The sequence below is a fragment of the Pararobbsia alpina genome (assembly GCF_902859895.1).
Lineage (GTDB): Bacteria > Pseudomonadota > Gammaproteobacteria > Burkholderiales > Burkholderiaceae > Pararobbsia > Pararobbsia alpina.
The window spans coordinates 1-57,671 of record NZ_CADIKM010000017.1; the positions used below are offsets into that span (position 1 = coordinate 1).

Consider the following 57,671-nt stretch of genomic DNA (forward strand, 5'->3'; position numbering starts at 1 on the left):
GAAGCTGCAGCCAATGCGGCTATGACGCGCGTGAGAATCTTTCCAGCCCCCACCTTTCGGTCGGTTCCATGCTCGGTATTGCGCTTGGACGTGTCAACCACATCTGGCGCTCGTTCGGCGGTAGTCAAGAGTACGTTCCTTCAGACAGACATCACTATGGAGACCGGCCAAACTTTGGCGGACGCACTCGAAATCTGGAAGAGGGTCAGAAGGAAACGCATCCTTTACAAAAATGGATGACTGACGCGCAAAACGAGGGGATGAGTCTCAAACGTCTCATTGCTTAGGTGGGTCGGGGAGCTGCTCGAAAGGGAACTCGGTGTGCGGCTGGTAGAGCGACAGTCGCGATCGGTGTTGCGTCGCGAATGACTAAACACCGATCGCACGTCCAGCTCGAGGCGCCTTGCGTAGCCAAGTGCTGCTCCTTTCGTAGCTGGATGAAGTCAAAACCCGGTGCGAGATGTTTTAGCTTAATGATGGGGTACCGATTTGCGCGGCATTGCTTGACTCATTAGGGTCGCGGCAATATTCTCTACACCGCAGAAAAGTCCCCCCAAGCAGCGTTTCGGCACGTCGTCCAACAAGGTCCTGTGTCCGAGTGCGTTCGCGTAACGATGGCGCACCACAGCGTCGACACCCGGGACCCCGCGCTGCCGCGGAAAATAACAATGAGCTCGTCACCATGCGTATCCACGCCACCCAATATGCTTTGATTCTCGTCTGCTCGTGCATGGCTGTCGGCAATGCATGTGCCGCCGCCGATTCTGCCGGCGTCGTCAAGACGCTGAAGGGGGCGGTGCACATCGAGCGAGCTGGAGGCACTTCGAGCGTGGCCATCGGCACTGAAGTCTATAGCAGCGATCGCATTGTGACCGGCCCGGAATCCTCCATTGGCATCACGCTGCGTGACAATACCCTGCTTTCCGAGGGTGCCAATTCCGTCCTCGAGCTCAACAAATTCGCGTTCAATACGACAACCTATGATGGGGCGCTCGATGCCACCATCAAACGCGGTTCCTTGGCGGTGATTGACGGAAAGCTGGCGAAAGCCAATCCGGATGCCGTGCGTTACAACACGCCGACCACCACGCTGGGCGTGCGCGGCACTGAATTCATCATTGAAGTCGGTGGTAACGGGGAGAGTGCACGTTGAAGTCTGTGATCCGAAGACATCGGCCGGTATTGGCCGCGGCATTCGCCATGCTGGGTTTCTTGTCGGGGTGTAGCACGGCCCCGGACAAAATTATTCTATTGCCAGATCCGGAAGGAACAGTCGGTGCGGTGATTGTCCACAGCGGCACCCAGGAGCAACTGATAAACCAGCCTTACGCCGGGTTAGACGTTGCCAAGGGCGGCGCCATGGAAAAAACGATGGATAGCCAAGCCAGTGTGCAGGCACGCTATGGTCAGCTATTGGCGGCACGGCCTCCGCGCCCCATGACATTTACCATCAACTTTCTGTTTGACTCCGCCACCGAATTGGCCCCCCAGTCATCGGCCACGGTTGACAAGCTAAAAGCCGTCCTGGCTACCTGGCCTGCACCGCACCTCGTGGTAGTGGGTCACACCGATCGGGCCGGCTCTCAAGAACTCAATGACAAGCTGTCGATGCGGCGGGCGCAGACTGTCGCGGCGTTCTTGACCAAGGAAGGGATTCCCGCACAACAAATAGAGATCGCTGGCCGCGGCAAGCGTGAGCCACTTGTCTCCACACCGGATGGCGTCGCCAATCCCATGAACCGGCGCGTGGTCATCACCATTCAATGACGCGGGCAGTCCGCGACCGCGCCAAACTTCGACATTGAATGGCTTTTGCCTTCATGAAACGCTTCTGCGTACGATTGCTTGCCATTGCCAGAAAGCTCCTGCGCGCGCACAAGGGGCGTCCAGTGGCACTCGTGGTCTTGTTCTGCCTGAGCCTGCTCAACCTATGCAGCGAGTGGCCGAACGACATCGCACGTCCGGCTTTCGTGGACACGCTTGATGAGGTGTTGCCGAACTCCTTCGGAACGGCCCGGCAACTCTTGTTTGACCACTATCAACGTCTCTTTCCACGGACTCCGACAGCACAGCCCGTGACCATTGTCGAGATTGATGAGAAGACGCTGGCGGCCATCGGTCAATGGCCGTGGCCGCGCAATCGGCTCGCGGGCCTGATCGATGCCATTGCGGCACAGAAACCGCTGGCTATCGGTCTGGACATCTACATGCCGGAGCCGGATCAAACGTCTCCCGACAAAGTGGCCGACAATCTGCCGACAGGGGCGGCAGCCCTGGCCGCCGGCCTGCGAGCCCTTCCCAGTCACGAGGCCATTCTCGCCAAATCGTTGCGGGCCGCACCGACCATACTGGGTGCCGCGGCCTTCGATCATGCTGCCTTCACCACGAGCACCGATCTGCGAAGCGCGCCGATCCTCGTGCATGGCGCCGACCCCCTGCGCAGCGTGCAACGGTTCAACTATGTGCTGGCCAGCCTGCCGCAATTGCAGGCGGCGGCGCACGGGCAGGCGATGCTGAACGTGGCGCTGGAACAAGGCGTGGTGCGGCATATTCCGCTCCTCATGGGTTTGGGCGGGAAACTGGTCCCCAGCCTGCCAATAGAAATGCTCCGTGTTGCCACGGGTTCATCGGCGGTCGACGTTTTTGCCGACCCATCCGGTGTGCAGGCAGTGGGTGTCGCGGATGTGCAGGTGCCCACTCAACCCGACGGTGACATCTGGTTGCATTTCGCGTCCATTCAGTCGACGCAGGACCGCTATGTGTCCGCGCGGGACATCCTGCAGGGGAAAGTCGATCCGGGCCGCATCCGGAACAAGTTGGTGCTGGTCGGCCTGACCGGCTCGGGCCTGACTGACATGCGCACGACCGCGCTGGGGGAACTGGTGCCGGGTATCGAAATCCAGGCCCAGGTCATCGAGACGATTTTCGAGGGACGTTTCCTGCGTCGCCCCACCTGGCTGAAATGGGCAGAGTGCGCCTTCATCATGGCGTTCGGGCTGTTGATCATCTGGTATGTGCCACGCACCGATTCGCGACTTGCAGTGTTCATGAGGCACGTGCCCAAGGCTTCCGCCGTTTTGGGCATCCTCCTGAATTTGCTGATTCTTTCAAGCGGCATTTTTCTTTTCAAGCATCTCGGGTTGCTGGTAGATGCAGCCTCGATTTTCATTGTTTTGTCTGCAGTCATGGGCTGCTTCTTTTCAACCGCGTTACTGGACGAGGACGCGCGAGTGGAAGCCGCGCACGCGAAGGTGCGTGAAGACGACAATGGCCGCACCGGCAAGGCCTCCGGGCCGGAGGTCGCCTGAGGGCGAAAAGGATGGCCGCGGCGCGAAGCGCGGACAACACCGCATGGGGACGAATCAGGGCGGTAGCGCGCTCTAACATACGGTAATACCAAATAACAGTATGTAGCGCGGTGCGGATCGGAACGGGTTTTCGTAACCCAGTTGAAAGAGAAAATGCGAGAAGGTGGCACGCGGCTTATCGCGGTTATACACCCGTATAACCGGTTGATGCTAACGCGGTATTGGTATATCCAACCATAGAGTAGATTCACCCCATGGCAAAAGTTATTCTTCTTACATGCAGAAAGCGCTCGCCGCGTTTACCCACGGTGAGAGCACGAGTCAGCAGCGATTGATCAGAATGGAATCAAACGCGTCTGGATCAGCGATGAAGGGCGCAGGCCCTTTGATAGGGAATGCCATAGGAGATTGCCATGTCCGTTGAGATCATTGTCCGCGAAACGAAGACCGGCCTCGAAATCGTCAGTGGCCGACGCCGGCTCGATGCGCTGCTCGCCTTGCGCGACGAAGTCGTGGTGATGAGCCTGGGCATCGGCGAGGTCGTCATTGCGCGTCTGCCGGACGGGCGTCTGCAGCTATCGGCGAATCCAGAGCACGTCAAGCTGTTCCGCCAGCCGGAAGCAGCGCCGGGCAACAAGAGTTTCGCCTGAGCGATTGGACGCCCGCAGAGTATCGGACATCGCATCTTCGTATCGTTGATTTAACTAACTATTAAAATCCGTCAAGCCGGGTTCAATCACTCGGCAATCAACCTGGCGCCGCTCGAGCGCCTCTCGAGGCCACTCCAGCGTCACGTGCGTCTTCGTCACAGTCCGTGCCCCGGTGAACAACCGGCCGGAACCCAGTCATCAGCCCACCACGCATGAACATCAGCGCCAGATGCCTTGGCAAACGTACCGTTTCAATCTAGTGGATTACCAAGCGGGCAGCGAATTACGGTTCCTGTGCTTCCTGGGGGCGTAGAATATTCGCATACCAGCGCTATGCGATCACGTTCCGCGCTTCGCGAGGTGCCCAGATGGCTACTGGACCGACCCACCGAGTGACGGCTGAAACCGCCACAACCGACGATTCCATCATTTACGTCGTCGATGACGACCAGGCAATTCGACTTGCCCTCGGCACACTGATGCGCTCCGTGGGCTTGCGCGTCGAAGTGTTCGAGTCTCCTGATGAGTTTCTCCGATTTCCTCACTATGCCGGGCCGAGCTGCCTGATCCTCGACGTGCGACTCCGTGGGAAAAGCGGCATGGCTTTTCATCAGGAAATCTTGAGTAGCGGGATGCGTATTCCCGTCGTATTCATGACGGGTCATGGAGACATCGAGATGGGTGTGAAGGCGATGAAGGCCGGAGCACAGGACTTCTTTGCCAAGCCCTTCAAGGACCAGGACATGCTCGACGCAGTGGCTCAGGCACTGGCGCGAGACCGTGAGCGAATCGCGGCAGAAGCCGCCTTGGCCGGTCTGCGTGCGGCATATGACTCCCTGTCACCTCGGGAAAAAGAGGTCATGGCCTTTGTGCTGTCGGGCTTGCTGAACAAGCAGATTGCCGATGAGATGAACTTGAGCGAAATCACGGTCAAGGTTCACCGGGGACAGGTCATGCGCAAGATGGAGGCACGCTCCATGCCCGACCTTGTTCGCAAGGCCGAATCCCTCGGTATCGCGCCCACTCCGCGCCACGGCGGTCATCATTAGTGAGCGCCACGTGCACGCGCCCTGTCACGGCGCGTGAGTGTTCACTACGCATTTCCAAGAGCGACCGAGAGCCAATGAGCCATGACAGCGGGCTCGTAGGGCTTCTGCAGCAACACGAGTGCGCCATTATTCATCGCTTTTGCCTGGAGTGACGAGGACGGAAATGCGCTGATAAAGATGGTCGCCGGGGCATGGCCCTGAGCACGCAGGCACTCATGCATCTCGATACCTGACATCCCGGGCATGCGCACGTCGGAAATCAGACAGGTGGTATCAGCGACCTGTCCGGACGAAAGAAATTCTTCTGCCGACTCATACATGCGCACCTGCCAGCCAAGCGACCGGATGAGGCTGCCTAGCGCAAGACGGACGGCCCGATCATCGTCGACAATCGTAACAACTGGCGTATTTTGCAAAATGCGGCCCTCGACCTCTCTTTTCACAGGATAACGTGCGATCGGTGCCGCTCGCCTCCTTTTAGTCTGGAGAGTAGCCTGTAACCGTGCCCAGCGACATGATACGAATGTATATAAAAGCCGGACCACGTCCGCGCCGGTCGCCTTGTGAATCCTGGTTAGTACAAGCTCCTGGCGGGCGGGAGGCCAAAGCCGCGTGACTCAAGTAAAAGTGCTCGCGAAATTTCCGAGACGGTCCACTCTCGACTTTTCCGTCTATTTTGTTCTTCATCTTCAGATAATGGTCGGCGGATTTTATTTCGCGCAGTTCGACCCCGCTCGTTAAGGCCCTTTCAATACGGTTATACGCGTGTATAAGCCAGTTACCCTAACGCGGCATTGGTATATCCAACGGTAGAGTAGATATACAGCGCGGCAAAACCTACTCTTCTCTCATCAGGATAGCGCTCGCCGTCATGACAGCGCAAAGCTCGCGGTTCGGCTCGACGACAGCATCGCCTTTTGGACTGCCCGCCCGACCGGTTCTCTTTTATAGCGTCTTCAAGGAGTCATCGTGCCATCTGTTCTGCGTACCTGGATTCATATCGGAAGCAACGCGTACGTGGAGTACACGTTCGTGCCGTGGCTTGGTAGAAACATCTATCGCCGCACCGTCGATCTCTCCGCCGTATGCATCCAGTAGCCGCAAGGGAAGGGTAGTCGAACTCTACCCTTTGTTCGCTTACCGCTTCACTCTTTGCTAGTGAGAGGAATGTGATGTTGAAGGCTGAATCCAATACGACTTCGGACATCCTGTCAGAAAATGGCTCTTACCCTACCTCTGTTGTCCCCGCGCTGCCCTCCGGCCATCATTCGTCGCCGCATCCGGCGGGCCGGTCCGTCCAGTCAAAGTCCGCTTACGGCACTTCGTCGCCAAAGGGTCCGGACCCTTGGGCAACGACGCTCGCAGCCATCCGACAGTTCTCTTCCCCGCCACACCCGGTGCGGAATTCTCAGGACCTGCCTGGCCGCTCCACCACTGCTGGCGTGCCGCTACGTCCGCGGGGGACGGACGGCAGCGACGCGCGCACGTTTACTGTGACGGTCTTGGAGGAACTGCCCAATTCTCTTTTTGCGGTCCGCTGGGTCGATCCGACGCTTTGCAACTACGAAGAGCAGATCTGGTCGCCATGTTGCGCTGTTGCGCCGGGGCGTTGCGCGCTATCGGGACAGCAGATCAAGCTGGGCGACTCGGTCTACCGCCCCCGCACCCGCGGACGGATCGTGCCCCTTAACAGAGACGCAATGATTATGGCCAGCGAAATGGTCAAGGTTCGCACAATCGTCTAACTCGAACGCGTGCGGGAGTTCGTCAACGCCGGTTCGAATTCACTAGCGAAGCATTGCCTGAGTGTTGGCCAACTCAGGACGTGTTCCAAGGTCTGGCCTCTGGAGGTGCAACATGAAACTGGAAACTGTCACGTTTGGGAAACTGCGCCGTCTCGCTCCTGTCCTCGATGACATTCTCAGCGCAGGCGAAGTTGAGCACGCAGGCCAGGCCGTGGGCCTTGCTTCGCTTGCCCAGTTATGCTCACAGCTGTTCGACGCCTACTACTGCCAATATCCGGGAGAGATCGCGCAAGTGCGACTCGAGGCCCTCGAGTCGCGGTAAGCCGTAGGATTCCTTATTCGTCTTGCGACCCGTGACGCGGGATGCGACCGAAGAAGGGATGCTTGGGATCGTTGAACCCCGGCGTCGAAGGGTGGCCGGTGGTGACGAGCGAGTCGACGAAAGCTTCGTCTTCAGCGCTCAGGCGATAGCTCAAAGCCGGCAGATAGTCGTCCCATTGCGCCTCGGTGCGTGGACCGGCGATAGTCGAGCTGATGTAGCGGCTATTCAATACCCAGGCAATGGCGAATTGCCCCGCGCTCAAACCGCGCGCCTCAGCATGCTCACGTACGAGGCGAGCCATTTCAAGCGACTCGGACCGCCATTCGGCCTGCTGCAGACGCCGGTCACCGCGGCCGGCACGTGTGTCGGCAGCAGGGGTGGCGCCCGGCTCATATTTGCCCGTCAGCACGCCGCGCGCAAGCGGGCTGTACGAGATCACGCCCAGCCCATAGCGATGCGCGGCAGTTAGCTGTTCCGCCTCGGCCTGACGATTCGCAATGTTGTAGAGCGGTTCACTGGCCACCGGGCCAGCGAGACCCAGGGCCTGGGCGGTATGGCTGAATTCGGCGATCTTCCACGCGCGGTGGTTCGACAGGCCGTAGTAGCGCACTTTGCCGGCCTGGATCAGATCATTCAACGCACGCACCGTCTCGTCGACCGGTGTGTCGTGATCTTCGGCGTGAAGGTAGAGCAGGTCGATATAGTCGGTATTCAGGCGCTTCAGGCTGGCTTCGACGGCTCGCATGATGTGTTTGCGCCCCGCGCCGCGCGCATTGACATCGCCGTCGTCGAGCGAGCTGACCAATTTGGTGGCCAACAACCAGCGATCGCGCTGCGCAGCAATGCAACGCCCGACCACGCGCTCCGATTCACCACCAGCGTAGACGTCGGCGGTATCGATCGAGTTGACGCCTTGTTCAAGGGCCTTGTCGACGATGCGTGTCGCGGTTGCTTCGTCGGTAGGGCCGCCGAACATCATTGTGCCCAGGGTCAGCGTTGAAATCTTGATGCCGCTGCGACCGAGTTGCCGATATTCCATGTCTGATCTATTTCCGTAGTTGAGAGGATGCCAACCCATTCTAGAAACCTCGCATGACAGGTCAGTGAAGATCCAGACGTCTAGATGAGTAGAGTTTCAACATGACACTCACGCTGGATCGACGAGCCATGCAAGGCTTTGTGTCCGTCACGGTGAGAAGCGCACTCTCGTGTGCTCCGCCGTGTTACCTGTCGTATTTCTCGGCGAACTCGACCGCGGTGAGCGCACGAAAATCGACCAACGCGGCGTCGATCTGCTCGGCACTCCAGTCCCACCATGCGATGCGCTGCAGGCGTTCCGATGTGTGCTCGTCGACTCGGAAGCGCAGCACCCGCGCCGGTACCCCGACGACGATGCTGAAAGGCGGAACGTCTTTGGTCACGACGGCTCCCGAGCCGATGGCTGCACCGGTACCGATGCTCACGCCGGGCATGATGATGGCATTGTGGCCGATCCACACATCGTGACCGATCTCGACCCGGTCTTGTGCACGCCACTTGAAGATGTCGGCGTCGTCGGCGAGGGAGAGCCCGTACGAGCGTGAGCGATAGGTAAAGTGGTGGTGCGTCGCTCGCCATGAAGGGTGGTTGGGCGGGTTGATGCGCACGCCGGTGGCGATATTCGCGAACTTGCCAATGACCGCGTGGGCGATCTGATTGTCACCCATCGCATAGCCGTAGTCGCCGATCACCGATTCGGCGACATGGCTGCGCGGGCCGAGATAGGTGTAGCGGCCGAAGTCGCTGGCGCGAACCACCGCGGTTGGATCGATCTCGGGGTTTTCCGACAAGACGCGGCCCTGCGCCCACGGGTCGCCGCCGGCGCCATGGTCAATAAGCATAAGGTTTCTCGTATTTCGATGATGAGGGAGATGGCGCGGGCCTGAGCGGCGCGCCATCCCTGGAGTTGACACGTCAGGTAAGGGCATACGGCGGCCAGGCCGTCCGCCCCGCGCTCACATGACCAGGCTGCGCAGGTAAGCGGAAATGCGTTCGGCGCAAGCAACCAGGACGAATGTGGCGATCAGCAGGAAGGACACCGTCTGATACTGGAACAAGTTCATCGAGGTCAGCAGCTGGAACCCGATACCGCCCGCACCGACGAAACCGAGCACCAGCGAGGAGCGCAGATTTTCGTCAAAGCGGAACAGTCCGATGCCGAGCAGCGAAGGCAAGACGCCCGGCACGACTGCCTGGCTCAACACCTGCATGCGGCCGGCTCCGGTCAGCGTCAACGCTTCGACAGGGCCCATGTCCATGTCTTCGATCACTTCGGCAAACAGCCGCCCAAGCATGCCGACCGAATGAACCGCGAGCGCAAGCGCCCCCGGAAAGGGTCCCAGCCCGACCGCGGTAACGAACACCAGTGCCCAAACCAGATCGGGCACCGCTCGCGTGACGCCGATCACCGCACGCGCGATGTAGTAAAGGGGCATCGCCGGCGTCACGTTTGCGGCGGCCAGGATCGCCAGCGGGAAGGCCAGAAGCACCCCGAACACGGTGCCGAAAATCGCGAGGTCGATCGTCTCGAGAATGGGCCGTAGATTCGGGACGAACTCATCGAATGCCGGCGGCATGGCGCGCGAAAAAATGTTGGCCATGCCATGGGCGCCGGTGATCAGATCCTGCGGACGCGCCTGGACGACTATCCATGCCTGCACGAACAGGGCGAGCAGGACGACTACGGCGCACACCGACCAGAAATTGCGTGCGCGCGACGAGCCGACCGGCGCGTGCATTGGGATAGCCTTACTCATGATGCCTCGCCCACATAAAGACTCGCGATCTGCTCAGCGGAGACTTCTGAAGCCGGCTGGTCGAATTCCAGCTGGCCGCGGCGTAGCCCGACCAGCCTGTCGGCATAGCGCATGGCCAGTTGAGGCTGGTGCAGCACGCAGACCACCGCGAGACCGTCCTCGGTCGCAAGGCGGCGCAACAGGCGCATGACCTCGTCTGCGGCTTCAGGATCCAGACTGGCGAGCGGCTCGTCGGCGAGCAATACGTGCGGACGTTGCGCCAGCGCACGGGCAACCGCCACCCGCTGTGCCTGTCCGCCCGAGAGGGTGCCGGCGCGCTGGCCAGCCAGATGGAGCAAGCCCACTTCGTTCAGACAGGCCTGCGCCGGTTCGATTTCATTGCGTGGGACGCGCCCAAGCGCCGTTGCCAGCGTCCGGTGCCGGCCCAGCGTGCCGCAGCAGACGTTCGCGAGCACGCTGCGCCGCTTGACGAGATTGGCGTTCTGGGAAATCAGCGCGAGCGGCAGACGTGCCTGCCGCAGGCCTTCGCCCGAGAGTGCGACCAAATCGCGTCCTGCAACCTCGACCGAGCCGGCGGTCGGCCGGTTCAGACCGACCACGCACTTCATGAAGGTCGATTTGCCGCTGCCGTTGCTGCCTAGTACAACGACCACCTCACCGGCATGGACCGACAAGTCAAGGTTGCGCAGCGCGGTGTGACCGTTCCCGTAGCGCATCGTCAGATTGCGGACGGCTAATTTGACACCGGGCGCGAGCGCAGCGCGTCGTGTTATGCCGGGTAGGGGGGACCCCGGAGCTGCAACCGGGCGGGCTTGGTCGAGCGGCATGCTGCCCGAAGCGCTGGACAAAGTATTCACAGTTTTGACAAGTCGATGTGGAGGGTAGAGACCAGGTCGCGAATCTGGTTGTAAGCGGCGTCAGATTGCGGAACTGTCTTGAGCTCCGGGTTCTGGTTGGACGCCATGAACTTCTGATCGGCTTCCGGCAATTCGTGCAGATCGAGCGAACTCAGCACGCCTGCCAAACGAGCCTTGAAATCCGCCGGCAGATCGCCGCGGACCGCCAGCGGATCGAGCGGAATCGGCTCCGATTGCCACAGTGTTACGTATGCCGAAGGATCGTACTCACCATGTAGCTTGGCGCTGGCAATTTCTTCACTGTTCAATTCACCCGAGTCGACCTTGTGGTTGCGCAGCGCCTCGAACGATGCCGTGTGGCTGCCCGCATAGATCGCCTTGACGCCCTTGTCCGGGTCGATGCCGTTTTTGCGCAGACCGAAGGCGGGAAACAGGTGACCGGAGGTGGACGCCGGGTCTGCATACGCGAACGAACGGCCGTTGACATCGGCCAGCGTCTTGATGCCCGAGCCGGGCCACGTGACGATGGAGGCGTAGTACGTGGCGGGCTTGCCTTGCGCGCCGGCGAACGTTGCGACTGCCTCGGCGTGCGCAACCTGATGAGCGAGCACATAGCCGAGCGGGCCGAATTCGGCAAATTCCAGCCTGCCACTGCGCATCGCCTCGATCTCGGCGTTATAGCCGGTTGCGACGTAGATCTGCACCGTGCAGCCGAGCTTGCTGCCGATCAGCTTGGCGATGTCCCCGTAGACCGGCAGCATGCGCTGCGCCGATTCGTAGGGCTCGACCCCAAAGCGAATCACGCCGTCATTCGGACAGTCGCTCGCGGCATGTGCCGCACCGGAGATGAGACTCGCAGCAAACGCCGCGGCAGCTAAAACTTTGGATACCTTCATAGTTTCCTCGAGTTAAATGACCCGCGTAAAAGGCGATGCAACGATCAATCCCGCGGTCCGTGCTGCTGTCTGTTCAGGTAGCAGCACGGGCCAACCGTCCAACCCGTCAAATTCTAGGAATCCTATGTGACACATCAGTGTATTCATGGAAACGTCTAGATGAATTTTTTGCCACCTTCCAGCCGACGGACACACGATGAAGCGCCGCGGCTCGTCGTGTGTCCGATTGCAGCGCATAGCGTGCTTAGACGATCCGCTCGCCTGCTCGATAGGTCGCGCGGGGTACGGGTAGCGCATCGTGCATCCTCACGCGGACGCAGTCGGCCCGCAAGCCGGGTGCGATAGCGCCACGGTCGTGCAACCCCACGGTGCGAGCCGGATGTGCGGAGACGGTCGCCATGGCGCGCGGTAGTGTCCAGCCTGCCTTGTCGACGAGTTCGAAGGCCGCGCTCAGGAGACTCGACGGCACATAGTCCGACGACAGGATATCGAGCAGGTCCGCCTTCGCGAGTTCGAGCGCCGATACGTTGCCCGAGTGCGAACCGCCCCGCACGATATTCGGTGCGCCCATGATTGTCGCGATCCCATGCTGGCGCGCGGCTTCGGCGGCGATTCGCGTGGTCGGGAATTCAGCCAGCGCGATGCCCTCGGCGGCGGCCTGTTCGACATGTTCGACGAGCGTGTCGTCGTGGCTGGCCACGGGCACATTCAGTGCCGTGCAACGCGCGACGATCTTGCGACGGTTCTGGTCGGCATAGCGCTCCTGTCCGTCCGAGAGTTCGGCAACGACGGCGGCGAAGCGTTCGTCGGTCAGTTTGCCGTGCCGTTCCTGCCATCGGCGCCATGCGTCGCGGTCATGCCATTGACGCTGGCCCGGCGTGTGATCCATCACCGAAGCGAGCCGCAGCAAGGGATGCGTTTGCAAGGATTCGAAAACGTCGACGACGTCGGGTGCGGCGATTTCGCAGCGCAGGTGCAGGAAATGTTCTGCACGCAGCAACTGACGCTCGGACAAGCGCGCGAGTGCTTGCGTGCACTGCGTCTGCAGTTCGCGCTCGTGCATGTCCACTTCTGAACGCGCACCGATTCTGAGTGAATCGAAGACGGTCGTGATGCCAGCAGCGGCGACCTGCGCATCGTGCATCACGAACGCCGCATCGATATTCCATCGCACGCCCGGGCGTGGCGCAAGATGCTTCTCGAGATTGTCCGTGTGCAGTTCGATCAAGCCCGGCAACAGATAGTCGCCATCCCAGTCTTCGGCTTCGCGCGCGGAGGTGGTGCCACGTTCCAAGTCGCGGATGAGCCCGTCTTCGATACGCACCGTTCCGATAAATTCTTCGTCTCGCGTGACGACGCGAGCGTTCCTGATCAGCATCGACATACTCCGTATTTTTGTAGACCTAAGCGTGGTGCTGCAATATGGCGCAGCGGTGTTGTAATCCGAAGCGGTGCAGCGGCGCGATTCCTGACGCTGGCCAGATTGATGCATTGCTGCTCGCCCTCGGAAGGCGGTGCGGGCTTGCTCAGGCGATCGAATGCGGGAGCGGTTACGTCGTCCATCGTGCGGCTGAGGCAGGCGAAGCGGGCGTGGTTCGCATCGTGCTTCTCCTGCTGCTTCAAAGAGCGGTAGTCGGCATTTGCCCATCTAATCGTCTAGATGACGTGTCGTAAATTCAATCTGACCCGTTTTCGCACGCCAGGCGCTTCAATCTTTTATACGGCTTGCACAGTAAATATGCGACGGCAACGTCATTTGAACGGACCGAAGTGACAGCACCGTGACAGCGCTCGACTCGAGCCGGCCGGTATATTTCGCCTTGTCTCGGATGTTTGCGATCACCTTGCCGCCCACCTTGAGTTTTCGGTCCCTGCGCAGGGCAGGGACCCCGATAAGATGGGCGGCTTGGCCGCGCTCACGCGACGCGTCGCCCTGCGACGAAGGTGCTGCGTGGCACGGGCAGCCGGTCCTGCAGCGCCACGCGGACGAAGTCGGCCCTGAGTCCCGGCGCGATGACTCCGCGGTCCACGAGACCTGCCGCCCTGGCCGGGGCCGACGATACCGTGCGAACAGCCTGCGACAACGTCCAGCCGGCCTTGTCGACGAGTTCGAATGTGGCGGTCAGCAAACTCGACGGCACATAGTCCGATGACAGGATATCGAGCAGGCCGGCCCTCGCCAACTCCAGCGCGGACACATTGCCCGAGTGCGAGCCGCCTCGCACGACGTTCGGCGCACCCATGATCGTCGCAATGCCGTGATCCCGTGCCGCCTGTGCGGCCGCCAGCGTGGTGGGAAACTCGGCCAGAACCATGCCTTCGTCCAGGGCTTCGAGGACATGATCGACGGTGGTGTCGTCGTGGCTTGCAAGCGGGACGCCAAGGACACGGCAACGCGCGACGATCTCGGCACGGTGAGCCTGCGCATAGCGCTGCTGGTCATCAGCCAGTTCATTGAGCATCGTGCTCGCCTGTTCGTCGGTCCATTTGCCGTGACGCTCCTGGTAGCGACGCCATTGGGCCGGATCGTGCCATTGCCGCTGGCCGGGCGTGTGGTCCATCACGGAGACGAGTCGCAGCAGTGAATGCGAGGCGAGGCGGTCGAAGACTTCAAGCACATCGGCTGACGCGATTTCGCATCGCAGATGCAGGAAGTGATCGACGCGCAGCAAGCCACGCGCCGCCAGTTGCTCGATCGAGCGGGCGCAGCGGGCCTGTAACTCTGTCTCACGGATCCCCACGCCCGCGCGCGAACCGATCCCGAGTGCATCGAAGACGGTCGTGATGCCCGCGGTTGCCACTTGCGCATCGTGAACGATGATCGCGGCATCGTGATTCCACAGCACGCCAGGGCGCGGCGCGAGATGCTTTTCAATGTTGTCGGTGTGCAACTCGACCAGGCCAGGCAGCAGATAGTCCCCGCCCCAGTCCTCGGCTTCGCTGACCGAGGTAGTGCCGGGCGCCACCTCTGCGATACGTCCACTGGCGACGCGTACCACGCCCGTGAAGTCTTCGTCGTGAGTGACGATTCGCGCGTTTTTGATCAACATGTCTGCAAGGTTTCCATGGTCGTTGCGGCCTGCCCGGCGGGGGCGTTGAGTGGGATCAGGCGAGTGGCGACGCGTTCGCGCGTGTCTTCGTCGTGAAAAATGCCGACGATCGCCGCGCCGCGCTCGCGCGCTTCCACGATGAGATCGGCCACCACCTTTCGGTTATCGGCATCGAGCGACGCCGTGGGCTCATCGAGCAAAAGCAGCGGGTGTTCGGCGATCAACCCTCGCGCGATGTTGATGCGTTGTTGTTCACCACCGGAGAATGTGGCGGGTGCAAGCGTCCACAGACGCCGCGCCACGTTGAGGCGCTCGAGCAGGGTGCCCGCCCGTACCCGCGCCTCTTCTTCGTCCATGCCGCGCGACACGAGCGGCTCGCTGACGAGATCGAGTGACGACACACGCGGGATGGCGCGCAGGAACTGACTCACGTAGCCCATGGTGGTGCGGCGCAAGCGGATCACATCGTGCGGCAGTGCTTCCGACAGCGAAAGATGCCGCGATGGCCGGCTGTCATCGCGAATAGACACCGTACCGCGTGTCAGCAGATAGTTTCCATACATACAGCGCAGCAACGTGCTCTTGCCGACACCGGAAGGCCCGGACAACACGACACACTCGCCTCGTTCGACGTCGAGCGATACGCCGCCCAACGCCGCGATGCGTACTCCGCCCTGCTGGTGCAATGTAAAAGTTTTCTCGACGCCGCGCGCACGCAGCATCAACGCAGCGCTTGCGGCAAACGCAAGCTCATTGGAAAGATCGGCATTGGCATTCATTCTCGTACCTCAAACTGGCAGCACGGACGCAACCAGCGTCTGTGTATAAGGGTGCTGCGGGTCGTCGAGCACCTGATCGGTCAGCCCGCTTTCCACCACTCGCCCGTCCTTCATCACCATCAGGCGATGCGCGAGCAACCGCGCCACGCCAATATCATGCGTGACAATCAGTGCCGCGAGATGAAGCTTGCCGGTCAGCGTGCGCAGCAGGTCCAGCAGCCGCGCCTGGACAGATACGTCGAGCCCGGCCGTCGGTTCGTCCATGAAGACGAGACGCGGTTTCGTGACAAGGTTGCGCGCAATCTGGAGCCGCTGCTGCATGCCGCCGGAAAACGCGGAAGGCAACTCGTCGATACGCGCGGCATCCAGTTCGACCTGGTTCATCCAGTCCGCGGCGGTTTCGCGAAGACGTCCGTAGTGGCGAGCGCCGTTCGCCATCAAAGGCTCGCCGATGTTTGCCCCCGCCGATACGCCCAGACGCAGGCCGTCGCGTGCATTCTGGTGCACGAAGCCCCAATCGGTGCGTGCCAGCGTCCTGCGGCGCGGCATGGGCACCGCGAACAAGTCCAGCATCTCGTCGTCCGCGGTGCGATAAGTCAACGTGCCGTCATTCACGGGCGTGCGCAGTGCAAGCGCGTTAAGCAAGGTGGATTTACCCGAGCCGGATTCGCCCACGATGCAAAGCACCTCGCCAGGATAGATGTCGATATCCACATCGACGCAACCGCCACGACCGTCGTAACGCTTGGTCAGTCCACGCGCGATGAGCAGCGGGGATACGTGTGTCGAAGAATTCATGCATCCTCCTGAGCGGTGCGGCGCTCGTGACAGTAGTCGCTGTCCGAGCACACGAACATGCGCTTGCCGTTATCGTCGACGATCATCTCGTCCAGAAAGCTTTCATGCGAACCGCACAGCGCACATTCGTGATCCCAGTGCTGGATGCTGAAAGGATGGTCCTCGAAGTCGAGGCTCTTGACCTTCGTGTAGGGCGGGATCGCGTAGATACGACGTTCGCGGCCCGCTCCGAAGAGCTGCAGCGCGGGGTTCATGTGCATCTTCGGATTGTCGAACTTGGGGATGGGCGAGGGCGAGGTGAGATAGCGGTCGTTCACGAGCACGGGGTAGTCGTAAGTGGTCGCGATACTGCCGTGCTGGACAATGTCTTCGTAGTACTTCACGTTGATGAGGCCATAATCCGCCAGCGCGTGAAGCTTGCGACACTCGGTCACCCGCGGCTCGAGCCGGTACAGCGGTTCCGGCATCGGCACCTGGTACACGATGATCTGCGCCTCGGTCAGCGGCGTTTCCGGAATTCGGTGCCGCGTCTGAACGATCGACGCATCGACTGTGCGGGTGGTCGTCGCAACGCCGGCCGTGCGGGCAAAGAAGCGGCGAATATTGACGGCGTTGGTGGTCTCATCGGAGCCCTGGTCGATGACCTTCAAGACATCGCCGCGTCCGATGATGGCGGAGGTCACCTGCAATCCGCCCGTTCCCCAGCCATAGGGCAAGGGCATTTCGCGCGACGCAAATGGGACTTGATAACCCGGTATCGCCACGGCTCTGAGGAGCGCGCGCCGGAGCATGCGCTTCGTCTGTTCATCGAGGTAGGCGAAGTTGTAGCCTTCGGCAATCGCGCTCTCTTCGGTACGCGCATTCATGCTGCGTTCTCCTCTTGCTGCTGCTTTGTTTCCGAACCGGCACGCAGCCGCCGCAGTAACTCGAGTTCGGACTGGAAATCGACGTAATGCGGCAGTTTCAGATGCTGCACGAAGCCCGACGCTTCCACATTGTCGCTGTGATAAAGCACGAACTCAGGGTCCTGAGTCGGCGAGGCAACCGTCTCACCGAGCTCTCGCGCCCGCAGCGAACGGTCGACGAGCGCCATCGCCATGGCCTTGCGTTCCGAGTGGCCGAACGCGAGACCGTAGCCCTGTGTGAACGCGGGCGGCACCGTGCCGCTGCCTGCAAACTGATTGATCATCTGGCATTCGGTGATATCGATGTCACCGATCTCAACCGCAAATCCCAACTCCTCGATCTCCAGTTCCACGGCGACCTCGCCATAGCGAATCTCGCCGGCGAACGGATGGGTGTGCGCATACCCGCGTTGCGTGGCGTAGCCGATGGCAAGCAGGAAACCCTCGTCGGCGCGGGCGAGATTTTGCAGGCGGACCGAGCGGTGGACCGGGAACGTCAAGGGCTCACGCGAGAGATCGCCCGGTTCGGGAGCGTCTTCGTGCGCCTTCTCCTGCTCGATCAGGCCTTCCTTGTCCAGCATGGCCAGCACGCGCGGCATCGAAGCTTCCGGCGGCGCGGGCATCTCTTTCGTGGCTTTGCCAGCAGGCGAGCTACCTTCGGCAAGCAGGGTGAAATCCAGCAGACGCTGCGTGTAATCGTACGTCCCGCCGAGCATCTGTCCGCCGGGGATGTCCTTGAATGTAGCCGAAATGCGCCGCTCCGCATGCATCGCTTCCGTGTCGAGCGGCACCGTATAACCGAAGCGCGGCAACGTCGTGCGATACGCCCGCAGCAGGAAAATTGCCTCGACCAGATCGCCCGCCGCCTGCTTGATCGCCAGCGCGGCAAGGTCTTCGTCGTAGACGGAACCTTCGGTCATCACGCGCGCGACAGCAAGTCTGAGTTGTTCGCGGATCTGGCTGACACTGAGTTCCGGAAGCGCTTCGTCCCCACGCCGCTTTGTTGCCAACAAGTCCCACGAGCGCTCGATAGCGCGTTCTCCGCCTTTGACTGCGACGTACATCAGACCACCTCCACCCGAGTCGTGCGCGGCAAGCCGATAATCGAGCCGCCTTGCACAAAGTAACAATCGATACCGCAGGGAAACTGACTCGCAAGCTGTGCGCGCTCGCGCCAGAACGAAGCCGGCACGCCCGATAGCTGGACGATCTGGGTATCGCGGATACCGGGGCCGCGCCAGGTCATCGGCTCGCCGTCGACCAGCGAGTCCACGCGGATGAACAACATCGCGGCACGCTCCGGCGCCTCGGGGTCACCGAGCGAAAAGCCGTCGAGCGGCAGCATGGAACGGGCGTCGTGCAGGTATGCAAAGACCGCTTGCGCGCAATCGACCGTGATGGGCGCGCCGGTGTGAAAGCGCAGCGCGTCGCTCAAGGCGCGGTTTTCCTGTTGCAGCAGAACGGGCGTCGAGTAATCGGCGAGCGCAAGCAATGCGGCATAGGCGGCAAGGGGCACGTGGGCATTGTCGTGCTGGTCCTGGCCGGGAAGCACGGCGTCGATGGACACCAATTTTCCGGGCCGTGAGAGCGCGTCGAGCAGCGCGCGGAACACGTTCTGCGAGTCGTGGACCGTATCGGCGAAACCGGGGGTCAGGGCCGCGAGATCGATGCTGGCCGTATTCGAGCCGCGCACGTCCATGGAAGGATTATCGGTTTGCATCAGTCGCCCCTCGCCATCGTAAAGAATTCCACTTTCGTGGCCGCTGCCTGAGCCTGTTTGCGCGCTCTGCGCTCGGCGATACGCGCAGCGAGCGGCGCAAGCAAGTACTCGTGCATGCGCGCTTCGAAGGCGGGCGTCTGCAGAAGGGCATCGGCAAGCGCCGCGAGTGTCGCGCGCTCCTTGTCCCGTCCCATGTGAACCGCGACACCCACGCTTGCGCGGCCTTCACTGGCGCGCAGTCGGAGCGTTGCCCGTGTCACCGTCACTTCGCCGAGATTGAAGGCGTCGCCCGTGCCGCCAACACGCCCACGCACCATGGCAAGGCCGATATCAGGCGCACGCAGCCAGTCGAACTCAGGCAGTGGCGTGCCGTCGAGCGCGGTATCCAGTGCCTCCTTGATGCAGGCACGCGGCGTGCGCGCCAGAATCGCCATCCACTCGCGCCGCGTCGGAAGACCCGGCGGCGCTAACGTCTGTGCGGATGTACTCATGGTCTACCTCTCAATAAAAAGGAGCGGCGAGCCCGCCGCATTCGAGATTTCGTCGTGCTATCCAATCGGCACGCTACTATACTGATCATCTGGTCGTCTAGATGTCTGTTCATACAGGCAAAAGCATTGCTATTGCCCTGCTTTCACATTTTCATCATCGGCGGCGCACTACAATGCCGGAAAACGATATTCAAACCGACAGGAATGACAGCGACATGACATCCAACGAAACTGGCACGCCGGGCCTGGCTGTGGAGCGCGGGGCAGGCGTCGCGGTCTGGCGTCAGATAGAACAGATTCTTTCGGCGGAGATTGCGGCGAACAGCTTCGGCGAGGACGGCCGTCTGCCCAGTGAGATAGAACTCGCGCGGCGCTTCGACGTCAACCGGCACACCGTGCGCCGCGCCATGTTGCGGCTGGCCGCCACGGGGCTTGTGAGTGTCGAGCAGGGACGCGGCACCTTCGTTCAACCCGGCGCGATCGACTATCAGATCGGGCGCCGCACACGCTTCACCGAAAACCTGCGGCGCTACAGCCAGGCCTCGGTGGGGGTGGTCTTGTCAAGCGAGAAAGTCAAGGCGGATCCGGTTACCGCAAAGGCGCTCTCGCTTCGCGCCGGCACGCTCGTGTATCAGATCGAGACGCGCCATGACTCGGACGGCGTGCCGCTCACTTATGCTCGCGGCTGGTTTCCCGCCATGCGTTTCGCCGATCTCCCCGAGGTGCTCGCCGGTGAGCAAGGCGTCAGCGCGGCGCTCGCGAAATTCGGCGTGATCGATTACACCCGCAAATGGAGTCGTATCGGCTGCATCTTGCCGAGTTCGGAGGTTGCGCGGCGCCTGCAGATCAATCGTCAGCAGCCGGTCATGTGGGTTGAGAGCGTCGATGTTGACGAAGCCGGTGTGCCGATCAAATACGGCATTACCCATTTCGCGGCCGACCGGGTGCAACTGCTGGTCGAGGACGGCGTATGAGCGACGATGTCATAAACGCGTGGACGCCGGACATGCGCATTGCCCTGTATTACGCCCCACCGTCGTCGTCCGCATGGTGGCGCGCGGGCAGCGAATGGCTGGGCCGCGATGCCGAATCCGGTGACACGCTCGAGCCGCCCGTCGAACCCGCCCTTGCGGCGCTCGGGCACACCGTCGCAGCTGTAACCTCGGCACCACGCCGCTATGGCTGGCACGGCACGCTCGTGGCTCCGTTTCATATTGCCGGCGATATTGGCCCGCAGCGGGTCCTGTCGGTCGCCCGCGAGTGGGCGAGTACCGTGGCGTGCTTCGATGCCCCGGTGCAAGCCGTCGAAATGGGCGGTTTTGTCGCGTTGCGCGCCGAGCTGGCCGCCGACGACGCGGCCGTACGCAAGATCGCAAGCAGTGCGCTGCATGCCCTTGCGCCGCTACGCGCGCGGCCGTCGCCCGAAGATACCGAACGACGCCTCGCCGCCGGCCTGAGCGCGCGACAACGCGCGCTGCTGCACGAATGGGGCTACCCGTATGTACTGGATGAATTCCGCTTTCACATGACGCTCTCCGATTCCCTCGATCACGCGCCGGTGCGAACTGCCATTGTCTCGTCATGGCGAGCGCGCGGCGAAGCGCTCGGGCCGCTTCCTCTTCACGGCGCGGCGTTGTTCGTGCAAACACAGCCGGGCGCACCGTTCATCCTTTGGCAACGGTTGCCCTTCGCGGGGGTTCCGGCATGAGCACGAAATCCGGCAGATTGATCTACGTGATGGGCCCATCGGGGGCCGGCAAGGACTCCTTGCTGAACTTCGTGCGCGAACGTATCGGCGCGCGAGTGATGTTCGCGCACCGCTATATCACGCGATCCGTTTCCGACGGCGAGAATCACGTCGCGCTCACCCACGAAGAATTCGCTGCGCGCCTGGCAAGCGGCGTCTTCTCCATGCATTGGGAGAGCCTGGGTTTGCACTACGGTATCGGCATTGAAATCGATGAATGGCTCATGCGCGGACTGTCGGTCGTCGTGAACGGCTCGCGTCAACACGCGCCAGCCGCGCTTGAACGCTATCCGCAAACGCAGTTTGTCCACATTCACGCGAGTCCGGCGGTGTTGGCTGCACGTCTCGAAAAACGTGGCCGCGAAGATTCGCGGCAAGTGGAGGCGCGTCTCGCACGCCGCCCTGCGCTCTCGCTTCCCGAGCAGGCACGACTTGTCACCATCGACAACTCGGGCTCGCTCGCCGATGCAGGGCAGCAGTTGCTCGTGGCGATCGGTCACACGCCGGGTTCCGCCGCGCTGAAAGCGCAAGGGTAGAGTCCAAACGCGGGCATCGGCCGATGCAAGCCGGCCGATGTCAGGTATCAGCGATATGAGAGGGCCAGCAACGACGCGTGAGTTATGTGGGTGGCGCCAGGTCGTTACGGTGCCGTCGCCGTAGCAGACGGCAATCCCCCACCCAGAGACTGGAACAACGCAGCTGTATCGGCGAAGCGGTCTGCCTGCGCCCGGGTCCGGTCGAGCGCGCTCTGCCATGCTTGCCGCTGGGCGTCGAGCAGACTGAACTGGCTGACCCCACCGGCCAGGTACTGCGCGTGTGCAATGTTCAGGCTTGCCTGCGCCTGTTGGGTGGCCTCATTGCGCGCCTGCAATGCTTGCGCATCGTTTTCCAACGCCTTCAAGGCGTCGGCAACCTGTTGCAGTGCCTGCAACACCGTCTGCTGGTAGTCGGCAAGTGCCGCATCGTATGCCGCTTGTGCGGAGCGCTTCTTCGCACGCAGTTCGCCGCCATGGAAAATCGGTTGCGTCAGAGTCAGGCCTGCATTCCAGATGTTCAGCCCGCTTACGATATCTGCGATGCGCACGCGATCCGAACCGGCCCCCGCGGAAATCACGAACTGCGGGTACAGGTTTGCTGTTGCGACGCCGATATTTGCACTGGCCTGATGCAATAGCGCTTCCGAGGCGCGGATATCGGGCCGCTCGCGGGCGAGTGTCGACGGCAGGATGAGCGGCAGCGTTTGCGGCAGGTACAGCGAATCGAGTGAGAGGTCTTCGAAATCGATCTGCGAGGGGGCAACGCCGAGCAGGATGGCAAGCTGATGATCCGCTTGCGCGAGTTGCGTCGCGAGCGCCGGCAGTGACGCACGCGTTTGTGCGAGCAGCGTCTGCTGGCTGTGCACATCGAGCTGCGACACTCCGCCAACCGCGAAGCGCGCTTCGGTGATCTCGAGTTGCCGAGCTTGGGCTTCGACGATACGCTGCGTCAACGCGATCTGCTGCTGGAGCGACGCACGACGCACGGCGGTCGAGACGACGTTGCCGGCAAGCGTGAGTCTTGCCGCCTCGAGTTCGAACGACTGATAGTCGACCTGTGCCATCAGCGCTTCCAGCATCCGGCGATTGCCGCCGAAGATGTCGAGCGCATACGACACGCTGACCGACGCGTTATATAGCGTAAATGGGCCAGGATTGGGCACACTTGAAATGCCGAGCGCCGCGAGATCGATCTGCTGCCGTACACCGGATAGCGTCGCATCGATGCTCGGGAACGCTGTCGCACCTGCTTGCGCAATATAGTTCTCTCTCGCCTCGACGAGCTTCGCTCGGGCCTGGGTGAGCGTCGGGCTGTGCTGCAATGCCTGATCGACGAGGCGGTTGAGTGCATCGCAGTGAAACTGCGTCCACCACATCGGCGTGGCGTGTTGCGCGGCGACAAATGCTTGTGATGCTCCCGCCATACCGTCTGCGGCAACAGTCGTTGCGGCTTGCGTTTCGTGTGTATAAGTCTGGATGTCCGGCACGACAGGCAAATGGAAATCCGGCCCAACCGCGCAACTGCAAAGCGCCAGAGTCGATAAGAGCATGAATGGCTTCATCGCGCTATCCACTTAATCGAGCGTGCGCCGATAGAAGCGCAACGCAATCACCATCACGATGACCGTGAACAGCGCCATGGGCCACACGGATGGCCATAGATCGACCCAGCCGTTTCCCTTGAGCAGAATGCCGCGAATCAGCCGGTTGAAATACGTGAGCGGCAGCAGGTCGCCGATGACGCGAGCCCATGCGGGCATGCCCACGAACGGAAATATGAAGCCTGAGAGCAGCATGCTCGGCAGGAAATAGAACACCGTCAATTGCATTGCCTGCAACTGGTTCTGCGCAATCGACGAGAGCGTGATGCCGACCGTCAGGTTCGCTGCGATGAACAGCAGCGTGCCCAGATAGATCGCCAACAGACTGCCCGCAAACGGCACATGAAACACAAAGCGCGCCGCCGCCAGAATGATCGACGCCTGGACCATTCCGATCATCACATAGGGGACGATCTTTCCGGTCATCACTTCAATGGGCAAAACAGGTGTAGCGAGCAGGTTTTCCATCGTGCCGCGCTCGCGTTCGCGCGTGATCGCGAGACCGGTCATCATCACCATCGTCATCGTCAGGATCACGCCCATCAAGCCGGGCACCACGTTGTATTGCGTAATGCCCTCGGGGTTGTAGAGCCGATGGATCTGTACGTCGAACGCGGCCGGGCTGCCGTTCAGGTGCGCAAGCGCTCCGGTGATGTCTTTGTCCGCGACCGGCTGCACGAGGCCGGGAAGCGCGGCGAGCGCGGTGCCGGTCGCCGTGGGATCGGTCGCGTCGGCTTCGACCAGCAGCGACGGGTGCTCGCCGCGCAGCAGGCGCCGCGAGAAATCGACCGGCACCGTCAGGACGAACTGCACCCGGCCCTGTGCGAGCGCGCGGCGGCCCGCTTGCTCGTCGGGCAGGGTTTCGACGATGTCGAAATAGTCGGAGTTCTTCATCGCCGCGATGAAGCTGCGCGTGAAGGTACTTTGATCGCCCATGATGACGGCGGTTGGCAGATGCTTCGGATCCGTGTTGATCGCGAAGCCGAAGAGCGTGAGCTGGATGATGGGCACGCCGATGATCATTCCGAACGTGACGCGATCGCGTCGCAGCTGCAGGAACTCCTTGAGCACGATGCTCCACCAGCGCGATAGCGAAAAAAGGGTGCGTGTCGTCACGATCGCGTTCCATCGGGGGCGCTCGCGCGCGCCATCATGTAGATGAACACGTCTTCGAGTCCGGTCTCGATGCGCTCGACGCGCCATGCGGCATTTGCGCTTGCCTGCTTGATGGCGGCTTCGAGCGCGGCATGGTCGCGTCCGCTGACATGCAGTGCGGTACCGAACACCATCGTCTGGTCGACGCCAGGCATCGTGCGCAAGCGTTCCGACAACATACTGAGATGCTCGCCGTGAATCGCCCACGTCGCGAGATCCTTCGATTCGATGACCTGCCTGGCCGTGCCTTGCGCGAGCAGCTTGCCATAGGCGATATACGCGAGCTTGTGGCAGCGCTCGGCTTCATCCATGTAATGGGTGCTGACGAGGACCGAGACGCCGCGCGCGGCGAGCCGGTGCAGTTCTTCCCAGAAGTCGCGGCGGGCCGCCGGGTCGACGCCTGCCGTCGGCTCGTCGAGCAACAGCAGTTGCGGCTCGTGCAGCATGCAGGCAGCAAGCGCAAGCCGCTGCTTCCAGCCGCCGGACAACGCGCCCGTCAACTGATTCGCGCGGCCTTTCAGACCCAGCGATTCGAGCGAGCCGTCAACCGCCTCGCGCCGGTTCGACATTTGATAGACGCGCGCGACGAAATCGAGATTCTCGCGAATCGTCAGGTCGTCCCAATACGAGAAGCGTTGTGTCATGTAGCCGACATTGCGCTTGATCTGCGCGCTTTCGCGCACGATGTCGTAGCCAAGACACGTGCCGGTGCCCGAATCCGGCGTGAGCAGGCCACACATCAGGCGGATCGACGTGGTCTTGCCGCTGCCGTTCGGTCCGAGAAAACCGAAGATCTCGCCACGCGCGACTTGCAGCGAGACGTCGTTGACGACATGCTTGCCGCCAAAGTGCTTGTTGAGTTTATGCACGTCGATGGCATATTGCACGGTGGGCGGATTCATTGCAGTCTGACCGCGACGGGCTGGCCGGGATGCAGCTTGACTGCGTCGGCGGCGCACGGACGGGCTTCGATCATGAACACCAGTTTCGCGCGATTTTCGTTGCTGTAGATGACCGGCGGCGTGTATTCGACCGAGCTCGACACATAGGTAATCTTCGCGGACACGTCCGTCGCGCAGCCGTCGCAGTAAATCGTCAAGGCGCGGCCTGGGGCAAGGCCGCCGACCACCGTCTCCGGCACGAAGAAGCGCACCTTCACATTCGGTGGCGGCAGCATCTGCACGACGGGACTGCCTGCCTGCACCCATTCGCCGACGCGATACAGCGTGTCGTACACGAGCCCCTCGGCCGGGGCGCTCACGCGCTTCTGGTCGAGCTTCCATTGCGCCTGCTCGACCGCCGCCCGTGCCGAGTCGACCTGAGCACTTTGCGCGCTAATTTGCTGCGATCGTCCGGGCAGGCGGGCGACCTCGACCTGATTGCTCAGTTCGCGTACTTGTGCGGCTGTGGCATCGGCGGTAGAGCGCGAATCGTCGAGCTGCGCCTTCGCGATGCCGCCGACGCGGAACTGCGCTTCGTCGCGCGCGAGTTGCAGTGAGGCCTTGCGCGCATTGGCAACGGCCTGGGCGAGTTGCGCCTTGTTGACATTCACCTCGGGAGCGCGCTTGCCGGTCTGGATGTCGGCCAGTTGTGCGCGCATGGCGGCGAGCTGCTGTTGCGCCTGGAGCAAGGCGGCGGCTTCGTCGACAGATTCAAGCGTAAAAACCGGCGCGCTGGCCTTGACCGTTTGGCCGCGCGCGACCCATAGCTGCGTGAGCTTGCCCGACTGCGACGAGCCGAGATAGACGAACTCGCCTTCCACATAGCCCTGATACACATTGTTCTCGCGAGGCGAGCAGCCCTCCAGCACCGCGGCGGCGAACAGCAGGCAAACGAATGTTTGCAACGAACGGCACATGACTTGCTCCGTGAGGAAGTGGGGCGCGTCTTCGTCTGCGCTATTGGTACCACAACCATCGGGACCGTGGCCAAGGTTTATTCACAGTTGTTGCTCACTGGTTGTAGAATCGCCGTCATACAGTTTCAACGGTTGGTCCTTTGCGACCAGCCTCTCCCAGCGTCCGCGGGGCGTGTTCGGGCCGCGCCAAGCCAATACGAAGTCTGGTTTCGTTTCGTCAAACGGTTGTGCAATTCGTTGAGCATCAGGGTCGTGCAGAGCGGTAGATTGAGCCATCGCTTGGAATCGCGGTGGCCAGGTTGAACCGATCGTTACGGGGAACGTACTCATCAACGGACGTGAACGCATGCGGCATAGTCAAGTCAAGTCTTCGGTCGTTCGCTGGGTCTGTTTGTCTCTGATCACAAGCCTGTTGGTCAGTTTGCTGGTCGCGTGGTACCAACAGCAGGCCAATAACCGGAAAATCGAAAACGCGGTTGCCCTCGCCGCCGATGACGTGACCGACGAGTTGTTGGACCGCCTGAGTTTCTACCAATACGGTTTGCGCGGGGAGCGCGGGGCGATACTGACCGCCGGCGAACACGGTATCAACCGCGAATTGGTTCACAACTATTTCCTGACTCAGGAGATCAGCCGGGAATTCCCTGGCGTACGCAACTTTGGCTTTATCCGGCGTGTTCCGCAGGCCGAAGAGGCACACTTTATCGAGCAGGCGCGCGCCGACGGTAAGCCGGATTTTGCCGTCCATCAATTCGCCCCCCATGCTGGGGAGCGCTGGGTCATTCAGTACATCGAGCCGGAGGGCGCGAATGCCCCTGCCATCGGCCTTGACATGGCATCCGATACGACCCGTCGCGAAGCAGCCGAAAAAGCGATGCTGACCGGCGAGCCACAAATCAGCGCGCCGATTACTCTGTACCAGGCTGCCACGAAACCGCTGACCGGCACGGTGACGGGGGTTCCAATCAACAAGAAGCCGCCGCAATCGTTCCTGATCCTGATGCCGATCTATCGCAGCATCGTCACGCCGGCCGCAACGGCGGAACGTCAGGCTGCGCTTTTTGGCTGGAGCTATGTGTCTTTGTCGATGAATGACACCCTGGCCGGATTGCCGCTGCTGGGCGATCGCTTCGACTTACGGTTGGTCGATATCACTCGTCCGGATCATGTCGAGCCGTTCTATGACTCCGATCCCGCGCCTCAGCCCAGGTTGTTCGAGCACACCTTGCAGCGCGAGGTATTTGGCCGCCAATGGCAATTCCAATTCAGCGCTCATCCCGGCTTTATAGACGAACTCCATTTGCGATCCGCAAGGGAGGTCTTTCTGATTGGGACATCGATTTCGGTCTTGCTGGCGGCGTTGGCCGGGATGGTTGGCGTCAGTCGCCACCGCAAATTGCTGAACGCGGAGGAAAAGCGAGTCACCGAAGCGCGTATCGCTGAACTGAACGCCAGCCTCGAAGAACAGGTGGCCCGGCGTACCGCCGAGTTGAACGAACTCAATCTCCTGCTGGGCAACGTACTGCATGCGGCATCCGAAGTGGCCATCATCGCCACGGATCGCGACGGCATCATCCACGTCTTCAATCGCGGTGCGGAACACTTGCTTGGATATAGCGCAAGTGACTTGATTGATCGAGTCGATCCGATGTTGATTCATGTGCCTGAAGAGGTCATGGCGCGCTGTGCCGAATTGCGCGCTGAATACGCGCAGCCCATCACGGGATTCCGCGTGTTGGTCCACAAACCGGAAATCGAAGGGGCGGAAACGCGCGAGTGGACCTATGTCCGCAAGGACGGATCGCGCTTCCCCGTGACCGTCGTGGTCACCGCGATGTATGACAATGTGGGTCACCTCAATGGCTATCTCTTCATTGCCCTGGACATGACCGCGCGCAAAGCCACGGAGCATGAACTGGCGACCAGCCTGGCCACCACGCATGCGATTCTGGATACCGCGGTCAATCCCATCATCACGACCAACGCCGAGGGCGTCGTGTATTCGATGAACCCCGCCGGCGAACAGGTATTCGGCTACAAGGTGGAAGAAGTCATAGGCGAGAACGTGCGGATGCTGTTGTCGAGTCGCAATCAGGATGGGCGCGAAGTCGACCCGCCGCAATTGCCGATCAGCTGGAGTGTCAGAAAACTCGATCATGGCGAGGAGGTGATGGCACGGCGTAAAGACGGGACAGCCTTTCCGATCCAGATCTCGATCGGTGAAATGCGCGAGGCCAACGAGCGCCGATTTGTCGGGATCATCACCGACATGAGTAAGACACAGGAACAGCACAAAGCGTTGGTCGTCGCACGCAATCAGCTGTTGCTGGCGGCGGAAGTCGCGGAACTCGGCATCTGGGCCTGGGACCTGGGCAATGACATCGTGTATTGGAACGACCGTATGTTCGAGCTCTACGGTCTACCCTTGGCTTTGCGCGATACCGGCGTGAATTTCAATCACTGGCGTTCATCCTTGCATCCGGAAGATGTCGACAGGACCGTGGCCGAGCTGACTACGACGATCGAAGGCGGCGGTCCCTTCGCTTCAATCTTCCGTATCGTCCATCGTTGCGGACAGACCCGCTATATCCAGGCCGCCGCCCAAATCGAACGGGATGCCGATGGCAAGGCCCTACGCCTCACCGGGATCAATCGCGACATTACGGCGCAGCGCGAGATCGAGACGCGCTTGATCCAGGCCAAGGAACAGTCCGATGCTGCCAGCGAGATAAAGTCCAGTTTTCTCGCCAATATGAGCCATGAAATCCGCACGCCAATGAATGCTGTCCTTGGCCTGCTTCAATTGATGCAGCGGACCGAACTTGATGCGCGGCAACAAGATTACGTCAACAAGATCGAAACCGCCGCCAAGGCTCTGCTCGGGGTGCTGAGCGACATTCTCGATTTTTCGAAACTCGACGCGGGGAAACTGCTGCTCGATCTTCATCCGTTCGATGTCGAAGCTTTGATGCGCGAATTGGCGGTTGTGCTGTCGGGCAATGTGGGTGAGAAGAATGTCGAGTTGCTGTTCGAGATCGATCCCGCGTTGCCGCGTATATTGAACAGCGATCGCTTGCGCTTGCAGCAGATCTTGATCAACCTCGCCGGCAACGCGATCAAGTTCACGCTGCAGGGCGAAGTGGTCGTGTCATTGCGGTGCCAAGGCCGGCACGGTTCCCACGTCATGCTTGAGGTGAGCGTGCGGGATACCGGTATCGGCATTGCGCCGGAACAACTCGATCGAATCTTCGAGAGTTTCAATCAGGCGGAAGCCTCCACCACGCGACGCTTTGGCGGGAGTGGATTGGGTTTGTCGATCAGCAAACGGTTGGTCACGATGTTCGGCGGCGATCTGCGGGTGGAGAGCGTGCCGGGCGCCGGCAGCCGCTTTACCTTCTGTATTTCCATCGAGGCTCACGATGCGTTGCCCGCCGCGGCACGTCAGCCGATGTTTGGCCGATCGCTGAAGGTACTGGTGGTCGACGACAATCCCGTGGCGTTACAGATTACGACTACCATGGCTCGCGATCTCGGCTGGCAGGTCGAAGAGGCGACGACAGGGGAGGATGCATATTTACGCGTCATGCAAGCGCAATCGTCAGGGCCAGCATTCGATGTGGTTCTGATGGATTGGCGCATGCCGGGCATGGACGGCCTCGCTGCGGCGGCGAAACTTCGCTCTGCGGTGGGTGTCACTCCGCCGCCCATCGTTGTCATGCTAACTGCATTCGGCCGTGAAGTCCTGACGCGGGTACACGCGACCGAGACCGCTCCCTTTACCGACTTCCTGATCAAGCCGATCACGCCCCATCAACTGGCCGAAGCGGTGGCGCAGGTCATTGGCGTCGCGCCTATCCCGAGCGGGCGTCGTGTCCAAAAAGCGCGGACGCGACGCCTGGAGGGTTTGAATCTGCTGGTGGTGGAGGACAATGCATTGAATCGCCGCGTGGCTGACGAACTCTTGAGCAGCGAGGGGGCGCGGGTCAGCCTGGCCGAGTGTGGTATCGACGGAGTGAATCGTGTGCTGGGGGGGCAGCGTTTCGATGCGGTGATCATGGATATTCAGATGCCGGACATCGACGGCATGGAGGCGACTCGACGCATCCGCGCCCATGCGCAATTCGGCAGCCTGCCTATTCTGGCGATGACGGCCAACGCCTCGCGAGCCGATCGGCAGGCCTGCCTGGCAGGAGGCATGAGCGAGCATCTTGGCAAACCCATTGATATGGAGCAACTGATTCCCTTGCTCTTGCGTCTGACGGGGCGCATAGTCGAAACCAACCCGGAAAACGACAATGTGGAAGAGCGGTTCGCCAGACCCGATATCCATCTGAGCTCTGCAATAAAACGCTTTGGCAACGACCGGATACTCTATGAGCGAGAGCTTGCCAACTTCGTGCCTGAGTGCCAACGACTGCTCAACGAACTCCAGGAGCACGCTGCTCGTGGTGATACCGGACGCATGGCGGCATCGCTGCATTCAATCAAGGGGGTCGCGGCATCTTTGGGGGCGCTCAGCATGGCACAACTTGCCGGTACGATCGAGCAACGCATCAAGCAAGCATCGTTGTCCAATCATGTCGTGTCCCGCACCGTGTTGAGCGAACTTCATGCTCTATTGGAATCGAGTCATGGGGGACTAGCCGAAGCCTTGTCATCGCTGACTGATCGTGCAGCGGAGGTCGAGACAGATTCTGGCATGCCGATCCACCGCATGGACCGGGCCAAGCTCGAAGCGATCCTGACCTTCTTGAACAGTGGAGACATGCGGGCGGTCGATATGGTCGAAGCTTTGAGTCACCGCGACGATGTCGTGTCCGAGGCGACACTCCGGCTCCTCGTGCGCCAGGTCCACGCTTTGGACTTCCCGGCAGCAGCGCAAACCTTGCAAAAATTCATGTCGTCGTAGATCTAAAACAATGCCGGAGACTGCGGATCGTGGATGAACCGATTGATACTCGACCCAAACTGTTGATAGTCGACGATCAGCCTGTCAACATTCGATTGCTTAACGAATTGTTTCATGCGGACTATCAAATCTTGATGGCCACCAATGGCCCGCAAGCAATCAGGCTTTGCGTCGACTACCTCCCGGATCTCGTGTTACTCGACATCATGATGCCGACCATGGACGGCTATGAAGTCCTTGCGAGATTGCGTGCGGATGAACTGACCAGGAAGATTCCGGTCATTTTCGTTACGGCCCAATCCGATGAAGCGGACGAGGAGCGGGGACTGGATCTAGGGGCAGTCGATTTCATCAGCAAGCCGATAAAACCAGCGATCGTGCGTGCCCGGGTTCGCAGCCATCTGCTGCTCAAGACGCAAAGCGATATGCTTAGACATATTGCACTGATGGACGGCCTGACGGGTATTCCCAACCGTCGACGCTTCGAAGAGTCTGCGCCGGCTGAATGGCGACGCTGCGCACGCGATATGACGGCGCTCTCGATTGCCATCATCGACGTCGATTTCTTCAAGAACTATAACGATTGCTACGGCCACCAGATGGGAGACGAATGTCTCAAGCAAGTGGCACATACTTTGGCCTCGCTGGTCCGTCGACCCTACGACCTGGTAGCGCGCTATGGCGGCGAGGAATTTATCTGCCTGTTGCCGAACACTGAAGAGCAAGGCGCCGTGGCGCTCTCGCACAGGCTACTGGATGGTGTTCGTGCCTTGGGCATTGATCACATTGATTCAGATGTCGATCGGATCGTGACGGTGAGCGTGGGGGTGGCGACGGCCTACCCGAGTCGAGGCGGGGATTTGCAGTGGCTGATCGCCAGCGCGGACCGACAACTGTACAAAGCGAAGCTCTCAGGGCGGGCGAAAGTCATGACGGTGAGCGCGGCGCCTGGTATTGAAACAAGCAGGTAAGCGGGCACAAGTCAGCGGACCCGCCTGAGCTAACTGGTTTTGCTCAGGTGCCAGACGTTCGCGGGTGGCGCATTCAGCCAGACCGTTTTGATGCGATGCCAACACAATCCGGTAGGGGCGGTAAAGGGGACTCTGGGTTGGTACGTGAACTGCACGAGGCGTCGAGCCTCGTCCGCGTTCAGAAGGTCAGCGAACGCCGCGACGGTTGGTTCGACGACCCTGGACGAAAGCGAACGAAACGGCAGTCCGGAGACGATGATTGTCTTCGCTGGCAGGTCTTGCAGAACCGAAACGCTCTCATGAAATGCGCCGCCGACCACATGCGCCTGCGGAAATCGCCCTCTCAACTCGGCGGCCAATTCATCTCCGAGCTCGAATACGATGAGCCGCGCTGACGGGTGCCGGCGCACGAGGGAGTCCGTCACGACTCCGGTGCCGGCGCCAACCTCGACAATGGCTTCAAACGCCTCAACGCCGTCTGCCATGGCATCGGCAAGGGAACGCGATGAAGGAGCGACTGCACCTACGGTTGCAGGACCGCGTAACCAATGCTTGAAGAAACGCAGACTCACTGACACGCACTCCCGGCAATCACTCGCAGGCTGGAAAAATGCGCGCGGGTACTCAGGACGAAGCCGGGTGGAACGGCCAGCAGTTGCATAAGATTTCGCACGGAATTCACTCACACGGGAAACTTGTTCGGCGCTAGCGCTGATTCGGGAGTCTATTGCAGCAGGATCGTGCTCGAGGCGGATCGCGATACAGATATGGAATCGGGGTCAATTATAACTGGAAGTGTTTGACGCAAGATGGACGATCCCATTACAAAGTTGAAGGAAGTCCATACTTTGCTTATGGCCGAACCCGGTCTTACATACCGTCATCGCGGTGCAATGGCGCCGGGCGAACGAACGGTCGCGCAGCGCAATGCTCGACGAAACCCATTCAGGCCCCTTAAGACAAACGGAGGGTTCAAGCGGCGCGCGAAATGGCGGGTTTCATCGCTGCATGTCGGAACGGTAATGATCTAGTCAGTATCCGATCACTCTCTCCTGCCTATCATCTGCACACGACGTTGATCTAGTTCAAAATGTCGCCAAGATATGAATCGCAAGGTGGGAGCAGAGGCTATGAAATTCGTGAAGCAGGGTTGTGCCGTCTTTGTATTCTCATGCCTGGTGCTAGGTATCGCACGCGATGCGATAGCGGATGAGGCGGATCAGCCGATGATTGCATCGGCGCAGGTGTCACAGCAGACGCCCGAATCCGAGGCATCACAGCAGACGCCCGAACCGCAGGCGTCACAGCAGACACCCGAACCCCAGGCGCCACAACAGACGCCCGAACAGCTGCAGCAGCTCGTGGCACCCATTGCTTTGTACCCGGACGCCTTGGTGGCACAGATCCTCGCAGCTTCGGCCAATACGGTAGAAATTGTCGAAGCAGACCGATGGATGCAAGCGCACCCGGAACTGAAGGGGGACGCGCTGGCCGCAGAAGTGAACAAGCAGAGCTGGGATCCGAGCGTCAAGGCCCTCACGGGGTTCCCTTCGGTACTGGCCAATCTGGACCAGAATCTGGCCTGGACCTCACAGGTCGGCGACGCCTATATGAACCAGCCTCAGGAGTTGATGAGCGCCGTCCAGGCGATGCGTGGACGGGCCCAGGAAGCCGGAAACCTCGAAAGCACGGGTCAGGAGACGGTAAGCACCCAGGGCCAATCGATCGCGATCGAGCCTGCGGAGCCTGACGTGGTGTACGTGCCGCAATACGATCCCTGGCTGGTCTATGGGGCACCGGTAGCAGTCTGGCCGGGCTGGTATCCCTACTCGGGTCTCTACCTTGACGGACCGGGAATTGCGTTTGGCATAGGCTTCGGGCTCGGTTACTTCGGTGGTTACGGATGGGGATGGAATCACTGGAGGCCCGACTGGAATCGCCGAGCGGTAATGTACAACCACCACGCTTACATTTCGCACGGTGGGGCCTTCAACCGAGGCCACTTTGGCGGAAATTTCAATCATGCCCCGGGGTTTCACGGCGGCGGATTCAACGGAAATGCGGGTTCCCATATGTCGTCATCGCAGCGAGGACTCGCAGGAGCGCGCGTTGGGTTTCGTGGCAACTACGGACGGTATGGCGGTGGCTTTTACGATGATCGCGTCGGTCGGGACGGCCGATCGGACTTCGGACGATCGGGCTTTGGTGGATTTGCGCATGGAGCCGCAGGTGGCCATGGCGGAGGCTTCAGGTAACGACGCCTTCTACGATCGCTTGAACTGACGCGCCAGCAGACCCGGCTTCCTGCTGGCGGAGGCTGATGCAGTCTTTGCGTACTGCTCCGAGGTCCGGCCTTTCTTTGCGTCGAAGCGGGTCGACTCCGTCGTCTCTCGGAAAGGCGGCTCATTGCTTGCCGAAAAAGCCGCCTCCGCCCATGGCCCACGCGCCGCAGCGGCAAATCCACTGAATGTGTTCGTGCCAGGCTGCGGCGTCGCCTTGGCGACGTTTTGTGCTCCTGCAATGGGAGAACGACTGTACTCGTTCGGTCCGATGGTTTTCCCCTATCCTTTGCCGCATGAATTGGTCGAGCGTCGGAATTCGGCGCCGCACCGCATGCCGCGCACGCGGAAACAAACCACCCCTTTGCCATGAAGCACCCAGAGGCTGACGCGAACACCTTCCACTACGCATTGCGCGGCGCCCAAGCAGCGCCTCCCGTCGCGTTTAACGAAGCCGATTCGACCTCACTTCTGTCCGAATGCACGGACAAACTGGGGCGGCCGCTGAAAGACCTGCGGCTATCGGTTATCGATCAGTGCAACTTCCGCTGCACCTATTGCATGCCGAAGGAGGTCTTCACGAAGGACTTCCCGTTCCTTAGTTCGACATCGCGTATGTCGTTCGACCAGATGACATTCCTGGTCAAGTCCTTCGTCATGCTCGGCGTCGAAAAGATCCGCATTACGGGTGGCGAGCCGCTGCTGCGCAAGGGTCTCGAGATACTGATCGAAAGACTCGCGCGCCTGCGTACGCCCGAAGGCAAAGACATCGAAATCGCGCTCACGACGAATGGTTCCTTGCTCGCGGCAAAGGCCCGCTCGCTGCGCGATGCCGGTCTGCAGCGCGTGACCGTCAGTCTCGACAGTCTGGACGATGCGGTATTTCAAAGAATGAACGACGTCGGCTTTCCGGTTGCGCGGGTCCTGGAGGGCATTGAAGCGGCAACGGCGGCAGGTTTGTCGCCGGTCAAGGTCAATACCGTTGTCGAGAAGGGCGTGAATGAGAACCAGATCCTGCCGATCGCGCGGTACTTTCGAAACACAGGTGTCATCGTCCGCTTTATCGAGTTCATGGACGTCGGCGGCGCCGCGTCGTGGGCAAGAAAAAGCGTCTTCACGTCCGACGATTCACGGCGTCTGATAGAAAGCGAGTTCGCGCTTCAACCCCAACTCACGCAGCGCGCCAACGAAACCGCATGCAACTTCGACTATGCGGACGGTGCGGGAAGTGTCGGATTCATCTCCAGCGTGTCACAGCCGTTTTGTGGAGACTGCACGCGCGCGCGCGTCTCCGCTGACGGCAAGATGTTCACATGCCTGTTTGCAACGGGATCGTTCGATCTCAAGCCCTGGCTCGGCGAAGCCCTTGCGCCTGAGGCCCTTGCGCGGAAAATCCTCGGCCACTGGCGCCGCCGCGACGACCGATATTCGGAGCTGCGCGGCGTGCGCGCGCAAGCCGGCTCAAAGAAGGTCTATCCGACCGTGCGCATGTCCCTCGTCGGTGGCTAGCCGGCATCTACACGCATTGCGAAGGTGTTGAACGTGAAGATTGAAGTCAAGTATTTTGCAAGCATCCGCGAAGCGGCCGGGTTGACGAACGAAACGGTTACGCTGGACGTGAGCGCCACGCCGACCGTGGACAGCGTGCGCACGCTGTTGGCGCAACGCAGTTCGACGCTTCGCGAAGCACTCGCCACGGGGCGACCCGTTCGAACAGCCGTCGATCACGTGATGCGCGGCGGGGATTTCGAACTGGCGGACGGTTGTGAAGTGGCCTTCTTTCCACCGGTAACGGGTGGCTGAAGACGTCTCGCCTCAAAGCAGGGCTGGATCGAAGTCTCCGTTAGCGCCTCACGCACGCTCGGATCAATGCTTATCGCATGCACGCGCTGACGAGCTTGCCGACCGTGATGAGTGCCTTTTCGATTTCCGGCGACCACGTATAGCTGTAATTGAGCCGGATGAAGTTGCGGTAGCTGTTCGTCGTGGAGAACATGTAGCCGGGCCCGACCGTAATGCCTTGTTGGAGCGCGAGCTGGTAGAGCTTCATCGAGTCCACGTCCGGCGGCAGCTCGACCCACAGCACGTAGCCGCCCATCGGATGCGACGTGCGCGTGCCTTCGGGGAAAAACCGCATGACGGTCGCGGCCATGAGGTTGGCTTGCTGCGCGTACACCTTGCGCACGCGGCGCAAGTGATGCTCATAGCCGTCATTCTCCAGGTATTCGGCGATCGCGAGCTGCGGGATCGACGGCGTCGTCAGTGTGTTGAGGAACTTGAATTTTTCGACTTGATCCCGGTAACGGCCAGGGATCGCCCAGCCGATTCGATACGCGGACGTCAGGCTCTTCGAGAACGACGCGCAATGCAGGACGAGCCCCTTCGTATCGTAGGCCTTGAGGGGAGTGGGGTGCGCGTCCCCAAAGTACAGTTCGTTGTAGACATCGCTTTCGATGGCGGGCACGTCATGGTGCTCGAGCAGTTTGACCAGCTCGCGCTTCTTTTCGTCGGGCATCAGGAAGCCGAGGGGATTCTGGAAATTCGGCATCACCATGCACGCGGCGATGCGGCGCGTGTCCAGAATTCGCGAAAGCGCGCCGATATCGATCCCTTCACGAGGGTGCGTCGCGACTTCGATCGCACGCATTCCCATCCGCTCGATCGCGTGCAGCATCGCGTAGAACGTCGGCGACTCGACGGCCACCGTATCGCCTGGTTTCGCGACCGCCTGCAGGCAGAGGTTGATTGCCTCGGTCGCGCCGACTGTCACGACGATCTCGTTGGGATCCACCGACACGCCGTTCTCCAGATAACGGCGCGCAACTTGGCGGATCAAGTGCGGGTTCCCCGGCGGCAGTTCGTCGGTCACGCCCCATTGCGTCTTGCGGCGCCCGATGTTGTACGCGTAGCGGTTGATCTTGTCGAAGGGGAACAGCTTCGGGTCGGGGTAAGGCGAGCCCAGCGGCGCGGCCGACTCGGCGCCGATCAAGCGTAGCGTGGATAACACGAGCCGGCTCACATCGACCTGCGCGGACACCGCGATCGGCTTCGAGGTCACCAGCTCATTCGCGGCACCGTTGACCGCGTCGGCCGGCGTGAGACGAACGAAGTAACCGGATTGCGGGCGACTCTCGATGACGCCCTTGCTTTCGAGCAGCAAGTACGCGTGGATCACCGTCGTGATGCTGAGCTTGTGATGCTGGCTCGATTGCCTGACCGAAGGAATGCGATCGCCGTGCCGAAGCACGCCACGGCGTACCTGGCTCTCGATGTCCTTTGCCAATTTCTCGTATAGCTTCACCGACTCTCTCTCTTCGCCTGGCTCGGCCCGGCGCGCCGTCGTGGCGTGGGCTGCGCCGCGGCCCCTATTTGACAGATAACTGTACTCTTTTCATCACCGAGCATGTGTGTGCCCTGCGCATGGCCGAAGCCTCGTAAGCTTCAGTCATGCATACGCGATGCGATGCGCCCGACTTCCAGGACGCAAGCACTGCGTAAGGTCTACGGAACAAACGTCATGGAAAAAACCAAGCCGCAAGGTCGCATCGAGCCCTATCATCACCCGGCCGCCGGCTGGGGCGCGCTGAAGTATGTCGCCATCAACCTGATCAAGGAGAAGGTTACAGGCGGCAACTACAAGACCCTTTTCAAGCAGAACCAGCCAGACGGTTTCGATTGTCCCGGCTGCGCGTGGCCGGACCGGCAACATGCTTCCACCTTCGAATTCTGCGAGAACGGTGTGAAGGCGGTTGCTGCCGAGGCGACCAGCAAGCGCGTGACGCCTGCGTTCTTCGAGGAGTATACGGTCGAAACGCTGATGATGCAGGATGACTACGAACTCGAGCAGCACGGCAGGTTGACCGACCCGATGGTCTATGACGCGCTCACCGACAAGTACAAGCCGATCTCCTGGGACGACGCGTTCAGGCTGATCGCCAGGCACCTGAACGCGCTCGACACCCCGGATCAGGCTGCGTTCTATACGTCGGGCCGCACGGGCAACGAAGCTGCGTTTCTGTATCAGCTGTTTGTGCGCATGTTCGGCACCAACAACTTCCCGGATTGCTCGAACATGTGCCACGAGGCGACCAGCCGCGCCCTGCCCGGCACGGTGGGCGTCGGCAAGGGCACGGTCACGCTCGACGACTTCGAACTCGCCGATACGCTGCTGATTTTCGGCCAGAATCCCGCGACGAACCACCCACGCATGCTCGGCGAACTGCGCGAATGCGCCAAACGCGGCGCCACCATCGTGTCGATCAATCCCTTGCGCGAACGTGGGCTCGAGCGTTTCTCCAGTCCCCAGCACCCACTGGAAATGCTGTCGATGTCGAGCACGAAGATCGCGTCGACGTTCATCCAGCCGAAGCTCGCCGGTGATTTCGCGCTGCTCAAGGGCGTCGCGAAGCGCGTGCTCGAACTCGATGACGAAGCGCTCGCGCAAGGCAGCGAACGCATTCTCGACACCGAATTCATCGAACAGCACACATCCGCCTTCGAGGCTTTCGCAATCGATCTGCGCGCCGCGAGCTGGGCTGCGCTCGAAGCCGAATCGGGTGTCGCCCGCGCGGACATCGAAAGCCTCGCCCGCATCTACGTGAACGGCAAGCGCGTGATCGCGACCTGGGGCATGGGCCTCACGCAGCACAAGAACTCAGTGGCGACCGTGCATATGCTGTCGAACCTGATGATGATGCGCGGCAATATCGGTCGCGAAGGCGCGGGCCTGTGCCCGGTTCGCGGCCATTCGAACGTGCAGGGCAACCGCACGGTCGGCATCGAAGACAAGCCCGCGCAAGCATTCCTCGACCGCCTCGGCAAGGTGTTCGATTTCGAGCCGCCGCGCGAGCACGGCTTTGACGTCGTCGAAACGATCGAGGCGATGCTCGAAGGCCATGTGAAGGTGTTCCTCGGCCTTGGCGGCAACTTCTCGATTGCGACACCCGACACGTCGCGCACGTGGGAGGCGCTGCGCGCCTGCGATCTGACCGTCCATATCACGACCAAGCTCAACCGCAGCCATCTCGTGCACGGCAAGGACGCGCTGATCCTACCGACCCTCGGCCGCACCGAAATCGATATGCAGGATGGTGTGTCGCAAGGCGTGACCGTCGAGGACTCGATGAGCATGGTGCACATCTCGTACGGCATGAACACCCCGGCGTCGAAAAACCTGATGTCGGAGACAGCGATTGTCGCGCACATTGCGAACGCGACGATCGGCAGCGCGAAAGTCGACTGGCTCGGCTACGCCAAGGATTATTCGCGCGTGCGTGATGCGATCGAGAGCGTGCTCGAGGACTTCAAGCACTACAACGATCGGATCGCGCATCCGGGCGGCTTTCACCTGCGTGTCGCTTCACGCGAGCGCGACTGGCAGACGCCGACCGGCAAGGCCAACTTCATCGTGCACCAGATCGAGGATGACACTCCGATCAGCCGCGCGAAGAAGCAACACGGTGAGCGCCTGATGACGCTGATGACGACCCGTTCGCACGACCAGTACAACACGACCATCTATGCGCTCGACGACCGCTATCGCGGCGTGTTCGGCCAGCGCCGTGTCGTGTTCGTCAACCCCAAGGACCTCGAAATGCTGGGCTTCAGCGCAGGCGAGTGGGTCGACATGACCACCGTGTGGGACGACGGCATTGAGCGCCGGGCCGACTCGTTCCTGCTCGTCGAGTACGACATTCCGCGCGGCTGCATTGGTGCGTACTACCCGGAGACGAACCCGCTCGTTCCGCTCGCGAGCGTTGGCGACGTGTCCAACACGCCGACCTCTAAGTCGATCCCGGTGCTGCTGCACCGGTCCACGCCGCCGGTCGTAGCCACCGCTACGTGAGCCAACCGCCTCATGAATTGAGCAGCGCGCCGGCTGGCGCGCGCTCCCGATTTCCCTTCTTGCCCGTGTGACCATCATGTTACTTGACGCCTTACATCTCGCGCGCAGCCAGTTCGCGATGACCGCCATCTTTCATATCCTGTGGCCGATTCTGACGGTCAGTCTGTCGGCCTTTCTGCTCGTCGTCGAGATTCTCTGGGTCCGCACGAGTGAGGTCGTGTGGTATCGCCACGCTCGTTTCTGGAGCAAGCTGCTTATTTTGAATTTTGCCGTCGGCGTCGTGAGCGGCATTCCGATGGAGTTTCAGTTCGGTACCAACTGGGGGCCATTCTCGGAATTCACCGGCCAGTTCTTCGGCAATATTCTCGGCTTTGAAGGCGCGATGGCCTTCATGCTCGAGGCGGGCTTTGTCGGCATCATGATCCTTGGCTGGACTCGCGTGCCGAAGGGCGTGCATCTGTTCGCCACCGCGATGGTCGCGCTCGGGTCGTCGATCTCCGTGTTCTGGATCATGGTCGCCAACTCATGGATGCAAACGCCGGCCGGCGTGGCGCTCGTCGATGGCAAGCTTGCCGTGACCGACTATGTCAAGGCCATTTTCAATCCTGACATGGCCTGGGGCGTGTCGCACATGTGGTTCGCCGCGCTCGAAACCGGCCTCATGGTCATCGCCGGCATTTCCGCCTACTACCTCCTGAGGCGCCGCAACCCCGAGTTCTTCGTGCGTTCGTTCAAGCTCGCGCTGCTGTTGCTCGTGTTTATCACGCCGGTGCAGATCTGGCTCGGCGATTCGAGCGGCGTCGACGTGTTCGCTACCCAGCCTGCCAAGGGCGCGGCAATCGAAGGCCACTGGGAAACCAACGCCCCCGGTACCGGCGCTTCGTGGTCGCTGCTCGCATGGCCCGACAAGGCGAACCAACGCAATGACTGGTCGCTTGAAATCCCCGGCCTGCTGAGCGTCCTCGGCACGCACAGCCTGCACGGCCAGGTGAAGGGTCTGGCGGACATCCCGGTTGCCGACCAGCCGCCCGCGCTGCCGCTGCTTTACTACGCGTTCCGCGCGATGGCCGGCATCGGCTTCCTCTTCATGGTCCTTGCTTTCTGGACGGCGTACTCATTGCGCAAGGCGCGCGGCCAGCTCGAAGCGCTGCTCGCGCAACGCAAGCTGCTGCTCGCATGGGTATTGGCTATTCCGCTGCCGTATATCGCAGTCGAATGCGGCTGGATCGTGCGTGAAGTCGGACGCCAGCCCTGGGTCGTGTACGGATTGCTGCGCACCGAAAATGCGGCTTCCGCCATCGCTCCCATGGCGATTACCGGCAGCATGGCGATGTTCGCAGTCTTCTACGTGGTGCTGATCTCGTCGTTCTTCTACTTCGCACGCCGCTGGCTGAAGAAGGGACCCGACCTCACGCTGCTGCCCCCCGCCGAGCCGACACGTCAGAGCGTCGCGCACACCGCGGCCGAACATTAAATCGAGGACGCCCGCGTTCAAGTTCATCGAGAAAGGTTACCCAAAATGAATTCTGTCACCGCTGAAAGTTTGTTGAGCCATACGTGGTTTGGCCTGATCGGGCTGATGCTCGTGCTCTATGTGATTACCGACGGCTTCGACCTCGGTGTCGGTATCCTGAGTCTGTTCCGTTCGAAGGAATCTGACCGGGACTTGATGATCCAGTCGATCGGACACGTTTGGGACGCCAACGAAACGTGGCTCGTCGTGCTCGGCGGCGCCCTGTTCGGTGCATTCCCGGCTGCGTACGCCATGCTGCTGTCGGACTTGTACGTGCCTGTGATGGTGCTGATCGCGAGCCTGATCATGCGCGGCGCCGCGATCGAATTTCGTCACGCGGCGACGACCACGCGGCCGATATGGGATCGCGTGTTCGGCATCGGGAGCCTGCTTACCGCGGTGTGCCAGGGTGTGATTCTCGGCAAGGTCATCACCGGCTTGTTGCCGGGCAGCCTTCAAACAGGGTTCGTCGCGCTGACCGCAGTCGGTGTCGTGTCGGGCTATGCGCTTATCGGTGCCACCTGGCTGGTCAAGAAGACCACCGGTCGGCTGGAAACGGCCGCGCGGCGCTACTCCATGATCACCGTTGTCACGACCGTGGCCGCCGCCATCGCCATCTCGATCGGCACGCTGACGCTCAGCCCGATTGGTGCCGGGCGCTGGGAACAAGCCGGCGTGTTCCATGTCCTCGTTGCGCTCGCGATCGTCGCGGCGCTGGCTTTCTGCTACGTCCTCTATTCGGCGTATATGGGTGGCGAGAATGGGCCGTTCAATGCGACGATGGTCCTGTTCGTCACCTCGTTCGCCGGCCTCGCCGTCAGCCTCTTCCCGTATATCGTGCCAGGACAGCTGAGCATCGCGTCTGCCGCATCGAACAGCACTACGCTGATCTTCATGCTGATCGGCATGGGCACCGTGATGCCGATCATGATCGGCTACAACCTGTATCAGTATCACCTGTTCCGCGGCAAGGTCGTTGCGGCCCACCATTGATCAGCAGTCTTGCACCGGCAAATATCGGAGCGCTAAGTGATCGTCAGGCCCCCCCATAACTGGTTCCGTATGCTGTTCGTGTGGAACGGATCGGTACTTCAATCGATCCTTCCGCAACTAGGTGTGCTGGCCCTGGTGGGGGTGCTGGTGGACGTTGCCTACCTGTTCAATTTACGCCCGACGATTCCGCTCAACACCACGCCGTTCACGCTGTGCGGTGTCGCGCTCACGATCTTCCTAGCCTTTCGGAACAACGCGAGCTATGAGCGGTTCTGGGAGGCGAGGCGCCTTTGGGGGCATGTCCTGATCTCAGCGCGGAATCTGACGTCGCAAGCGCTTTGCTACGTGCCGGAGGATGTGCTGGAGTTCGACCGGACCGAGTTCGTGCACGGGATCATCGCCTTTGCCTATGCACTCAAGCATCAATTGCGCAAGACTGATCCCACGTCCGATCTCCTGCCCTACGTCGGCGCCGAGCGAACCCGTGTGCTACAGGCAAAACACTATCGGCCCACGGTGCTCCTGAAGGAAATCCGGCATGTGGTGAGCGCGTTGCAACGGCGCGGCGCGATCTCCGACACGCAGATGTGGATGTTCGACAAGCAGTTGAACGAACTGGGAGCGATGGTCGGCGGCTGCGAGCGGATCGCGTCGACACCGATACCCTACCCCTACGGCGTGCTGCTGCATCGCACCGTGTACGCCTACTGCCTGCTGCTGCCGCTCGGCCTGGTCGATACGCTCGGCCTCGCAACGCCGCTCATCTCCCTGTTTGTGTCATACACGCTGATTGCGCTCGAGGCTATCGCAAGCGAACTCGCCGAACCCTTCGGCATGGCTCCGAACAGCCTGGCACTCGATGCGATGACCCGCAATATTGAACGCTCGCTGCTCGAACTGTGCGACCAGCCGCTTCCTGTCGAAATGAAGGTGGACCGGCGCTACCAGCTGACGTAAGAACGCCACATCGCGCGGCCGCGAATCTGTAGCTTGACGATGCGGCCCGTTCTGTACTCTCCCGCTGGCCATCTATTGCGTACGATGTTTCATACGGAATGCGGGCCGGCTCAAGCGCGATGCCCCACACTCCACTGTCCCGAAGGAGAAAAGATGTCTAGTGATCCAGCCACCGAACACACCGGAAGCGTTTCGTGCCCGATCGTCCGCCATCGGCGAGGTGTGTCGAAGGCTGTCACGGATCATGTCGTTGAGGAATTCCCCGTTGCGCTCGTCTTCAACGGTATTTCGCATGCAGTCATGATGGCGACCCCGCTCGATCTCGAATCGTTCGCGGTGGGCTTCGCCTTGACCGAAGGCATCGTCGAGCGCACGGCCGACATCTACGATCTCGAAGTCCTCATGTACCCCGACAGCGCGGAGGTGCAGCTGACCATTGCACAACCGGCGTTCCTGCAGTTGAAAGACAAGCGGCGTAGCCTCGCCGGCCGTACTGGCTGCGGCGTATGCGGGATCGAAAGCATCGAATTGCTGGATCTGCAACCGCAAAAGATTGCGCGTCGAGAGGGTATGTCCGATGTGTCGCCTTCGGCGATCGAAGCGGCCGCGAGCGAACTACCCGACCGGCAGATCCTGATGCGCGAGACAGGAGGAATCCACGCAGCGGCATGGTGCAAGCCCGATGGCTCTATCGTCGAAGTGTTCGAGGACGTCGGTCGCCACAACGCGCTCGACAAGCTGATCGGCGGTCTCGCTCTGCGCCGGGAAGACATGCAGGACGGTTTCGTTTTTTTGTCGAGCCGGGCGAGCTACGAGCTCGTGCGCAAGACGGCACGAATGAACATTGCGCTGCTCGCCACGATATCGGCGCCGACGTCGCTCGCGATCGACCTCGCTCAACGTGCCGGCATGCGTCTGTTGAGCTTCTGCCGGGAAGACGGCTTTGTCGAGTACACGGCAAATGAATCTTCGTCTCCGGTCCGCCAAGCTGCATCGATGGAAACCGTTCGCACGGATGCCGCATAAGTCAACGGGGCCCACCCAGAGGTCTTCGACCATGGCTCCGGAGCGGCGCGACCTTCCTGGCCCGTCGCGAGCCTGAATCCCTCCTACATCCCCCTGATCGGGATTGAACAGCCTGCCGGTTCCTGTCAGGTGACGTTCCTTTTGCGTTCACGGCAGCTTCGTGGAATCGCACTGTACCCCTCGGTCGAAGCCGGAATTGTGCTCTTTTCGGTCGTCCATGCAGTCATATGATCGAGGCCCGGCATTTATTCAGAAAAGCGAGCATCGGAATGCCGCTTTTTTTTGAAAGGTCGATGTATATGGGGATATATTTCGGTAGGCTTGCGCGCAGGCTGTAGGCCTATCTATTTAACGGGCTTAAAAATAAGATGAGGCGGTTAGTATTGGCGGTTGCGGTAATGTCTTTACGAGTCGAAATCAGTTACGCGCAAGAGGTCGGCGGCACGATCCAGATACCCGAGGTCAACGTTACGGCGCCCGCACCCACCACTCCAGTTTCAGGGGATCCAGGCGGTTTCGCCACCACACCTCAATACCACACGGAAAAAGCGAATCTGGGTCCACTTGGCGATCAGTCGATCCTGAAGACACCCTATTCGGTGACGGTCGTTCCCGAAGATCTCCTCGTCAATCAGCAGGTACAGACCGTCAACGATTCACTGCGATATCTCCCCTCGGTTGAAATCCGGGATCAGCAAGGCTACGAAGTGTCGCGGCCCCAGTCGCTCGGTTTCATGGGGAGCATCGTGCAGAACACGAGGCTCGATGGACTGAACATCATCGGTACGACAGCAATCGCGACAGAAAATCTCGCTGGCGTCGAGGTGCTCAATGGACTGGCCGGCTCCTTGTACGGCCCCGAGACGCCCGCCGGTGTTTTCAATTACATTTTGAAGCGTCCCACCGGTGCGCCACTCTTTAGCTATACCGAGGGGTACGACTCCACGGGCGTTTTCACCGAGCACGTGGACGTCGGTGGGACGGTTGGACAGGATGGTCAAATCGGGTACCGCTTCAACGTCGTCCACGGGGAGGGCTCAAGCTATGCGCCCGACAGCAACATCAATCGCACACTCATCAGCGCGGACGTCGACTTCCATATCGATAGCCAAACGGTCATCGAAACAGATTTCAGCCACTATTCGACGAGCGCTACCGGGCTGCCCGGTGGCATCCAATACGCTACACCTGGAACGAAGAGCACCGTGCTGCCCGCCGCGGTCAATCCGGACACGCTCGGATATGGACAACCCGGTGCGGGCCCGGAGCTTACGACTGATACCGGGCTGGTAAAGATCAAGCACAGTTTCAACGATCAGTGGAACGTCGAGGTGGGCGGTCTCTATCAAAACGCAGTTCGCGGGCTCTACGGCATCACGAACGAGTTGACCGACAATTCCGGTAACTACAACGTCGTCAAGAACTTCACCGCCGTGCCGCACTTTACGATCGGCAGTTGGATGGCCACCCTCAATGGCCATTTCGATCTTTTCGGCTTGAAGAATGACGTATCGATCGGCGCCAATGGTTTCGAGAATGGACAGTATTCCTATCGGAACAATATCGCCCAGACTCTAGGGTCAGCAAGCCTGGCAAACCCCGTGGTATTCCCGTCCTCGCCGGTCCCGAACACGGGCGGAGAATATGAGTCCGCGAGCCTGTCCCAAGAAAACATCATCACCGGCGATACGATTCATTTCAACTCGAAACTGGCGCTTCAGGCCGTACTCAGTACTTCGTTCTTTGATGGGCAGAGCTTCAATACGAGTGGCAAGACGACAAGTTCGGAAGTCCGAAATGGAGCACTGAGCCCAACCGTCAGCCTTATCTATACTCCGTCATCCAGACTGACCGCGTATGCAACTTTCGCCGAGACTGAAGAACAAGGCGACCAGGCGCCGTCTACCGCGGCGAACGCGAATCAGTTCATGGGACCGTATCACGACACGGAGTACGACGTCGGAGCCAAGTATGCAGTGAGCAACGACCTGCTCGTTTCCCTCGACGCCTTTCGCATGACGCGGCCGCTTGCCGAAGCCGACCTGACAAGCAATATCTTTTCGGTCGTCGGCACGCAAAGAGATGCCGGGGTCGAACTGTTCGTGCAAGGTAATCTTTTGCGAGACCTCACCGTCCTTGGCGGTGTGACCTATATCGATGCGAGACTGTGGGGAACCGGAAACCCCACGACGAACGACATGCTCGTGGTTGGCGTTCCGAACTGGAAAGCCGACCTGGCGTTTGACTACCACCCGGGGTTCGCCTACGGTTTTGCCCTGACCGGCGCAGTGCATCATGAGGGAACACGAGCCGCGATGAACACGAACACCTCCTTCGCCCCGGCCTACACGACATTGGATCTGGGCGTGCGCTACGTCTTGCCAGACTTCCAGAAACACAAGACTACCTTGCGTTTCCAGGTAAACAATCTGACCAATGTCTACTACTACTCGTCGATCGAAGACGGCACGACCGGTAACCTCGCCGGTAGTACCGGTGCTGACACGGCTTATCTAGGGGCGCCGCGGACGTTCATGGCCAGCCTCGAATTCGACTATTGATGGGCGCCGGATATCTGAAGGTCACGCTGGTGGGCCTCGAGGCGTCGGCCAAGTCATGAGCGGAGTCCCGTTGAAGCGGACAGGTGGCTGCCCCCGGATTGGCCCCTGTTGGCCTCAATGGGCGTTCAGCCTGACGCTGGTACTGGCGGCGCATATCGGAGGCGGGTTGTGGCTGTTGCGTCGGGCGACTCCGGTAAAAAGCCCCGTGGTACCCGCGGCGATCATGATTGATCTGGTACCGGCATCGCCAATGCCAGCCGCGCTAGCGTCAGCCAAGCCTGCGCCCGTGTCATCGCGGCAACAGCACGAGGCCCTGGCGCCGCTGCGGTCGCCGCGTCCGCATAGTCGGCCGTCACCGACGCGGCCACACCCAGCGATTGCGCAGTCGATGCATCAAGCGCCCACGGCCCCGGTGGTGCCACAGTCCAATCAAGCGCCGGCCCTGGTGGCGCCGCAGTCTGCTCAAGCGCCCATGGTCTCGATGCCATCGTCGGCGGTTCAGGCACCCGCGGCCTCGATTCCGCCGCGGACCGCTCAGGCGCCTGTGGCGACCCCGGCAACGGCAGACCTCAGCAGGCAGGCCCTGGCCACTTGGCAGGGTGGGCTCGCGGCCCATCTGGCTCGCTTCGAGCAGTTTCCCGAGCAAGCCCAGCGACGCGGCGAGCAGGGTGTGGTGCTGATGCGCGTTGCGGTGAGCCGCAACGGTCAGGTGTCGTCGATGTCAATGGCGCGTGGTTCCGGTTACGCAGACCTGGACGCGCAGGCACAGGCCTGGATCGAGCGCGCCGAGCCGTTGCCGCCTTTCCCGCCCGAGATTACCGCACAGCAGATGGTGTTGATGATTCCGCTACGCTTCACTCTGCGGTGATGCCGGCACGGCTACGCGAGACCTAGCCGCCACGTGCCGCGGCAATGGCGTGGTCACGAACTTTTGCCGCTGCGGCCTTTTCCGATTCGTAGACCTTTTTGGCGGCGGCGACTTTCCTGTTGTACTCCTTGTTGGCAGCGGCAATCTGTTGGCGCATCTTGACGATCGGATCGGTATGCCCGCTTGACGCGTCGTTCGTCATTGGCTCGGATGCAGTTTGTGCCCAACTCGTTGACCCAAACATGGCACTGCACAGTAGGATCGTTGCAATGGATTTCTTCATGATGACCTCGAACTGGACGGGTGGTGGAGCGACGATTGGGGTGACCCGGAGAAATTAGCCCGCCGCCAGGCTGATCAGGCCTTCAACCGTTGGAGCGGCGATAGCCTTACTGAGTTGAACAGACAGCGGTTAGCCGTCCGACGGTCGCTGTTTGCTGCCGAAACGACACTGCCGCGTCCAGAATTCCGGCAGCTCGATCCTCTTTCCTGGCAGGCTTGACGGCACCGAGTATTGATTACGGACTGCTCAGTGACAATTGGACCTTGGTCCAATACTGGCTCGGCGTGAACACGCGATCGCTCGAACCAGATCGGTATCGCGCACAGCTTTATCCTGGCGCGCTCGCGGGAAGGCCGCCGCAGTCTGCGCTCGCGCGGTGTCGTGCTAGCCTGATATCCACAGTCTGCGATGCGAGGTGTCACATGGACCACGTAACAGACACGCTGGTGATCGGTGCGGGGCCGGCGGGTCTTGCCGTGGCTGCGTGCTTGAAGAAACGCGACGTACCCTTTCTTGTCGTGGATCGGGCGGCCACGATCGGTTCGAGTTGGCGGCGTCACTATGACCGGCTGCACCTGCACACGGATCGCTCGCATTCGGCGCTGCCTTATCTTCCCTTTCCAAAGGGAACCCCACGATACCCGTCGCGCGAACACGTGATCGGGTATCTCGAACAGTATGCGCGGCATTTCCAGCTGGCACCGCATTTCGGCGAGGAGGTGCAGGCCCTGCGGGTCGTCGAGCAGGGATGGGCTGCGACGACCTCCGCCGGCGTCTACCGTTCACCACGAGTGGTCGTGGCTAGCGGCTACAACGCGGTTCCCCATGAGCCGCGTTGGCCCGGGCAAGAACGCTTCGGCGGGCACATCATGCACAGCAGTGCATATCGCAATGGCGAACCGTTTCGGGGGCAGCGCGTTTTGGTGATTGGCTTCGGCAACAGCGGCGGCGAGATCGCCGTCGATCTCCACGAGCATGGAGCCCAGGTGGCCGTGGCCGTGCGAGGGCCGGTGAACATCATTCCTCGCGACATCCTGGGCATCCCGGTGCTTTCCGTCGGAATCGCATTGAGCCGACTACCCACGCGTGTCTCCGATGCGCTGGCTGCGCCGTTTGTGCGGCTCATCATGGGGGACATTACCCGGCTTGGTTTCCGCAAGCTCGCCATGGGGCCTCTCGCGCAAATCAGGAATACGGCACGGGTTCCGCTCATCGACGTGGGCACGATCAAGCTCATTCGCGAGGGTTACATCGAGGTAGTGGGGGACGTAAGAGAAATGAGCGTGACCGGGGTGACATTCGATGACGGGCGTTCGCTCCACTTCGATGCGATTGTCGTCGCCACAGGTTTTCGCCCACGGACAGACGCGTTTCTTGAAGCGCAAGACGATGTTTCCGGCATGTGGAGGGCGGGTACATCAGGCGTAATGGGGACCGGGCAGGGTCTGTATTTCTGCGGCTTCATCGTTTCGCCGACAGGAATGTTGCGAGAAATCGGGATAGAGGCGCAGCGCATTGCCGAGGACATCGCGAGAACCCGTCATTGAGCGCAGGTTCGTTCCTGACGCTGGGTGCGCGAGGAAGCGGTGAGCGCCTTGCGCTCCCTTTCACGTGCCGATCCTCGTCTGGAGCGCGATGGAACGATCGGCCTCGAGCGATCCCTCGGCGCCGCCGGGGATTTTCGCGGTGGCTTTGACTTTCTTTACCGGTATGCGCAGTTTTGCGATGACGCCCTGCGGTTCGAGCGCCTCCATGAGGGCCGCCAGCAGTGCTGTCTCGGGCGCCGCACGGTTGTCCCAGAGGTTGGTGTATGCGGCCAGATAGCCTCGCGCGGCGGCGCTTGGCAGCAGGTCCATACGCAGGAATTCGGTCTTGCCCATGCGGCGACGGGCAAACATGCCCCGCGCCGACGAAAGCTTGAGGTCGAACGCGTCGAGATAGGCTTCGGCCAGCTTCGGACGCGCGAAATGCCAGGGATCGCGGTCCAAGGTATCAAAAGGTATCACGGGTTTTGATACTTATCAAAAGTGATGATACTTTATGATACTTGGGCTTCCCGCTGTCGCCAAGGCCCGTCTGCCTGGGCGGCCCGAGCGCCGCCCAGGCGAAAAACCGGGGCTCGAGTGGCCCTGGCTTCAGCGCCCCGCAAACGTCGGCGTCCGTTTTTCAATGAACGCACGCATGCCTTCCTTTTGATCCTCGCTCGCAAACAGGGCGTGGAAACTGCGTCGTTCGAACAGGATACCCTCGCGCAGGCCGAGTTCAAGCGCCCGGTCCACGACTTCGCGCGCCGCCATCGTGGCGGCCTTGCCGAAGCCGGCGATTGTATGGGCCGCCGCGAGGGTTTCCTCCATCAGCCTCGCGGCCGGCACGACCCGTGAGACGAGGCCCGCGCGTTCGGCCTCGTCGGCACTCATCGCGCGACCGGTCAGGATCATATCCATCGCCTTGGCTTTGCCAATCAGACCTGTCAATCGTTGCGAGCCACCCATGCCGGGTATCACGCCAAGCCTGATCTCGGGTTGTCCGAAGCGGGCCGTGTCGGCGGCGAAGATCATGTCGCACATCATGGCGAGCTCGCAGCCGCCGCCGAACGCGAAACCTGCGACGGCTGCAATCTTCGGCGTGCGTAGTGTGCAGAAGCCATCCCATGCGGAGAAAAAGTCCTCATTGAGCATGTCCATGCATGACTTGTCCTTCATCTCCTTGATGTCCGCGCCGGCCGCGAAATAATCGGCCGAGCCGCACAGCACGAAGCAGCCGACGTCGCTGTCGCGATCGAGAACTTTGAGCTTGTGCACGAGCTCATACGCGGTCTGCGAATCCAATGCGTTTTTTGCCGCGGGCCGGTTCAGCCGCGCGATGACGACGCGTCCGTGCTGCTCGATATGGACGTTCATGGTGATCTCCAGAAAGGTGAGAGTCGAAGGTTTTCGTAAGGTGGTGCTCTTGTGGAACGGATGCTGTCTCACGAATCCCAGATCGCGCCATAGGCCGGGATGCCGCGACTTTCAAGTCCGGTGACGACCCGATTGGTCAACGAGCGGTTCGCGATGCAGATCACTGCCTCGGCGCCCGATGAGGCATAGCCCTCATAGGCGAGTTCCAGCAGATCGGGCTTGTCGCGCTCGTCGGTGTCCCAGATCAGCGCGTCGGGTTGCGCCGCGAGGATTTCGTCGACGATTCCGTCGCCATACGTCTTGCGGGGGGGCCGGGTCGACCAGATCAGCCTGATCGGCAGGCGCCGTGCGAGCAGGTGCGGCAGGACGGGACCGATGCCGCTTCCCGTCGCGATATAGACGACGGACCTGAACAGGGTCTCGATATGGGCGACGCCGGCGGTCGTGATGCCTTTGACCCAGACGTGTCGTGGCGGGTCTTCGATGAAGGTGCCGGTCCAGTCGCCCGCACGCGAGATGATTATGCGGAAGCCGGCTTCTCCCGGGGCTGGGATATTCGCAAACGAATGCCATTCGAGCAGCGGATTGCGGCTGATCGCGGTCGACGAACCGAAAAAAGGCGTGACACCGTGGTCGAAACGCACGACGACGGCATGCGACGAGGGCCGCTCCACTTCGACGGCGACCTTGCGCAGGCGCAGCCACGGCAGCGCGACGCTGACACTCACGGCAAGGAGCATCCAGAACGAGAACGATGAAATCAACGCTCCGCCGAGGCTTGCGCTGTCATCATTGGCCAGTGCGATCGTTTGCGCCCAGAACAGCGCGAGCGCGGTCCAGCCGCCGAAACGGTGCACGCGTTCGAAGCCGTTGTGAAAGCGCGCCCGCATGGCGGGCAACGCCATGATCACGATCAGCAGTAGCACACCCAGCAGCGCATAGGCGAGCGTCATCCTCTCCCACGTCGCACCGGGTTCGCCCTCGACGGCCTGAACCGTCAGCGCCATGACATGAATCGCAAACCACGCGGTGGCGGCTGCTGCACAGCCGCTATGGAGCCCGCCGAAATGGTAGACCTTCGCGAGAGAGCGCCGGATCGCGAGGGGCCAGGTAGTCGGTGCGCGAGTCGCGATCCAGAACAGAAGGTTGACCACATACTGCTGCCGGACCAGCACGGCGATCGACAGATTGACCACGACGAGATCGGCGAGCGTGGAGGGCGCAAGCAGGGTGGCCAGCATCGCGTTGCCTGCGCGAGGCGCGACGCCCAGCCATACGAGGTTGGCCACGATCACCAGCATGAACAGCCGGTGGTAGTGTGACAGCCACGATTGCGCACCGAGCCTGTGGACGATGTGCCGCTCTGCGGGAAGGCAACTATCGAGCGAATGATCCATCAGAGGCACTCCGCAATCCGAGACGCGGTTTGCTCGTGATCGAGACCGGTATCCGTCTGCCGCCGCTCAAGAGCGATGCTCAGCAGCGCACGCTTGTCGATCTTGCCGCGGAAAGTCAGCGGAAAAGTATCGATGGCAATGACATAAGCCGGAACACAGTAGTAGGGCAGGTTTTGTCCGACCTGTCGCGCAGCGGTCGCGACATCCGCGTCACCCGGCCGCACAAAGCTCACCAGCGACCGGTCGTTGAGCTTCAGCGTAACGGCCTGCGCACACGAGGGGACGGTTTCGATGAGCGCCGAGACGGAGTCCAGCTCCACACGGAAGCCGCGCACCTTGACCTGATCGTCGACCCGTCCCAGATGCACGAGTTCGCCGTCAAGCGTCCAGCGGCCGAGGTCGCGTGTGCGGAACATGGTGTGCGCGCCGCCCAGGAAGGGGTCGGGCGCATATCGCTCGGCGTTCAGTGCAGGCTGATCGAGGTAGCCGGCCGAGACGCCGTCACCACCCGCCCACATCTCGCCGACCTCGCCGATCGCGCAGGGTTGGCGCTCGGCGTCGAGAATGTAGACCGTGTTGTTCGGGGTCGGCTTGCCGATGGTCAACGCGCGGCCGTCGTTCCGATATTGCTGCATGGTGTTGACGATGGTCGTCTCGGTCGGCCCGCAACCGTTATAGAAGGTGCAGAACGCGGACCAGCGCTCGGCGAGCGATTGGGGGCAGGGCTCGCCGGCGACTGCGACGGTCTTGACATTGATGCAGGCGTTCGGGTCGAGCGTGCCGAGAATCGAGGGCGTTGCAATAACGACGTCGGCCTGTCGGATGGCACGGGCGATATCGTTGTCGCGAATCACGAGTGTTGCGCCGTTCGCGAGGCAACCGAGAATTTCCCATGCGGCCATGTCGAAGGCGATGCTGAGGATCTGCGCGACGCGCACATTGGGCCGCATGCCGAGATCGCCCGGTGCGGTCAGCACGATGTTCGAGACATTCCGATGCGTGACGCGTACGCCGTTCGGCATCCCGGTCGTGCCTGACGTGAACAGGACATAGCATCCGTCGTCGGGGTCGGGTCGACGGGATGGAACGAACCTCGTGGGTCCGGCAACGTCATGCGCGCCCGTCGTGCGCATGAATGTGTCGATGGCAATGCATAGGTGTCCATCGGACGTGGGCACGCTGTCGCGAAGGTCCGCGAGGGTCAGGATCACGCGTGTCGACGCGGTCCGCACGATGTGGCGAAGCTGCGTTTCAGCGGCGACACGGACATGCTGCGGCACATAGGCCGCACCTGCTTTCAGGATCGCGAGTATGCCTACCAGCATCGGAATCGAACGCCGAACGAAGAGCGCGACGTTCTCGCCGGGCATCACGCCATGCATGGCCAGCAGCGCGGCGAGACGATTCGCCTGTCGGTCCAGTTCCTCATAAGTGATCGTTTCGCCCAGATGTTCAGCGGCAATGGACTCCGGTCTCGAGCGGGCATGATGTTCGAATGCGTGATGAATGCAGCCATGAGCGGGGATCGCGCGCACTCCGCAGCCGAAGTCCTCGAAACGGTATCGGTCGCTGGCCGTCAGGTGGCTCAGCTTGTCATGCAGGAATGCGTAAGCTTTCGGGGTGGATGCTGCAATGGGTTGATGAGTCGATGCGTGAATTGTTTTCATCAAGGACTAGTCATCCGGGTTGGTTTAGAGGGCGTGGTGATCGCACAACGACGGATCAGTCGCGCCGCCCTGGCAAAACTTACAGGTGCGGACTCAAATTTTCTTCGAATCGTCGACTGTGATTCGATAGTGGACGGACGCTACGTTTTCAGGAAGACTGAATGTGCGTCGAGGAACACGGACGTAAATGAATCGGACTGGGTTACATATTGAGACACGGGAGAATATGAGTCGCCTTCACGCATGAATTCTCGCTTGGCCGCCGTTGATCGTCGTTGGGCGGAGAGAACGCATGAATTGGACGGCGTGCGCCTTGGAAAGCACAGACTGATTGCCTTCTCTTCGAGGTTAACGAGGGGGCGCGGGCGATGGTCCACTATTCACCCGATCCTGGCGGGGCTACTCGCCTCCAAAACCGGTGACCGGTGCATACTCGAACTGGATGGGCGTGCCCGGCGGCATCGAACAGGAGCTCACCGGATGATCGCCGGCATGGAGGACGCACGAAATGCACGAAGTGACGAGCGAAGGGATGCCGCAATGACGGAAAAGGACCGAGACACCTGTGCACTCGTCGAAACGACCGACGTGCTCATCATCGGCGCGGGTCCCGCCGGACTCTGGGCAATGTTTGAAGCGGGTGTGATCGGATTGCGCTGCGTGGCGCTCGATGCGCTCGATCGCGTCGGCGGCCAATGTACCGAGCTCTATCCGGACAAGCCGATCTACGACATCCCGGCCGTGCCACGTTGCAGTGCGCAGGATCTCGTCGACCGGCTGCTCGAGCAATGTGCGCCGTTCGGCTTTCCGATCCACCTGGGGCAACGCGCCGATGCGCTCGAGCGTGTCGGCGAGCGCTGGCGGGTCACGTCCCGCGAAGGCCGTATCTTCGATACCGCGGCCGTGATGATCGCGGCCGGCAACGGTGCGTTCGAGCCGCAGCGCGTCGCTCTGCCCGAAGCGGCTAGCTTGGAGGGCCGGAGCTTGCACTATGCGGTCCGGCAAGCCGAACGTTTTCGGGGGCGCCGCGTACTGATCGCCGGTGGCGGCGACTCGGCGCTCGATTGGGCGCTTGCGCTGCGGGGCATTGCCACGCATATTACGCTGTTGCACCGGCGCGCCAATTTTCGTGCCGCCCCCGCGACGGCTGCCGCAGTCAAGGCCGCAGAGCAAGCGGGCCAAATCGACTTCGTGGTCGGCACGCTCGATGCGCTGCACGAGACGGCAGATGTGCTCACGGGCGCCCGCGTCAAGACACTTGAGGGGGAGCGCGAACTCGCCTTTGACGAACTGATCGCGCTCTTTGGCCTGGTCCCCGACCTCGGCCCGATTGCAGGCTGGCCGCTCGATGCGCGCGCGGGTCGGATTCCGGTTGATACGTCCAACTACGAAACCGCCTTGCCGGGTGTCTTCGCGATCGGCGACATTGCGCTCTACGACAACAAGCAAAAATTGATTCTGTCGGCGTTCCATGAAGGGTCGCTCGCGCTTCGGAAGGCCTATGCGTATGCATTCCCGGATCGCCAGCGCACGCATGTCCATTCGAGTTACGACACGGCGCTCCAGAAGAAACTCGGGCAACCGACCGCTTGAATCGATCGCGCCGGCTGGTCACGCTTCTCGGCACACGGTGCCCGGATTCACCTGGACGGGCGCGCGATGCGTCTTCCTGGCAGTTGGCCAGATTGGGTTTGTTTAGTAAACATTCGCGAAACGACTAAACATCATCTCGATTTATCAGATTTTTCTGCGCTTTGCCTCTCTTTACCTTAAGTCCTCCATTTTCTGCCGTTAACCGTATTGAAGGTGGGATTGCTTCGCCAAGACGACTATTTGGGGAAGGTGTCCTTATTTCGGCTCGGCCGAAGGGCCAGCTGTCGCTATCGGTAATTTTTGGCAGTCAGGTACTAGATGGGAACCACTGTTCGTGATATTGCGAAAGTCGCGCGCGTGTCGATCGGCACGGTATCGCGTGCGCTCAAAAATCAGCCTGGCCTTTCCGAGACCACGCGGCGGAGGGTTTTATCCGTCGCTACGCAGATGGGCTACGACCATAGCAATCTGCGACGCAGCCGCATTCGGCGCATGACACTGGTCGCCGCGCGCGAGCACGGCAACTTCGCGAGCGCGACTTTCGTCGCGCAACTGCATGAGAGTGTCGAACGCGTGGGACGGGGCATGGGTATCGCAACGAGTACGCTCGCGTTCGATCCGACGGAGGACCTGCTTGACCAGTTGCGCCGGCATGCGCCGGATGCGCTGGCCATCGCGGGCCTGATCGAACCTGCGCACCTGCAGAAGCTCGCGATGCTGAATCGCCCGATGGTCCTGGTCGACCTCTGGGCACCCAATTTTCGCTGCGTCAATCTTGACAATGCGCTCGGCGCGCATCTCGCGATGACGCATCTGTTCGCGCGCGGGTGCCGGCGTATCGCGTTTATCGGCGGTTCACCCGCCCACTATGGGATCGCCCAGCGCGCGCTCGGTTTTCGGCGTGCGTATTTCGAAGCGGGGATGCCGTTCGATCCGGCGCTCGAGGTGACGATCGCGCCGGGCGTCGACGCGCAGGTCGGCGCGACAGCGGCCATGGAACGCCTGCTCGAACTCGCCTCGCCGCCCGATGCGGTATTCGCGTTCAACGACGTGGCGGCCCTGGCGGCCCTGCGCGTTTGCGAGCGACGGGGTGTCGCGGTACCCGGGGAGATGGCGATCGTCGGCTTTGAAGACGGCGAGGCGGCACGCGAAGCGTCGCTGACCACGATTGGGGTCGACAAGGCACGCCTCGGCGAAATGGCGGTCGACCTGCTGCTCGATACCGACCTCTCGCCTCGCAATGTGATCGAGCCGGTAACACTTACGGTGCGTGAAAGCACGCTGGCACTTGAACACGAGCATCGCTCGGGAACCTGAACGACGCTGGCATTGACCTACCGCGCCTGTCATCGCGGCGCGAGCATCCATTCGTGCGCGGGGTCGTTCTTGAAGTGCCAGATGCGCTTGGGTCCCGCCATCACATTCAGATAGTACGAGTCGTAGCCATACGGCACGACGACCGGATGATAGCCGCGCGGCACCATGACGACGTCGTGGTTCTCGACGGCGAGTGCCTGGTCGATATCGCGTTCGTCGGTATAGACGCGCTGGAACGCAAAACCCTGTGGCGGATCGAGCCGATGATAGTAGGTCTCCTCGAGGGAGCTTTCCTGAGGCACGTTGTCGGCATCGTGCTTGTGGGGCGGG

At 61.1% G+C, this 57,671-nt stretch carries 53 protein-coding genes (1 of these 53 running past the window's edge); 27 read left to right on the forward strand and 26 right to left on the reverse strand.

Annotation, left to right across the window (positions count from 1 at the left end; genetic code table 11):
* The 6 genes from HV670_RS30590 to HV670_RS17075 all read left to right on the forward strand — a co-directional run.
* The coding region (locus tag HV670_RS30590; RefSeq protein ID WP_217478450.1) for a hypothetical protein at nucleotides 1-287 on the forward strand (287 nt) is incomplete at its 5' end.
* A gap of 395 nt (nucleotides 288-682) precedes the next feature.
* On the forward strand, nucleotides 683-1,153 hold the full coding sequence (locus tag HV670_RS17055) for a FecR family protein (RefSeq protein ID WP_175105986.1): 471 nt from the start codon (nucleotides 683-685) through the stop codon (nucleotides 1,151-1,153).
* Nucleotides 1,154-1,158: 5 nt separating this feature from the next.
* Nucleotides 1,159-1,767, forward strand: coding sequence for an OmpA family protein (locus HV670_RS17060; protein WP_246257607.1), 609 nt, complete (start codon nucleotides 1,159-1,161; stop codon nucleotides 1,765-1,767).
* Between the two features lie 38 nt (nucleotides 1,768-1,805).
* On the forward strand, nucleotides 1,806-3,308 hold the full coding sequence (locus HV670_RS17065) for a CHASE2 domain-containing protein (RefSeq protein WP_175105987.1): 1,503 nt from the start codon (nucleotides 1,806-1,808) through the stop codon (nucleotides 3,306-3,308).
* 413 nt (nucleotides 3,309-3,721) lie between these two features.
* Nucleotides 3,722-3,958, forward strand: a complete 237-nt coding sequence (locus HV670_RS17070) for a hypothetical protein (RefSeq protein WP_175105988.1) — start codon at nucleotides 3,722-3,724, stop codon at nucleotides 3,956-3,958.
* 368 nt (nucleotides 3,959-4,326) lie between these two features.
* On the forward strand, nucleotides 4,327-5,007 hold the full coding sequence (locus HV670_RS17075; protein ID WP_175105989.1) for a response regulator transcription factor: 681 nt from the start codon (nucleotides 4,327-4,329) through the stop codon (nucleotides 5,005-5,007).
* Between the two features lie 44 nt (nucleotides 5,008-5,051).
* Here the strand turns inward: HV670_RS17075 and HV670_RS17080 are convergent, their stop codons facing one another.
* Nucleotides 5,052-5,423 carry a response regulator transcription factor gene (locus HV670_RS17080; RefSeq protein ID WP_175106067.1) on the reverse strand — a complete coding sequence of 124 codons (372 nt, stop codon included), beginning with the start codon at nucleotides 5,421-5,423 and terminating at the stop codon, nucleotides 5,052-5,054.
* Nucleotides 5,424-5,976: 553 nt separating this feature from the next.
* Between HV670_RS17080 and HV670_RS31880 the strand changes: the two genes are divergently transcribed.
* From HV670_RS31880 to HV670_RS17090, 3 genes are all read left to right on the forward strand, one after another.
* On the forward strand, nucleotides 5,977-6,105 hold the full coding sequence (locus HV670_RS31880; protein ID WP_281362415.1) for a hypothetical protein: 129 nt from the start codon (nucleotides 5,977-5,979) through the stop codon (nucleotides 6,103-6,105).
* A gap of 74 nt (nucleotides 6,106-6,179) precedes the next feature.
* Nucleotides 6,180-6,752 (forward strand): DUF3331 domain-containing protein, encoded by a 573-nt coding sequence (locus tag HV670_RS17085; protein ID WP_175105990.1) that lies wholly within the window; start codon nucleotides 6,180-6,182, stop codon nucleotides 6,750-6,752.
* A 112-nt stretch (nucleotides 6,753-6,864) separates the two neighbouring features.
* Complete coding sequence (locus tag HV670_RS17090; RefSeq protein ID WP_175105991.1) at nucleotides 6,865-7,074, forward strand: hypothetical protein; 210 nt, start codon at nucleotides 6,865-6,867, stop codon at nucleotides 7,072-7,074.
* Between the two features lie 13 nt (nucleotides 7,075-7,087).
* Here the strand turns inward: HV670_RS17090 and HV670_RS17095 are convergent, their stop codons facing one another.
* The 13 genes from HV670_RS17095 to phnG form a co-directional block, all read right to left on the reverse strand.
* Nucleotides 7,088-8,113, reverse strand: a complete 1,026-nt coding sequence (locus HV670_RS17095) for an aldo/keto reductase (protein ID WP_175105992.1) — start codon at nucleotides 8,111-8,113, stop codon at nucleotides 7,088-7,090.
* 184 nt (nucleotides 8,114-8,297) lie between these two features.
* A complete protein-coding gene (locus HV670_RS17100) occupies nucleotides 8,298-8,954 on the reverse strand; it encodes a DapH/DapD/GlmU-related protein (RefSeq protein ID WP_175105993.1) in 657 nt (218 codons plus the stop codon).
* A gap of 114 nt (nucleotides 8,955-9,068) precedes the next feature.
* Nucleotides 9,069-9,869, reverse strand: a complete 801-nt coding sequence (gene phnE, locus HV670_RS17105; protein WP_175105994.1) for a phosphonate ABC transporter, permease protein PhnE — start codon at nucleotides 9,867-9,869, stop codon at nucleotides 9,069-9,071.
* On the reverse strand, nucleotides 9,866-10,585 hold the full coding sequence (locus HV670_RS17110; RefSeq protein WP_175105995.1) for a phosphonate ABC transporter ATP-binding protein: 720 nt from the start codon (nucleotides 10,583-10,585) through the stop codon (nucleotides 9,866-9,868). Before HV670_RS17110 ends, phnE begins: the two co-directional genes overlap by 4 nt.
* A gap of 137 nt (nucleotides 10,586-10,722) precedes the next feature.
* The gene (locus HV670_RS17115) at nucleotides 10,723-11,622 is read right to left on the reverse strand and encodes a phosphate/phosphite/phosphonate ABC transporter substrate-binding protein (RefSeq protein WP_175105996.1); all 900 of its coding nucleotides are present in this window, start codon (nucleotides 11,620-11,622) and stop codon (nucleotides 10,723-10,725) included.
* 244 nt (nucleotides 11,623-11,866) lie between these two features.
* Nucleotides 11,867-13,000, reverse strand: a complete 1,134-nt coding sequence (locus HV670_RS17120) for an alpha-D-ribose 1-methylphosphonate 5-triphosphate diphosphatase (protein WP_175105997.1) — start codon at nucleotides 12,998-13,000, stop codon at nucleotides 11,867-11,869.
* Between the two features lie 538 nt (nucleotides 13,001-13,538).
* Nucleotides 13,539-14,672, reverse strand: a complete 1,134-nt coding sequence (locus HV670_RS17125) for an alpha-D-ribose 1-methylphosphonate 5-triphosphate diphosphatase (protein WP_175105998.1) — start codon at nucleotides 14,670-14,672, stop codon at nucleotides 13,539-13,541.
* Nucleotides 14,666-15,451, reverse strand: coding sequence for a phosphonate C-P lyase system protein PhnL (phnL, locus tag HV670_RS17130; protein WP_175105999.1), 786 nt, complete (start codon nucleotides 15,449-15,451; stop codon nucleotides 14,666-14,668). Before phnL ends, HV670_RS17125 begins: the two co-directional genes overlap by 7 nt.
* Before the next feature lie 9 nt (nucleotides 15,452-15,460).
* The gene (phnK, locus tag HV670_RS17135; protein WP_175106000.1) at nucleotides 15,461-16,249 is read right to left on the reverse strand and encodes a phosphonate C-P lyase system protein PhnK; all 789 of its coding nucleotides are present in this window, start codon (nucleotides 16,247-16,249) and stop codon (nucleotides 15,461-15,463) included.
* Nucleotides 16,246-17,115: an alpha-D-ribose 1-methylphosphonate 5-phosphate C-P-lyase PhnJ gene (locus tag HV670_RS17140; protein ID WP_175106001.1), complete on the reverse strand. Its 870-nt coding sequence runs from the start codon at nucleotides 17,113-17,115 to the stop codon at nucleotides 16,246-16,248. The genes phnK and HV670_RS17140 overlap by 4 nt, the downstream gene beginning before the upstream one ends.
* On the reverse strand, nucleotides 17,112-18,218 hold the full coding sequence (locus HV670_RS17145; RefSeq protein ID WP_175106002.1) for a carbon-phosphorus lyase complex subunit: 1,107 nt from the start codon (nucleotides 18,216-18,218) through the stop codon (nucleotides 17,112-17,114). Before HV670_RS17145 ends, HV670_RS17140 begins: the two co-directional genes overlap by 4 nt.
* Nucleotides 18,218-18,874, reverse strand: coding sequence for a phosphonate C-P lyase system protein PhnH (gene phnH, locus HV670_RS17150; protein WP_246257591.1), 657 nt, complete (start codon nucleotides 18,872-18,874; stop codon nucleotides 18,218-18,220). Before phnH ends, HV670_RS17145 begins: the two co-directional genes overlap by 1 nt.
* A complete protein-coding gene (phnG, locus tag HV670_RS17155) occupies nucleotides 18,874-19,365 on the reverse strand; it encodes a phosphonate C-P lyase system protein PhnG (RefSeq protein ID WP_175106003.1) in 492 nt (163 codons plus the stop codon). The genes phnH and phnG overlap by 1 nt, the downstream gene beginning before the upstream one ends.
* Nucleotides 19,366-19,580: 215 nt before the next feature.
* Between phnG and phnF the strand changes: the two genes are divergently transcribed.
* From phnF to phnN, 3 genes are read left to right on the forward strand one after another with little or no spacing between them, the layout of a single operon-like run.
* Nucleotides 19,581-20,339 (forward strand): phosphonate metabolism transcriptional regulator PhnF, encoded by a 759-nt coding sequence (gene phnF, locus HV670_RS17160; RefSeq protein WP_175106004.1) that lies wholly within the window; start codon nucleotides 19,581-19,583, stop codon nucleotides 20,337-20,339.
* A complete protein-coding gene (locus HV670_RS17165; protein WP_175106005.1) occupies nucleotides 20,336-21,073 on the forward strand; it encodes a DUF1045 domain-containing protein in 738 nt (245 codons plus the stop codon). Before phnF ends, HV670_RS17165 begins: the two co-directional genes overlap by 4 nt.
* Entirely contained in the window at nucleotides 21,070-21,648 is a 579-nt protein-coding gene (phnN, locus tag HV670_RS17170; protein WP_175106006.1) for a phosphonate metabolism protein/1,5-bisphosphokinase (PRPP-forming) PhnN, read from the forward strand. The genes HV670_RS17165 and phnN overlap by 4 nt, the downstream gene beginning before the upstream one ends.
* Nucleotides 21,649-21,752: 104 nt before the next feature.
* On the opposite strand, the gene HV670_RS17175 is transcribed toward phnN, so the two are convergent.
* The 4 genes from HV670_RS17175 to HV670_RS17190 are packed head-to-tail and all read right to left on the reverse strand — an operon-like array spanning nucleotide 21,753 to nucleotide 26,262.
* A complete protein-coding gene (locus tag HV670_RS17175) occupies nucleotides 21,753-23,210 on the reverse strand; it encodes an efflux transporter outer membrane subunit (RefSeq protein ID WP_175106007.1) in 1,458 nt (485 codons plus the stop codon).
* A 12-nt stretch (nucleotides 23,211-23,222) separates the two neighbouring features.
* Nucleotides 23,223-24,365 carry an ABC transporter permease gene (locus tag HV670_RS17180; RefSeq protein WP_246257593.1) on the reverse strand — a complete coding sequence of 381 codons (1,143 nt, stop codon included), beginning with the start codon at nucleotides 24,363-24,365 and terminating at the stop codon, nucleotides 23,223-23,225.
* Complete coding sequence (locus tag HV670_RS17185) at nucleotides 24,362-25,306, reverse strand: ABC transporter ATP-binding protein (RefSeq protein ID WP_175106009.1); 945 nt, start codon at nucleotides 25,304-25,306, stop codon at nucleotides 24,362-24,364. The genes HV670_RS17180 and HV670_RS17185 overlap by 4 nt, the downstream gene beginning before the upstream one ends.
* On the reverse strand, nucleotides 25,303-26,262 hold the full coding sequence (locus tag HV670_RS17190; RefSeq protein WP_175106010.1) for an HlyD family secretion protein: 960 nt from the start codon (nucleotides 26,260-26,262) through the stop codon (nucleotides 25,303-25,305). The genes HV670_RS17185 and HV670_RS17190 overlap by 4 nt, the downstream gene beginning before the upstream one ends.
* Before the next feature lie 346 nt (nucleotides 26,263-26,608).
* Between HV670_RS17190 and HV670_RS17195 the strand changes: the two genes are divergently transcribed.
* The gene (locus HV670_RS17195) at nucleotides 26,609-31,171 is read left to right on the forward strand and encodes a CHASE domain-containing protein (protein ID WP_175106011.1); all 4,563 of its coding nucleotides are present in this window, start codon (nucleotides 26,609-26,611) and stop codon (nucleotides 31,169-31,171) included.
* A 29-nt stretch (nucleotides 31,172-31,200) separates the two neighbouring features.
* Nucleotides 31,201-32,142, forward strand: a complete 942-nt coding sequence (locus HV670_RS17200) for a diguanylate cyclase (protein WP_246257596.1) — start codon at nucleotides 31,201-31,203, stop codon at nucleotides 32,140-32,142.
* A 29-nt stretch (nucleotides 32,143-32,171) separates the two neighbouring features.
* Here HV670_RS17200 and HV670_RS17205 read toward each other — a convergent pair whose 3' ends face one another.
* Complete coding sequence (locus HV670_RS17205) at nucleotides 32,172-32,714, reverse strand: class I SAM-dependent methyltransferase (protein ID WP_246257599.1); 543 nt, start codon at nucleotides 32,712-32,714, stop codon at nucleotides 32,172-32,174.
* A 558-nt stretch (nucleotides 32,715-33,272) separates the two neighbouring features.
* Here HV670_RS17205 and HV670_RS17210 point away from each other — a divergent pair.
* The 3 genes from HV670_RS17210 (at nucleotide 33,273) to HV670_RS17220 (ending at nucleotide 36,224) form a co-directional block, all read left to right on the forward strand.
* Nucleotides 33,273-34,397 carry a DUF3300 domain-containing protein gene (locus tag HV670_RS17210; RefSeq protein ID WP_175106012.1) on the forward strand — a complete coding sequence of 375 codons (1,125 nt, stop codon included), beginning with the start codon at nucleotides 33,273-33,275 and terminating at the stop codon, nucleotides 34,395-34,397.
* 393 nt (nucleotides 34,398-34,790) lie between these two features.
* Nucleotides 34,791-35,930, forward strand: coding sequence for a GTP 3',8-cyclase MoaA (moaA, locus tag HV670_RS17215; protein WP_175106013.1), 1,140 nt, complete (start codon nucleotides 34,791-34,793; stop codon nucleotides 35,928-35,930).
* Between the two features lie 33 nt (nucleotides 35,931-35,963).
* Nucleotides 35,964-36,224, forward strand: a complete 261-nt coding sequence (locus tag HV670_RS17220) for a MoaD/ThiS family protein (protein ID WP_175106014.1) — start codon at nucleotides 35,964-35,966, stop codon at nucleotides 36,222-36,224.
* 70 nt (nucleotides 36,225-36,294) lie between these two features.
* Here the strand turns inward: HV670_RS17220 and HV670_RS17225 are convergent, their stop codons facing one another.
* Nucleotides 36,295-37,722 carry an aminotransferase-like domain-containing protein gene (locus HV670_RS17225; RefSeq protein WP_175106015.1) on the reverse strand — a complete coding sequence of 476 codons (1,428 nt, stop codon included), beginning with the start codon at nucleotides 37,720-37,722 and terminating at the stop codon, nucleotides 36,295-36,297.
* A gap of 216 nt (nucleotides 37,723-37,938) precedes the next feature.
* Here HV670_RS17225 and HV670_RS17230 point away from each other — a divergent pair, with 216 nt between their 5' ends.
* The 7 genes from HV670_RS17230 (at nucleotide 37,939) to HV670_RS17260 (ending at nucleotide 48,184) form a co-directional block, all read left to right on the forward strand.
* Nucleotides 37,939-40,266, forward strand: a complete 2,328-nt coding sequence (locus HV670_RS17230; RefSeq protein WP_175106016.1) for an FdhF/YdeP family oxidoreductase — start codon at nucleotides 37,939-37,941, stop codon at nucleotides 40,264-40,266.
* 76 nt (nucleotides 40,267-40,342) lie between these two features.
* Nucleotides 40,343-41,740, forward strand: a complete 1,398-nt coding sequence (locus tag HV670_RS17235) for a cytochrome ubiquinol oxidase subunit I (RefSeq protein ID WP_175106017.1) — start codon at nucleotides 40,343-40,345, stop codon at nucleotides 41,738-41,740.
* 45 nt (nucleotides 41,741-41,785) lie between these two features.
* On the forward strand, nucleotides 41,786-42,772 hold the full coding sequence (gene cydB / locus HV670_RS17240) for a cytochrome d ubiquinol oxidase subunit II (protein WP_175106018.1): 987 nt from the start codon (nucleotides 41,786-41,788) through the stop codon (nucleotides 42,770-42,772).
* A 36-nt stretch (nucleotides 42,773-42,808) separates the two neighbouring features.
* The gene (locus HV670_RS17245) at nucleotides 42,809-43,729 is read left to right on the forward strand and encodes a bestrophin family protein (protein WP_175106019.1); all 921 of its coding nucleotides are present in this window, start codon (nucleotides 42,809-42,811) and stop codon (nucleotides 43,727-43,729) included.
* Nucleotides 43,730-43,882: 153 nt separating this feature from the next.
* Nucleotides 43,883-44,755 carry a formate dehydrogenase accessory sulfurtransferase FdhD gene (gene fdhD / locus HV670_RS17250; RefSeq protein WP_175106020.1) on the forward strand — a complete coding sequence of 291 codons (873 nt, stop codon included), beginning with the start codon at nucleotides 43,883-43,885 and terminating at the stop codon, nucleotides 44,753-44,755.
* Between the two features lie 398 nt (nucleotides 44,756-45,153).
* Nucleotides 45,154-47,316 (forward strand): TonB-dependent receptor, encoded by a 2,163-nt coding sequence (locus HV670_RS17255; RefSeq protein WP_175106021.1) that lies wholly within the window; start codon nucleotides 45,154-45,156, stop codon nucleotides 47,314-47,316.
* A 472-nt stretch (nucleotides 47,317-47,788) separates the two neighbouring features.
* A complete protein-coding gene (locus HV670_RS17260; protein WP_175106022.1) occupies nucleotides 47,789-48,184 on the forward strand; it encodes an energy transducer TonB in 396 nt (131 codons plus the stop codon).
* Nucleotides 48,185-48,206: 22 nt separating this feature from the next.
* Here the strand turns inward: HV670_RS17260 and HV670_RS17265 are convergent, their stop codons facing one another.
* Nucleotides 48,207-48,467 (reverse strand): hypothetical protein, encoded by a 261-nt coding sequence (locus HV670_RS17265; protein WP_175106023.1) that lies wholly within the window; start codon nucleotides 48,465-48,467, stop codon nucleotides 48,207-48,209.
* 422 nt (nucleotides 48,468-48,889) lie between these two features.
* Between HV670_RS17265 and HV670_RS17270 the strand changes: the two genes are divergently transcribed.
* Nucleotides 48,890-50,014 carry a flavin-containing monooxygenase gene (locus HV670_RS17270; protein WP_175106024.1) on the forward strand — a complete coding sequence of 375 codons (1,125 nt, stop codon included), beginning with the start codon at nucleotides 48,890-48,892 and terminating at the stop codon, nucleotides 50,012-50,014.
* A 60-nt stretch (nucleotides 50,015-50,074) separates the two neighbouring features.
* Here the strand turns inward: HV670_RS17270 and HV670_RS17275 are convergent, their stop codons facing one another.
* The 4 genes from HV670_RS17275 to HV670_RS17290 all read right to left on the reverse strand — a co-directional run bounded on the left by HV670_RS17275 (nucleotide 50,075) and on the right by HV670_RS17290 (nucleotide 54,431).
* Nucleotides 50,075-50,455, reverse strand: coding sequence for a hypothetical protein (locus tag HV670_RS17275; protein ID WP_246257602.1), 381 nt, complete (start codon nucleotides 50,453-50,455; stop codon nucleotides 50,075-50,077).
* 147 nt (nucleotides 50,456-50,602) lie between these two features.
* Nucleotides 50,603-51,367: an enoyl-CoA hydratase-related protein gene (locus tag HV670_RS17280; protein WP_175106025.1), complete on the reverse strand. Its 765-nt coding sequence runs from the start codon at nucleotides 51,365-51,367 to the stop codon at nucleotides 50,603-50,605.
* Between the two features lie 68 nt (nucleotides 51,368-51,435).
* The gene (locus HV670_RS17285) at nucleotides 51,436-52,764 is read right to left on the reverse strand and encodes a ferredoxin reductase domain-containing protein (RefSeq protein ID WP_217478451.1); all 1,329 of its coding nucleotides are present in this window, start codon (nucleotides 52,762-52,764) and stop codon (nucleotides 51,436-51,438) included.
* Nucleotides 52,764-54,431 (reverse strand): amino acid adenylation domain-containing protein, encoded by a 1,668-nt coding sequence (locus tag HV670_RS17290; RefSeq protein WP_175106026.1) that lies wholly within the window; start codon nucleotides 54,429-54,431, stop codon nucleotides 52,764-52,766. Before HV670_RS17290 ends, HV670_RS17285 begins: the two co-directional genes overlap by 1 nt.
* Before the next feature lie 540 nt (nucleotides 54,432-54,971).
* Here HV670_RS17290 and HV670_RS17295 point away from each other — a divergent pair.
* Together HV670_RS17295 and HV670_RS17300 are read left to right on the forward strand one after the other, a co-directional pair.
* Nucleotides 54,972-56,024, forward strand: a complete 1,053-nt coding sequence (locus HV670_RS17295; protein WP_175106027.1) for an NAD(P)/FAD-dependent oxidoreductase — start codon at nucleotides 54,972-54,974, stop codon at nucleotides 56,022-56,024.
* A 318-nt stretch (nucleotides 56,025-56,342) separates the two neighbouring features.
* Nucleotides 56,343-57,341, forward strand: coding sequence for a LacI family DNA-binding transcriptional regulator (locus HV670_RS17300; protein WP_175106028.1), 999 nt, complete (start codon nucleotides 56,343-56,345; stop codon nucleotides 57,339-57,341).
* A 29-nt stretch (nucleotides 57,342-57,370) separates the two neighbouring features.
* Here HV670_RS17300 and iolB read toward each other — a convergent pair whose 3' ends face one another.
* Nucleotides 57,371-57,671: the end of a 5-deoxy-glucuronate isomerase gene (gene iolB / locus HV670_RS17305; RefSeq protein ID WP_175106029.1), read on the reverse strand. The gene runs 527 nt beyond the window's last position; 301 of the gene's 828 nt are visible here — the last part of the coding sequence; its start codon lies off the right edge, out of view — the gene reads right to left on this strand; it ends in the stop codon at nucleotides 57,371-57,373.

Coding starts and splice junctions, on each gene's coding strand:
- HV670_RS17290 (WP_175106026.1), bottom strand. CDS start 54,431: ATGAAAACAATTCACGCATCGACTCATCAACCCATTGCAGCATCCACC.
- HV670_RS17145 (WP_175106002.1), bottom strand. CDS start 18,218: ATGTACGTCGCAGTCAAAGGCGGAGAACGCGCTATCGAGCGCTCGTGG.
- HV670_RS17260 (WP_175106022.1), top strand. CDS start 47,789: ATGGTCTCGATGCCATCGTCGGCGGTTCAGGCACCCGCGGCCTCGATT.
- phnH (WP_246257591.1), bottom strand. CDS start 18,874: ATGCAAACCGATAATCCTTCCATGGACGTGCGCGGCTCGAATACGGCC.
- HV670_RS17165 (WP_175106005.1), top strand. CDS start 20,336: ATGAGCGACGATGTCATAAACGCGTGGACGCCGGACATGCGCATTGCC.
- HV670_RS17280 (WP_175106025.1), bottom strand. CDS start 51,367: ATGAACGTCCATATCGAGCAGCACGGACGCGTCGTCATCGCGCGGCTG.
- fdhD (WP_175106020.1), top strand. CDS start 43,883: ATGTCTAGTGATCCAGCCACCGAACACACCGGAAGCGTTTCGTGCCCG.
- phnN (WP_175106006.1), top strand. CDS start 21,070: ATGAGCACGAAATCCGGCAGATTGATCTACGTGATGGGCCCATCGGGG.
- phnG (WP_175106003.1), bottom strand. CDS start 19,365: ATGAGTACATCCGCACAGACGTTAGCGCCGCCGGGTCTTCCGACGCGG.
- cydB (WP_175106018.1), top strand. CDS start 41,786: ATGAATTCTGTCACCGCTGAAAGTTTGTTGAGCCATACGTGGTTTGGC.
- HV670_RS17115 (WP_175105996.1), bottom strand. CDS start 11,622: ATGAAGGTATCCAAAGTTTTAGCTGCCGCGGCGTTTGCTGCGAGTCTC.
- phnE (WP_175105994.1), bottom strand. CDS start 9,869: ATGAGTAAGGCTATCCCAATGCACGCGCCGGTCGGCTCGTCGCGCGCA.
- HV670_RS17285 (WP_217478451.1), bottom strand. CDS start 52,764: ATGGATCATTCGCTCGATAGTTGCCTTCCCGCAGAGCGGCACATCGTC.
- HV670_RS17065 (WP_175105987.1), top strand. CDS start 1,806: ATGGCTTTTGCCTTCATGAAACGCTTCTGCGTACGATTGCTTGCCATT.
- HV670_RS17195 (WP_175106011.1), top strand. CDS start 26,609: ATGCGGCATAGTCAAGTCAAGTCTTCGGTCGTTCGCTGGGTCTGTTTG.
- HV670_RS17140 (WP_175106001.1), bottom strand. CDS start 17,115: ATGAATGCGCGTACCGAAGAGAGCGCGATTGCCGAAGGCTACAACTTC.
- HV670_RS17175 (WP_175106007.1), bottom strand. CDS start 23,210: ATGAAGCCATTCATGCTCTTATCGACTCTGGCGCTTTGCAGTTGCGCG.
- HV670_RS17070 (WP_175105988.1), top strand. CDS start 3,722: ATGTCCGTTGAGATCATTGTCCGCGAAACGAAGACCGGCCTCGAAATC.
- phnF (WP_175106004.1), top strand. CDS start 19,581: ATGACATCCAACGAAACTGGCACGCCGGGCCTGGCTGTGGAGCGCGGG.
- HV670_RS17300 (WP_175106028.1), top strand. CDS start 56,343: ATGGGAACCACTGTTCGTGATATTGCGAAAGTCGCGCGCGTGTCGATC.
- HV670_RS17125 (WP_175105998.1), bottom strand. CDS start 14,672: ATGTTGATCAAAAACGCGCGAATCGTCACTCACGACGAAGACTTCACG.
- HV670_RS17100 (WP_175105993.1), bottom strand. CDS start 8,954: ATGCTTATTGACCATGGCGCCGGCGGCGACCCGTGGGCGCAGGGCCGC.
- HV670_RS17210 (WP_175106012.1), top strand. CDS start 33,273: ATGAAATTCGTGAAGCAGGGTTGTGCCGTCTTTGTATTCTCATGCCTG.
- HV670_RS17230 (WP_175106016.1), top strand. CDS start 37,939: ATGGAAAAAACCAAGCCGCAAGGTCGCATCGAGCCCTATCATCACCCG.
- phnK (WP_175106000.1), bottom strand. CDS start 16,249: ATGAATTCTTCGACACACGTATCCCCGCTGCTCATCGCGCGTGGACTG.
- HV670_RS17095 (WP_175105992.1), bottom strand. CDS start 8,113: ATGGAATATCGGCAACTCGGTCGCAGCGGCATCAAGATTTCAACGCTG.
- HV670_RS17090 (WP_175105991.1), top strand. CDS start 6,865: ATGAAACTGGAAACTGTCACGTTTGGGAAACTGCGCCGTCTCGCTCCT.
- HV670_RS17190 (WP_175106010.1), bottom strand. CDS start 26,262: ATGTGCCGTTCGTTGCAAACATTCGTTTGCCTGCTGTTCGCCGCCGCG.
- HV670_RS17075 (WP_175105989.1), top strand. CDS start 4,327: ATGGCTACTGGACCGACCCACCGAGTGACGGCTGAAACCGCCACAACC.
- HV670_RS17235 (WP_175106017.1), top strand. CDS start 40,343: ATGTTACTTGACGCCTTACATCTCGCGCGCAGCCAGTTCGCGATGACC.
- HV670_RS17085 (WP_175105990.1), top strand. CDS start 6,180: ATGTTGAAGGCTGAATCCAATACGACTTCGGACATCCTGTCAGAAAAT.
- HV670_RS17110 (WP_175105995.1), bottom strand. CDS start 10,585: ATGCGCTACGGGAACGGTCACACCGCGCTGCGCAACCTTGACTTGTCG.
- HV670_RS17185 (WP_175106009.1), bottom strand. CDS start 25,306: ATGAATCCGCCCACCGTGCAATATGCCATCGACGTGCATAAACTCAAC.
- HV670_RS17255 (WP_175106021.1), top strand. CDS start 45,154: ATGTCTTTACGAGTCGAAATCAGTTACGCGCAAGAGGTCGGCGGCACG.
- moaA (WP_175106013.1), top strand. CDS start 34,791: ATGAAGCACCCAGAGGCTGACGCGAACACCTTCCACTACGCATTGCGC.
- HV670_RS17055 (WP_175105986.1), top strand. CDS start 683: ATGCGTATCCACGCCACCCAATATGCTTTGATTCTCGTCTGCTCGTGC.
- HV670_RS17270 (WP_175106024.1), top strand. CDS start 48,890: ATGGACCACGTAACAGACACGCTGGTGATCGGTGCGGGGCCGGCGGGT.
- phnL (WP_175105999.1), bottom strand. CDS start 15,451: ATGAATGCCAATGCCGATCTTTCCAATGAGCTTGCGTTTGCCGCAAGC.
- HV670_RS17295 (WP_175106027.1), top strand. CDS start 54,972: ATGACGGAAAAGGACCGAGACACCTGTGCACTCGTCGAAACGACCGAC.
- HV670_RS17120 (WP_175105997.1), bottom strand. CDS start 13,000: ATGCTGATCAGGAACGCTCGCGTCGTCACGCGAGACGAAGAATTTATC.
- HV670_RS17265 (WP_175106023.1), bottom strand. CDS start 48,467: ATGAAGAAATCCATTGCAACGATCCTACTGTGCAGTGCCATGTTTGGG.